The 55159-nt window shown below is 71.3% G+C and carries 54 protein-coding genes and 4 pseudogenes (1 of these 58 cut by a window edge); 23 read left to right on the forward strand and 35 right to left on the reverse strand.

The genetic code is table 11. The annotated features are described in order from the left end of the window. Positions 1–377 (reverse strand): annotated as a pseudogene (locus DJ82_RS06105) (tRNA(Ile2) 2-agmatinylcytidine synthetase); the annotation flags it as partial. A gap of 198 nt (positions 378–575) precedes the next feature. Here DJ82_RS06105 and DJ82_RS06110 point away from each other — a divergent pair. Beyond that, entirely contained in the window at positions 576–1547 is a 972-nt protein-coding gene (locus tag DJ82_RS06110) for a transcriptional regulator (RefSeq protein ID WP_094524256.1), read from the forward strand. Positions 1548–1571: 24 nt separating this feature from the next. Here DJ82_RS06110 and DJ82_RS06115 read toward each other — a convergent pair whose 3' ends face one another. Beyond that, positions 1572–3230, reverse strand: a complete 1659-nt coding sequence (locus DJ82_RS06115) for a P-loop NTPase (protein WP_094581309.1) — start codon at positions 3228–3230, stop codon at positions 1572–1574. 156 nt (positions 3231–3386) lie between these two features. On the opposite strand from DJ82_RS06115, the gene ahaH reads away from it, so the two are divergent. The 10 genes from ahaH (at position 3387) to DJ82_RS06165 (ending at position 12924) form a co-directional block, all read left to right on the forward strand. Continuing rightward, positions 3387–3743 carry an ATP synthase archaeal subunit H gene (ahaH, locus tag DJ82_RS06120; RefSeq protein ID WP_094524258.1) on the forward strand — a complete coding sequence of 119 codons (357 nt, stop codon included), beginning with the start codon at positions 3387–3389 and terminating at the stop codon, positions 3741–3743. A gap of 4 nt (positions 3744–3747) precedes the next feature. Continuing rightward, on the forward strand, positions 3748–5970 hold the full coding sequence (locus DJ82_RS06125; RefSeq protein ID WP_094524259.1) for a V-type ATP synthase subunit I: 2223 nt from the start codon (positions 3748–3750) through the stop codon (positions 5968–5970). A gap of 234 nt (positions 5971–6204) precedes the next feature. Beyond that, the gene (locus tag DJ82_RS06130) at positions 6205–6459 is read left to right on the forward strand and encodes a hypothetical protein (RefSeq protein ID WP_094524260.1); all 255 of its coding nucleotides are present in this window, start codon (positions 6205–6207) and stop codon (positions 6457–6459) included. A gap of 14 nt (positions 6460–6473) precedes the next feature. Then, on the forward strand, positions 6474–7052 hold the full coding sequence (locus tag DJ82_RS06135; protein WP_094581310.1) for a V-type ATP synthase subunit E: 579 nt from the start codon (positions 6474–6476) through the stop codon (positions 7050–7052). Next, positions 7049–8095, forward strand: a complete 1047-nt coding sequence (locus DJ82_RS06140; RefSeq protein WP_094524262.1) for a V-type ATP synthase subunit C — start codon at positions 7049–7051, stop codon at positions 8093–8095. The genes DJ82_RS06135 and DJ82_RS06140 overlap by 4 nt, the downstream gene beginning before the upstream one ends. Beyond that, a complete protein-coding gene (locus tag DJ82_RS06145) occupies positions 8092–8421 on the forward strand; it encodes a V-type ATP synthase subunit F (protein WP_094524263.1) in 330 nt (109 codons plus the stop codon). The genes DJ82_RS06140 and DJ82_RS06145 overlap by 4 nt, the downstream gene beginning before the upstream one ends. Position 8422: 1 nt before the next feature. After that, on the forward strand, positions 8423–10201 hold the full coding sequence (locus DJ82_RS06150; protein WP_094524264.1) for an ATP synthase subunit A: 1779 nt from the start codon (positions 8423–8425) through the stop codon (positions 10199–10201). Between the two features lie 2 nt (positions 10202–10203). Continuing rightward, complete coding sequence (locus DJ82_RS06155) at positions 10204–11622, forward strand: V-type ATP synthase subunit B (protein ID WP_094524265.1); 1419 nt, start codon at positions 10204–10206, stop codon at positions 11620–11622. Between the two features lie 120 nt (positions 11623–11742). Then, positions 11743–12444 carry a V-type ATP synthase subunit D gene (locus tag DJ82_RS06160; protein WP_094524266.1) on the forward strand — a complete coding sequence of 234 codons (702 nt, stop codon included), beginning with the start codon at positions 11743–11745 and terminating at the stop codon, positions 12442–12444. 69 nt (positions 12445–12513) lie between these two features. Then, entirely contained in the window at positions 12514–12924 is a 411-nt protein-coding gene (locus DJ82_RS06165) for a DUF6276 family protein (protein ID WP_094526953.1), read from the forward strand. 49 nt (positions 12925–12973) lie between these two features. Here DJ82_RS06165 and DJ82_RS06170 read toward each other — a convergent pair whose 3' ends face one another. After that, on the reverse strand, positions 12974–13336 hold the full coding sequence (locus DJ82_RS06170) for a PLD nuclease N-terminal domain-containing protein (protein WP_094557321.1): 363 nt from the start codon (positions 13334–13336) through the stop codon (positions 12974–12976). A 123-nt stretch (positions 13337–13459) separates the two neighbouring features. On the opposite strand from DJ82_RS06170, the gene DJ82_RS06175 reads away from it, so the two are divergent. The 3 genes from DJ82_RS06175 (at position 13460) to cysS (ending at position 16729) form a co-directional block, all read left to right on the forward strand. Then, complete coding sequence (locus tag DJ82_RS06175; protein WP_094581311.1) at positions 13460–14845, forward strand: deoxyribodipyrimidine photo-lyase; 1386 nt, start codon at positions 13460–13462, stop codon at positions 14843–14845. Then, positions 14832–15134, forward strand: coding sequence for a hypothetical protein (locus DJ82_RS14430; RefSeq protein WP_143420504.1), 303 nt, complete (start codon positions 14832–14834; stop codon positions 15132–15134). Before DJ82_RS06175 ends, DJ82_RS14430 begins: the two co-directional genes overlap by 14 nt. A gap of 86 nt (positions 15135–15220) precedes the next feature. After that, on the forward strand, positions 15221–16729 hold the full coding sequence (cysS, locus tag DJ82_RS06180; protein WP_094581312.1) for a cysteine--tRNA ligase: 1509 nt from the start codon (positions 15221–15223) through the stop codon (positions 16727–16729). 37 nt (positions 16730–16766) lie between these two features. Here cysS and DJ82_RS06185 read toward each other — a convergent pair whose 3' ends face one another. From DJ82_RS06185 to DJ82_RS06210, 6 genes are all read right to left on the reverse strand, one after another. Next, positions 16767–17048, reverse strand: coding sequence for a hypothetical protein (locus tag DJ82_RS06185; protein WP_094524271.1), 282 nt, complete (start codon positions 17046–17048; stop codon positions 16767–16769). A 55-nt stretch (positions 17049–17103) separates the two neighbouring features. After that, positions 17104–17379, reverse strand: coding sequence for a winged helix-turn-helix domain-containing protein (locus DJ82_RS06190; RefSeq protein WP_094524272.1), 276 nt, complete (start codon positions 17377–17379; stop codon positions 17104–17106). 104 nt (positions 17380–17483) lie between these two features. Continuing rightward, the gene (locus DJ82_RS06195) at positions 17484–17984 is read right to left on the reverse strand and encodes a fasciclin domain-containing protein (RefSeq protein WP_094581313.1); all 501 of its coding nucleotides are present in this window, start codon (positions 17982–17984) and stop codon (positions 17484–17486) included. A 170-nt stretch (positions 17985–18154) separates the two neighbouring features. After that, entirely contained in the window at positions 18155–18961 is an 807-nt protein-coding gene (gene pheA / locus DJ82_RS06200; protein WP_094524274.1) for a prephenate dehydratase, read from the reverse strand. Between the two features lie 76 nt (positions 18962–19037). After that, positions 19038–19382: a hypothetical protein gene (locus tag DJ82_RS06205; RefSeq protein WP_241881439.1), complete on the reverse strand. Its 345-nt coding sequence runs from the start codon at positions 19380–19382 to the stop codon at positions 19038–19040. 16 nt (positions 19383–19398) lie between these two features. Further along, positions 19399–19926 (reverse strand): hypothetical protein, encoded by a 528-nt coding sequence (locus DJ82_RS06210; RefSeq protein WP_094581314.1) that lies wholly within the window; start codon positions 19924–19926, stop codon positions 19399–19401. A 139-nt stretch (positions 19927–20065) separates the two neighbouring features. Here DJ82_RS06210 and DJ82_RS06215 point away from each other — a divergent pair, with 139 nt between their 5' ends. From DJ82_RS06215 to DJ82_RS06230, 4 genes are all read left to right on the forward strand, one after another. Then, a complete protein-coding gene (locus DJ82_RS06215) occupies positions 20066–20935 on the forward strand; it encodes a CbiX/SirB N-terminal domain-containing protein (protein ID WP_094524276.1) in 870 nt (289 codons plus the stop codon). 2 nt (positions 20936–20937) lie between these two features. Continuing rightward, positions 20938–22131, forward strand: coding sequence for a DR2241 family protein (locus tag DJ82_RS06220; protein WP_094581315.1), 1194 nt, complete (start codon positions 20938–20940; stop codon positions 22129–22131). 93 nt (positions 22132–22224) lie between these two features. Continuing rightward, positions 22225–24819, forward strand: a complete 2595-nt coding sequence (locus DJ82_RS06225; protein ID WP_094581316.1) for a DNA topoisomerase — start codon at positions 22225–22227, stop codon at positions 24817–24819. A 68-nt stretch (positions 24820–24887) separates the two neighbouring features. Then, the gene (locus tag DJ82_RS06230; RefSeq protein WP_094581317.1) at positions 24888–26390 is read left to right on the forward strand and encodes an ATP-binding protein; all 1503 of its coding nucleotides are present in this window, start codon (positions 24888–24890) and stop codon (positions 26388–26390) included. A gap of 28 nt (positions 26391–26418) precedes the next feature. On the opposite strand, the gene DJ82_RS06235 is transcribed toward DJ82_RS06230, so the two are convergent. From DJ82_RS06235 to npdG, 8 genes are all read right to left on the reverse strand, one after another. Further along, on the reverse strand, positions 26419–26829 hold the full coding sequence (locus DJ82_RS06235) for a DUF192 domain-containing protein (RefSeq protein WP_394338189.1): 411 nt from the start codon (positions 26827–26829) through the stop codon (positions 26419–26421). 98 nt (positions 26830–26927) lie between these two features. Next, the gene (locus DJ82_RS06240; RefSeq protein ID WP_094524281.1) at positions 26928–27182 is read right to left on the reverse strand and encodes a glutathione S-transferase N-terminal domain-containing protein; all 255 of its coding nucleotides are present in this window, start codon (positions 27180–27182) and stop codon (positions 26928–26930) included. Positions 27183–27256: 74 nt separating this feature from the next. Next, positions 27257–28636, reverse strand: coding sequence for an NCS2 family permease (locus DJ82_RS06245; RefSeq protein ID WP_094581319.1), 1380 nt, complete (start codon positions 28634–28636; stop codon positions 27257–27259). A gap of 225 nt (positions 28637–28861) precedes the next feature. Continuing rightward, positions 28862–29575, reverse strand: coding sequence for a phosphoribosyltransferase family protein (locus DJ82_RS06250; protein ID WP_094524283.1), 714 nt, complete (start codon positions 29573–29575; stop codon positions 28862–28864). Between the two features lie 150 nt (positions 29576–29725). Further along, positions 29726–30028, reverse strand: coding sequence for a hypothetical protein (locus DJ82_RS14765; protein WP_094581320.1), 303 nt, complete (start codon positions 30026–30028; stop codon positions 29726–29728). A 200-nt stretch (positions 30029–30228) separates the two neighbouring features. Then, positions 30229–30585, reverse strand: a complete 357-nt coding sequence (locus DJ82_RS06260; protein ID WP_094524290.1) for a YbjQ family protein — start codon at positions 30583–30585, stop codon at positions 30229–30231. Positions 30586–30657: 72 nt separating this feature from the next. Further along, complete coding sequence (locus tag DJ82_RS06265; protein WP_094581321.1) at positions 30658–31500, reverse strand: polyprenyl synthetase family protein; 843 nt, start codon at positions 31498–31500, stop codon at positions 30658–30660. 57 nt (positions 31501–31557) lie between these two features. Next, positions 31558–32226: an NADPH-dependent F420 reductase gene (gene npdG, locus DJ82_RS06270; RefSeq protein ID WP_094581322.1), complete on the reverse strand. Its 669-nt coding sequence runs from the start codon at positions 32224–32226 to the stop codon at positions 31558–31560. Positions 32227–32347: 121 nt separating this feature from the next. On the opposite strand from npdG, the gene DJ82_RS06275 reads away from it, so the two are divergent. Both DJ82_RS06275 and DJ82_RS14770 read left to right on the forward strand, forming a co-directional pair. Continuing rightward, positions 32348–32653 (forward strand): MazG nucleotide pyrophosphohydrolase domain-containing protein, encoded by a 306-nt coding sequence (locus tag DJ82_RS06275; protein WP_094524293.1) that lies wholly within the window; start codon positions 32348–32350, stop codon positions 32651–32653. Between the two features lie 48 nt (positions 32654–32701). After that, positions 32702–32872 carry a hypothetical protein gene (locus DJ82_RS14770; RefSeq protein ID WP_158217282.1) on the forward strand — a complete coding sequence of 57 codons (171 nt, stop codon included), beginning with the start codon at positions 32702–32704 and terminating at the stop codon, positions 32870–32872. 30 nt (positions 32873–32902) lie between these two features. Here the strand turns inward: DJ82_RS14770 and DJ82_RS06280 are convergent, their stop codons facing one another. The 15 genes and pseudogenes from DJ82_RS06280 to DJ82_RS06350 form a co-directional block, all read right to left on the reverse strand. Next, positions 32903–34663, reverse strand: coding sequence for a globin-coupled sensor protein (locus DJ82_RS06280; protein ID WP_241881440.1), 1761 nt, complete (start codon positions 34661–34663; stop codon positions 32903–32905). Between the two features lie 188 nt (positions 34664–34851). After that, entirely contained in the window at positions 34852–35649 is a 798-nt protein-coding gene (locus DJ82_RS06285) for a DUF3179 domain-containing (seleno)protein (RefSeq protein ID WP_094581323.1), read from the reverse strand. A 69-nt stretch (positions 35650–35718) separates the two neighbouring features. Beyond that, on the reverse strand, positions 35719–36423 hold the full coding sequence (locus DJ82_RS06290; RefSeq protein WP_094581324.1) for a cytochrome c biogenesis CcdA family protein: 705 nt from the start codon (positions 36421–36423) through the stop codon (positions 35719–35721). Further along, complete coding sequence (locus DJ82_RS06295) at positions 36420–36908, reverse strand: TlpA disulfide reductase family protein (RefSeq protein ID WP_094581325.1); 489 nt, start codon at positions 36906–36908, stop codon at positions 36420–36422. The genes DJ82_RS06290 and DJ82_RS06295 overlap by 4 nt, the downstream gene beginning before the upstream one ends. A gap of 25 nt (positions 36909–36933) precedes the next feature. Then, positions 36934–38718, reverse strand: coding sequence for a cobyric acid synthase (locus DJ82_RS06300; RefSeq protein WP_241881441.1), 1785 nt, complete (start codon positions 38716–38718; stop codon positions 36934–36936). Between the two features lie 24 nt (positions 38719–38742). After that, positions 38743–39495: a cob(I)yrinic acid a,c-diamide adenosyltransferase gene (locus DJ82_RS06305; RefSeq protein WP_094523278.1), complete on the reverse strand. Its 753-nt coding sequence runs from the start codon at positions 39493–39495 to the stop codon at positions 38743–38745. After that, positions 39492–40265, reverse strand: a complete 774-nt coding sequence (locus DJ82_RS06310; protein WP_094581326.1) for an adenosylcobinamide amidohydrolase — start codon at positions 40263–40265, stop codon at positions 39492–39494. Before DJ82_RS06310 ends, DJ82_RS06305 begins: the two co-directional genes overlap by 4 nt. Further along, positions 40258–41394, reverse strand: coding sequence for an aminotransferase class I/II-fold pyridoxal phosphate-dependent enzyme (locus DJ82_RS06315; protein WP_094581327.1), 1137 nt, complete (start codon positions 41392–41394; stop codon positions 40258–40260). The genes DJ82_RS06310 and DJ82_RS06315 overlap by 8 nt, the downstream gene beginning before the upstream one ends. 10 nt (positions 41395–41404) lie before the next feature. Next, positions 41405–42047 (reverse strand): annotated as a pseudogene (locus DJ82_RS15690) (NTP transferase domain-containing protein). Beyond that, positions 42047–42833 (reverse strand): annotated as a pseudogene (locus DJ82_RS06325) (adenosylcobinamide-GDP ribazoletransferase). Before DJ82_RS06325 ends, DJ82_RS15690 begins: the two co-directional pseudogenes overlap by 1 nt. After that, complete coding sequence (locus DJ82_RS06330; protein ID WP_094581328.1) at positions 42830–43843, reverse strand: CobD/CbiB family cobalamin biosynthesis protein; 1014 nt, start codon at positions 43841–43843, stop codon at positions 42830–42832. Before DJ82_RS06330 ends, DJ82_RS06325 begins: the two are co-directional and overlap by 4 nt. A 5-nt stretch (positions 43844–43848) precedes the next feature. Further along, positions 43849–45156 carry a cobyrinic acid a,c-diamide synthase gene (locus DJ82_RS06335; protein WP_094581329.1) on the reverse strand — a complete coding sequence of 436 codons (1308 nt, stop codon included), beginning with the start codon at positions 45154–45156 and terminating at the stop codon, positions 43849–43851. Beyond that, a pseudogene (locus DJ82_RS06340) lies at positions 45153–46210 on the reverse strand (nicotinate-nucleotide--dimethylbenzimidazole phosphoribosyltransferase). The gene DJ82_RS06335 and the pseudogene DJ82_RS06340 overlap by 4 nt, the downstream one beginning before the upstream one ends. Positions 46211–46420: 210 nt before the next feature. Further along, entirely contained in the window at positions 46421–47554 is a 1134-nt protein-coding gene (locus tag DJ82_RS06345; RefSeq protein ID WP_094581330.1) for an ATP-binding protein, read from the reverse strand. A gap of 118 nt (positions 47555–47672) precedes the next feature. Next, positions 47673–48059, reverse strand: coding sequence for a nuclear transport factor 2 family protein (locus DJ82_RS06350; RefSeq protein WP_094581331.1), 387 nt, complete (start codon positions 48057–48059; stop codon positions 47673–47675). A 121-nt stretch (positions 48060–48180) separates the two neighbouring features. Between DJ82_RS06350 and DJ82_RS06355 the strand changes: the two genes are divergently transcribed. Further along, positions 48181–48630 (forward strand): pyridoxamine 5'-phosphate oxidase family protein, encoded by a 450-nt coding sequence (locus tag DJ82_RS06355; RefSeq protein ID WP_094581332.1) that lies wholly within the window; start codon positions 48181–48183, stop codon positions 48628–48630. 38 nt (positions 48631–48668) lie between these two features. Here the strand turns inward: DJ82_RS06355 and DJ82_RS06360 are convergent, their stop codons facing one another. Next, entirely contained in the window at positions 48669–49334 is a 666-nt protein-coding gene (locus DJ82_RS06360) for a TrkA family potassium uptake protein (RefSeq protein WP_094581333.1), read from the reverse strand. A gap of 343 nt (positions 49335–49677) precedes the next feature. Here DJ82_RS06360 and DJ82_RS06365 point away from each other — a divergent pair, with 343 nt between their 5' ends. After that, positions 49678–51108: an APC family permease gene (locus DJ82_RS06365; RefSeq protein ID WP_241881443.1), complete on the forward strand. Its 1431-nt coding sequence runs from the start codon at positions 49678–49680 to the stop codon at positions 51106–51108. Between the two features lies 1 nt (position 51109). Then, entirely contained in the window at positions 51110–51757 is a 648-nt protein-coding gene (locus tag DJ82_RS06370) for a TrkA family potassium uptake protein (RefSeq protein WP_094527043.1), read from the forward strand. Between the two features lie 7 nt (positions 51758–51764). Here DJ82_RS06370 and DJ82_RS06375 read toward each other — a convergent pair whose 3' ends face one another. Next, on the reverse strand, positions 51765–53747 hold the full coding sequence (locus DJ82_RS06375; RefSeq protein ID WP_094581334.1) for a type II secretion system F family protein: 1983 nt from the start codon (positions 53745–53747) through the stop codon (positions 51765–51767). Next, positions 53744–55159, reverse strand: the 3' portion of a protein-coding gene (locus DJ82_RS06380) for a type II/IV secretion system ATPase subunit (protein ID WP_094581335.1). It continues 984 nt past the right edge of the window; 1416 of the gene's 2400 nt are visible here — the last part of the coding sequence; its start codon lies off the right edge, out of view; it ends in the stop codon at positions 53744–53746. Before DJ82_RS06380 ends, DJ82_RS06375 begins: the two co-directional genes overlap by 4 nt.

Consider the following 55159-nt stretch of genomic DNA (forward strand, 5'->3'; position numbering starts at 1 on the left):
CGCGACGTCGACGTCGCGGCGCCGGCGTCCTCCGGGGCCCCGGCGGCGGGGGCGACCGGCGCGAACGGGTCCCCCGCGACGTCGACGTCGGCGGCGACGACGCCCGGCGAGGTCCGGGGGTCATCGGCCGCGGCGAACTCCCGGACCGCCTCCGCGGCGAGGTCGAACGCCGCCTCCGCGTCGATTCTCGAAACGTGGACCGCGACGGCGGCGTTCCCCCGCGTCTTGTGTTTCACGGCGGGGTTCAGCCGGACGAGGAGCCGGCGGCGGACCCGCCCGCCGGCCGCTTCGAGCCGCTCGGCGAGCCGCGCGCCGACGTACGTCGTGCACATCCCGCGCTCGCGGGAGTCGGTGTCGTCGACGGCGACGATGGGCATACGCGCCCTTCTCCGCTCCCGGACAAACCGGTTTCGGCCGGTCGCTCGGGCCCCTCCCGAGCGATTAGCCGCCGATCGGCGCCGACGCGGTATTTAACGGCTCCGGTGGGTGAGACGGGGAAAACGCAAGCGGGCGGCGGTTTCGAGCGGCCGCAAGTGACACAACGCATATATACGGCGAGCCGCCTATTTCAGGGTATGTCCCGGACTGCGCTGATAGAAAACGTCACCGCGATGCTGGAGGACGCGGGCTTCCTCGTCAGCGATCGGTGTGCGGTCCGGCCCAAGAGCTTCGACGTGGCGGCCCGGCGCGGCGACGACCTGCTCCTCCTGAAGATCCTCGGCAACGTCGACGCCCTGGACGCGGAGACCGGCGCTGAGATGCGCCGGCTCGGCGAGTACCTGCGGGCGACGCCGATGGTGATCGGGGTCCGGACCCGCGACGAGGAGCTGAAGCCCGGCGTCGTCTACTTCCGGCACGGCGTCCCGGTGATCAACCCCGACACGGGGTACGACCTGTTCGTCGAGGGGATGCCGCCGCTCATCTACGCGGCCCCCGGCGGGCTCTACGTCAGCCTCGACGGCGACCTCCTCGCCGACGAGCGCGAGGAGCGCGGCTGGTCGCTCGGCCAGCTCGCGACCGAACTCGGCGTCTCCCGGCGCACCGTCTCGAAGTACGAGGACGGGATGAACGCCTCCATCGAGGTCGCGATCCAGTTAGAAGAGCTGTTCGACGAGCCGTTCTCCAGCCCGGTCGACGTGCTGGACGGCGCCGACGAGGTGCGCGACGCCGACCCGACCCCCTCGGCGCCCGAGACCGACCCCGACGACGAGCACGTCCTCCACGTGCTCACCAACGCCGGCTTCACGGTCCACCCGACCGCCCGGGCGCCGTTCAAGGCCGTCTCGGAGGACGATCAGCGCGCCGAGACCCGCGTCCTCACCGGTCACTCGGCGTTCACCCCCGCGGCGGAGAAGCGCGCGCGGATCATGTCTTCGATCGGCGAAGTCGCCCGCACGCGCTCGGTGTACTTCACCGAGGAGGACGAGAAGCGCGAGTCGATCGAGGGCACCGCGCTGGTCTCCTGCGACGAGCTCGCCGGTATCACCGACCCCGAGGAGATCCGCGAGCTCATCCGCGACCGGGCGGAAGCGCCCTCCGAGGCCTGAGACCGCGAGCGCGTTCCGGCCCACTTATCGCCCGAACAAGCGACTGAAGAAGCCGCCGCTCTCCTCCTCGTCGTCCGCCTCGGCTCCGTCCGACGCCGTCTTCCCGCTCTGTTCCCCCGCGTCTCCGTCGCCGTCGGTGCCCCCCGAGAGCACGGTGTTCCTGCCGCCGGTGTCGTCGTCGCGGAACGGGACGCTCCCCGCGAGCTCGTCTTCCGGACCGGTCGCTTCCGCCTCGCCGATCTCCGGCTCGTCGACCTCCGCCTCGTCGTCCGGACCGGCCCCTTCCGCCTCGTCGATCTCTGGCTCGTCGATCTCTGGCTCGTCGACTTCCCTATCGTCGCTCCCCGTATCGTCGGTCGCTTCTCCGTCGTCTGCGGCCCCTTCTCCGTCGTCTGCGGCCGCTTCCTCGGTGTCCTCCGGCGTCGCTTCGTCGCCGTCGTCCGCTGCGACCTCGTCTTCGTCCGCCGCGGTCTCGTCCTCGAACGCTTCGGCCTCCGCCGCGTCCTCCTCGATCATCGCCTCGAGGTCGTCGCCGTCGACGTGCTCCTCGCCGACGGTCTCCGTCTCGCCGGTCGCGGCCCGGTCCGCGGCCGCGGCGTCAGCGGTCGCTTCGGCGTCGACCTCGTCGTCGTCGGCCGGCGCTTCCGTGCCTTCCTCCGGAACGGGGTCCTCGTCGGCGACGATGATCTCCTCCTCGTCGCCCGGGTCGCTCAGTCCCCCCGGCTCGGCGTCGGCGACGATGATCTCGTCGTCGTCCGCGTCGGTGCCGTCCGCGTCGGTATCGTCCGCGTCGGTGTCGTCGGCCTCCCCTTTGACCTCCTCGGCCTCCGCGGACTCGTCCGCGTGGTCGGCTTCCTCCGCGTGGTCGGCTTCCTCCGCGTGGTCGGCTTCCTCCGCGTGGTCGGCTTCCTCCGGCTCCGAGTCGTCGGTCGCGTCGGACTCGCCGATCCCGGCTCCCTCGACGGCCGCGCCCGTCAGGGCCCGAGCGAGGTCCCGGTAGGCCCGAGTGGCGGGCGCCTCCGGCGCGAACGTCGGGAGCGGTCGGTTCGCGGTCGCCGCCCGGACCACCGCGTCGTCCTCCGGGATCCGACCGAGGACCGGCGCGTCGAGCACGTCGCCGACGTCGTCGAGCCTCTCGGCGCCGGCGACGCCCGGGTCGGCGTCGGGGTCGACGCGGGTGATCGCGGCGCCGGCGACCGCGCCGCCGAGCCGCTCGGCGAGCTGTCGCGTCTTCTCGGTGTCGCCGAGGGCGCTCCGCTCGGCGGTCGAGACGAGGAGCGTCTCGTCGGCGATCGCGAGCGGGAGGCTCGAATCGTGCGAGAGCCCCGCGCCGGCGTCGACGAACACGTAGTCGGCGCCCTCGAAGGCGGCGACCGCGTCGCTGAGCCCGGCGGGGTCGGCCGACGCGTAGGCGTCGAGGTCGTCCGCGCCGGGGACGACCCGGAGCCCCTCGGGCCCCTCGTGGACCGCGTCGAGCGGGTCGGCCCGCCCCGCGAGCACGTCGTGGAGCGTCGTCTCGCCGGGCGTCACGCCCAGCGCGCCCGCGAGGTTCGCCATGCCGATGTCGGCGTCGACCGCGACGACGTCGGCGCCGGAGCCGGCCAGGATCGTCGCGATCGCCGCGGTCGTGGTGGTCTTCCCGACCCCACCTTTCGCCGACGCGACCGCATACACCGTTGCCATACGGTGACGGTCCGGCGACTGGTACTTAAATGTAGGCGGCGGCCGCCGGCCGGATACGTGCGGGCGCCGCGGATTCCCGCCGATATCGGGGGCAACGCCCGCGTACTTTCGCAAACACCTTATACGTCGCTTGTAGAGTTTCAGGCGATTAGTAGCATGGCGAGACCAGAGGTGCTCGACCGGATCAAGGAGGCTGAACGGGAGGCGGACGAGATCATCGCGGAGGCGGAATCGGACGCCGACGAGCGCCTCGCCGAGGCTCGAGAGCGCGCGGAGGCGATCCGCGCCGAGGCCGAGGAGGAGGCGGAGTCCGAGGCCGCGGAACGGCTCGAGGCCGCCCGCGAGGAGATCGAGGAACGCCGCGAGGAGATCCTCGAGTCGGGCCGGTCCGACCGCGACGAGCTCGAACGCGAGGCCCGCGAGCGCGTGGACTCGGCCGTCGACTACGCAGTCGAACGGTTCGAGGAAGCGGTGAACCAACAGGCCGAGGAGGCGGTGGATGCTCAGGCCTGAGCGGATGAGCAAGGTGTCGGTGACGGGCTCGAAGCGCGTCATCGACGACGTCATCGAGGCGGCGTACGCCCACCACTCGCTGCACGTCACGGACTACGACGAGCGCTACGAGGGGTTCGCGCCCGGCGAGTCGCTCGAGGGCGCCCAGACGGTGAACGAGCGGCTCGTCACCGTCCGCTCGCTGGAGAGCGTCCTCGACGTCGAGGGCGACGAGGTCGACGCGGCCCGCGCCATCGACGACGAGGAGCTCGAACGCGAGCTCGCCGACGTCCGCGAGCGCGTCAACGCCCTCAACGACCGGCGTGACGAGCTCCAGACCGAGATCCGCGACCGGGAGGAGGAGATCGACCGCATGGAGCCGTTCGCCGACCTCGGCATCGAGCTCGACCTGCTCCGCGGCTACGACTCGCTGGAGGTCGTCGTCGGCGAGGCCAAGCCCGACGCCGTCGAGGCGACGCTCGCCGACGCCGACGGGATCGACGCCTACGAGGTGTTCGCCGGGAGCGACGTCGTGGCGATCTTCGCGAAGCCCGCCGACGGGGCCGAGGAGGGGGTCCTGCAGGACTCGCTCGTCGGCGTCGACATCGCGCTGCTGGAGGTCCCCGAGGCCGAGGCCGGCCCCGCGGAGTACGTCGCGGAGCTGGAGCGCGAGCGCGAGGATCTGCGGACCGACCTCGAGGCGATCGAGGCCGACCTCGCAGCCATGAAGGAGGAGGCGGCCGCCTTCCTGCTCCGCGCCGAGGAGCAGCTCACCATCGAGGCCGAGAAGAAGGAGGCGCCGCTCTCCTTCGCGACCACCGAGAACGCGTTCGTCGCGGAGGGGTGGATCCCCACGGACACCTACCCCGAATTCGAGGCGACCGTCGCCGACGCCGTCGGCGACCACGCCGAGGTCGAGGAGCTCGAACGCGCTTCGTTCACGCCCGACGGTGACCACCACACCGAGGCGGTGGACGGCGACGAGGGCGATTCCGCGAGCGCGGTCGACGCCGACGCCGGCGCCGCGGACGCGACGGCCGAGAAGGCGGCCGCCACCGACGGCGGCCACGCGATGCACGGCGACGACGACCCGCCGGTCGTCCAAGACAACGGGAACGCGGCGGGGCCGTTCGAGCTGCTCGTGCAGGGCTTCGGCCGACCGAAGTACTCTGAGTTCGACCCGACGCTCCTCGTCTTCCTCACGTTCCCGCTCATGTTCGGGTTCATGATCGGCGACGTCGGGTACGGCGTCCTCTACGCCGCGATCGGCTACTTCCTGTACAGCCGATTCGACGGGACGTTCCGGGAGCTCGGCGCCGTCGCGATGTGGGCCGGCGGCTTCACGATCCTGTTCGGGATCTACTTCGGGATCGACCTGTTCGGCTACCACGCGTACCAGCTGCTGCCGGGTGACATCCACTGGCCCGTCGACGGGAAGGGGCTCTCGCCGGCGGACCTCGACTGGGCGCTGTCGTTCCTCGTCGCCAGCGTGCTGTTCGGTCTCGTCCACCTGAACGCGGGGCACATCCTCTCGTTCGTGAGCAACTACCAGCAGCACGACCTCAAACACGCACTGTACGAGGGCGGGTCGTGGCTGCTGATCCTCAACGGCGCGTGGGTCTGGATCTTCAGCCAGCACGTGCTCGGTCCGAAGCCGGCGTTCCTCTTCGACTCGTTCTCGATACTCACCTTCGGGGCGGTGTCGTTCGCCGGCTTCCCGGTCGCGGTCGGGTACGTCGCCATCGCGGCCATCGCTCTCGGCGTCGTCCTGCTCGCGATCGGCGAGCCGCCGGAGCTCGCCGAGGTGCTCTCGCCGATCGTCAACGTCATCTCGTACGCCCGGATCATGGCGGTGCTGCTCGCGAAGGGCGGGATGGCGCTAGCGGTGAACCTGCTCGCGTTCGGCGCGTACATCGACGAGGGCGGCGCGGGGAGCTTCCACTTCATTTTCTCCGCCGACTACCTCGAGTACGTGCGGAGCCACCCGGAGGACTACGAGCTCGTCTTCGCGGGGATCACGACCGCCTTCGACCCCGCCTCGATCGGCCTCGTCGGGGTCGTCGCGCTCGTCGGCGGGGTCGTCGTGGCCGTCGTCGGCCACGTCGTCGTCCTCCTGCTCGGCGTCACCTCCGCCGGCATTCAGGCGGTGCGTCTCGAGTACGTGGAGTTCTTCGGGAACTTCTACGAAGGCGGCGGCGACAGCTACCTGCCGTTCGGCTACGACCGAGAGTACACCACCGAGGAGTAGGGCGTCCGGCGGCCGCGTCCCGCCCTGTCGCCTCCGCCCCTCGCAGTCACTCACTGCCGCTCTCGCCGGCTCGGACACGCCCGTCACGCGTCGCGGCGAGTCGCGTTCGAGCCGCGTTTAGCCCCGCCTCCGTCCCCGACTGCGGCCGGTCTATTCGGTCGTTTTGGGAAGCTTTATGACTACTGTGGCGGCAACTAGCAACTGTTCGGAGACGAGCAACCGGAACTACTACCAATGCTTGAAGCTACCAACGCACTCGGGAACGCCGTACTGTCCACCGGAGGAACACTTACTGACCCCAACGCCGCGGCAGCGCTCGCCGTCGGCCTCGCGGCGCTCGGTGCGGGCTACGCGGAGCGCGGTATCGGCTCGGCCGCCGTCGGCGCGATGGCCGAGGACGAGGACCTCTTCGTCAACGGGCTCATCCTGACGGTGCTTCCCGAGACGATCGTCATCCTCGCGCTCGTCGTCGTGTTCATCGTCGGGTAACCCTTTTTCAACCAATGAGTTTGGACACTGTCGTTGAGGACGTTCGAGACGAAGCCCGCGCGCGTGCAGAGGAGATCCGCGAAGCGGCGGAGTCCGAGGCGGACGAGATCGTCGCCGAGGCGGAGGCCGACGCCGAGCGCATCCGCGAGGAGCGGCTCGCAGAGGTCGACCGACAGATCGACCAAGAGCGCGAGCAGACGCTCTCGTCGGCCAAACTCGAGGCGAAGCAGGAGCGGCTCGGAGCCCGCCGCGACGTCCTCGAAGACGTCCACGACGACGTCGAGGCGGCGATCGCCGGTCTCGACGACGACCGCCGTCGCGAGCTGACCGAGACGCTGCTCGACGCGAGCCTCGCGGAGTTCGACGTCGACGCCGACGTCGCCGTCTACACTCGCGCCGAGGACGTCGAGCTCCTCGAGGAGCTCGTCGCCGACCGCAACGCGGAAGTCGACGGCGAAGTCGACTGTCTCGGCGGCGTGGTCGCCGAGAGCGACACCTCTCGCGTTCGCGTGAACAACACGTTCGACTCGGTCCTGGAGTCCGTCTGGGACGACGAGTTGAAGAACATCTCGGAGCGGCTGTTCGACCAATGAGCGCCGTCGGGAGCTCGAACCCGGAGTACGTCGTCGCGCGGGTTCGCGCCCGCCGCGGCAGCCTCTACGGGGACGAGGAGTACCGCAAGCTGACCCGGATGGGCCCGGCGGAGATCGCCCGGTTCATGGAGGAATCGAGCTACGGGCGGGAGATCAACGCCCTCGGGAGCCGCCACGGCGGCGTGGACCTCATCGAGTACGCGCTGAACCGGAACCTCGCCCAGCAGTTCGAGGGGATCTTAGAGTGGAGCGAGGGAAGGCTGTACGACCAGATCGCCCGCTACCTCCGCAAGTTCGACGCGTGGAACGTGAAGACGGTCATCCGCGGCGTCTACACCGACGCGGACCAGTCCGACGTCGAAGTCGACCTGATCCGCGCCGGCGAGTTCGACGACCGTTTGATCCGGCGCCTGCTGGAGGCCGACTCGATCGACGGCGTCGTCGAGGTGCTGGAAGACACGATCTACGGCCCGCCGCTCCGCGAGGCGTACGCCGAGTACGAGGAGACGGACGTGCTGGTTCCCCTCGAGAACGCCGTCGACCGCGCGTTCTACGAGCGGCTCCTCTCCGGGCTCGGTAACGACGAACCGACCCGGCAGTACGAGGCGTTCCTCAAGGCGGAGGTCGACTTCCGGAACGCGACGAACGCCCTCCGGCTCGCCCGGTCGGGCGCGGACATCGACCCCGCCGCGTACTTCATCGAGGGCGGCGAGCTGTTCACCCGCGGGTCGCTCGCGCGGCTCGCGCGGAACCTCGACGAGCTCGTGGAGTACATCGCGGACAGCCAGTACGCCGAGCAGCTCGGCCCGGCGCTGCGCGAACTCGAGGAGGCGGACAGCCTCATCGCGTTCGAGCACGCGACCGACGCCGCGCTGCTCGCGTACGGCGACCGGCTCGGCACGATCCACCCGGTGTCGGTCACCCCGGTCATCTCCTACATCCTCGCGAAGGAGCGAGAGGTGGAGAACATCCGGGCGATCGCCCGCGGCAAGGAGGCCGGCCTGTCGGCCGACGAGATCGAATCGGAGCTGGTGATAACATGAGCCAGGAGATCGCCGTCGTCGGCAGCCCCGAGTTCACTACGGGGTTCCGGCTCGCCGGCGTGCGGAAGTTCGAGAACGTACCAGACGACGAGAAGGACGAGCGGCTCGACGACGCCGTCGAACGGACCCTCGACGACGAGGGCACCGGCATCATCGTGATGCACAACGACGACCTCGACCACCTCTCGCGGGGGACCCGCGAGTCGGTGGAGGGGAGCATCGAGCCCGTGCTCGTCACGCTCGGCGGCGCCGGCGCCGGCAGCGGCGGGCTGCGCGACCAGATCAAACGAGCCATCGGGATCGACCTGATGGAGGAGGACGATTAACATGAGCAAAGCAGAATCCACGGAGACCACCCCTACCGAAGACGGTGTTATCCAAAGCGTGAGCGGTCCGGTCGTGAGCGCCCGCGACCTCGACGCCCGCATGAACGACGTCGTCTACGTCGGCGACGAAGGCCTCATGGGGGAAGTGATCGAGATCGAAGGCGACATCACGACCATTCAGGTGTACGAGGAGACCTCCGGGGTCGCCCCCGGCGAACCCGTCGAGAACACGGGCGAGCCGCTGTCGGTCGACCTTGGTCCGGGCATGCTGGACGCCATCTACGACGGCGTCCAGCGACCCCTGGACGTGCTGGAGGGCAAGATGGGCAGTCCCTACCTCGACCGCGGGGTCGACGCGCCCGGCATCGACCTCGAGGAGGAGTGGGAGTTCGAGCCGATCGTCGAGGTCGGCGACGAGGTCGGCCGCGGCGACGTGGTCGGCGTCGTCGAGGAGACGGTCACCATCGACCACAAGGTGATGGTGCCGCCGGACGCCCTCGAGGAGGGCGAGACCACCGAGGTCACCGCGATCGAGTCGGGCTCGTTCGACGTCACCGAGACGGTGGCCGAGCTCGCGAACGGGACCGACGTCTCGATGCACCAGGAGTGGCCCGTCCGCGAGGCGCGCCCCTCCGAGAACAAGAAGACGCCCCGGACGCCGCTGGTGTCCGGACAGCGCATCCTCGACGGCCTGTTCCCCATCGCGAAGGGCGGGACGGCCGCGATCCCGGGCCCGTTCGGCTCCGGGAAGACCGTCACGCAGCACCAGCTCGCGAAGTACGCCGACGCCGACATTATCGTCTACGTCGGCTGCGGCGAGCGCGGAAACGAGATGACCGAGGTCATCGAGGACTTCCCCGAGCTGGAGGACCCGGCCAACGGCAACCCGCTGATGGCCCGCACCTCGCTCATCGCGAACACCTCGAACATGCCCGTCGCGGCGCGTGAGTCCTGTATCTACACGGGGATCACGATCGCCGAGTACTACCGCGACATGGGGTACGACGTCGCGCTGATGGCCGACTCCACCTCGCGGTGGGCGGAGGCGATGCGCGAGATCTCCTCCCGGCTGGAGGAGATGCCCGGCGAGGAGGGGTACCCCGCGTACCTCGCCGCCCGGCTCGCGCAGTTCTACGAGCGCGCCGGCTACTTCGAGAACGTCAACGGGACGGAGGGGTCCGTCTCGGCGATCGGCGCGGTGTCGCCGCCCGGCGGTGACTTCTCCGAGCCGGTCACCCAGAACACGCTGCGCATCGTGAAGACGTTCTGGGCGCTCGACGCGGACCTGGCGGAGCGCCGCCACTTCCCGTCGATCAACTGGAACGAGTCGTACTCGCTGTACAAAGACCAGCTCGACCCGTGGTTCGAGAACGAGGTCGCCGACGACTGGGCGGAGAAGCGCCAGTGGGCGGTCGACGTGCTCGACGAGGAGACCGAGCTGCAGGAGATCGTACAGCTCGTCGGGAAGGACGCCCTGCCCGACGACCAGCAGCTCACCCTGGAGGTCGCCCGCTACCTGCGCGAGGCGTACCTCCAGCAGAACGCGTTCCACCCGGTGGACACGTACTGTCCGCCCGAGAAGACGTACCTCATGCTGACGACGATCGAGGCGTTCAACGACGAGGCGTTCAGGGCGCTCGAAGCGGGCGTCCCCGTCGAGGAGATCGTCGACACCGAGGCCGCCCCCCGAATTAACCGGATCGGCGTCCAAGAGGACTACGAGGAGTACGTCGAGGAGCTCAAAGCGGAGATCGCCGACGAGCTCCGGAGCCTCTACTGACCATGAAAGAGTATCAGACCATCACCGAGATCAGCGGCCCCCTCGTGTACGCCGAGGTCGACGAGGCGATCGGCTACGACGAGATCGTCGAGATCGAGACGGCACAGGGGGAGACGCTGCGCGGACAGGTGCTCGAATCCTCGGAGGGCGTCGTCGCCATCCAGGTGTTCGAGGGCACCTCCGGTATCGACCAGAACGCGTCCGTCCGCTTCCTGGGCGAGACGATGAAGATGCCCGTCACCGAGGACCTCCTCGGACGGGTCCTCGACGGCTCCGGCCGCCCGATCGACGACGGTCCGGAGATCGTCCCCGAGGAGCGGCAGGACATCGTCGGCGCGGCCATCAACCCCTACTCCCGGGAGTACCCCGAGGAGTTCATCGAGACGGGCGTCTCAGCGATCGACGGGATGAACACCCTCGTTCGCGGCCAGAAGCTCCCGATCTTCTCCAGCTCCGGGCAGCCGCACAGCGAGCTGGCGATGCAGATCGCCCGGCAGGCGAGCGTGCCGGAAGAGGAGGAGGCCGGGGAGGAGAGCTCCGAGTTCGCCGTCATCTTCGGCGCGATGGGGATCACCCAGGAGGAGGCGAACGAGTTCATGCAGGACTTCGAGCGCACCGGTGCGCTGGAGCGCTCCGTCGTCTTCATGAACCTCGCGGACGACCCCGCCGTCGAGCGGACGGTCACCCCGCGCATGGTGCTCACCACGGCCGAGTACCTCGCCTTCGAGAAGGACTACCACGTCCTCGTCATCCTGACGGACATGACCAACTACTGCGAGGCGCTCCGCGAGATCGGGGCGGCCCGCGAGGAGGTCCCGGGCCGACGTGGCTACCCCGGGTACATGTACACCGACCTGGCGCAGCTGTACGAGCGCGCCGGGCGCATCCAGGGCCGTGACGGGTCGGTGACGCAGATCCCGATCCTCACGATGCCGGGCGACGACGACACCCACCCGATCCCGGATCTGACCGGGTACATCACGGAGGGGCAGATCTACGTCGACCCCGACCTGAACAGTCAGGGGCTGCAGCCCCCGATCAACGTCCTCCCCAGCCTGTCGCGGCTGATGGACGACGGGATCGGCGAGGGGCTCACCCGCGAGGACCACGCCGACGTGAAAGACCAGATGTTCGCGGCGTACGCGGAGGGCGAGGACCTGCGCGACCTCGTGAACATCGTCGGGCGCGAGGCGCTCTCGGAGCTCGACAACAAGTACCTCGACTTCGCGGACGCGTTCGAGTCGGAGTTCGTCGACCAGGGCTTCGACACGAACCGCGACATCGAGGAGACGCTGGAGATCGGCTGGGACCTGCTCTCGATGCTTCCGAAGGACGCCCTCAACCGGATCGACGAGGAGTTCATCGAGGAGTACTACCGCGAGGAGGACTCCGAGCGCGAAGTCGTCGAAGCGGCCGACTGACGCGGCGTTCTTCCACTTTTCGCCCTCAGTTAGCGGCGGCGCCGGCCGGGGCCGATCGCGCGCGACACGTCACGACTGAAAAGAATTATCCGCCTCGGAGCGGAAGACTCCACCAATAAGATGGCCAAGGACGTCAAACCGACGCGGAAGAACCTGATGGCGATCGAGGACCGCATCGAGCTCTCGGAGCGCGGTCACGACACGCTCGAACAGAAGCGTGACGGCCTCATCATGGAGTTCATGGACATCCTCGATCAGGCGCAGGACGTCCGCTCGGACGTCTCCGAGAGGTACGAGACGGCCCAGCGCAAGATCGACATGGCCCGGGCGATGGAGGGCGACGTCGCCGTCCGCGGCGCGGCCGCCGCGCTGAAAGAGCACCCGGAGATAACCACCCAGTCGAAGAACATCATGGGCGTGGTCGTCCCGCAGATCGAGTCCTCGAAGGTGAAGAAGAGCCTCGACGAGCGCGGCTACGGGCTGCTCGGCTCCTCCGCCCGCATCGACGAGGCGGCCGACGCCTACGAGGAACTGTTAGAGAAGATCATCCTCGCGGCCGAGGTCGAGACGGCCATGAAGAAGATGCTCACGGAGATCGAGACCACAAAGCGCCGCGTGAACGCCTTGGAGTTCACGCTCCTCCCGACCCTCTACGAGAACCAGGAGTACATCGAGCAGAAGCTGGAAGAACAGGAGCGCGAGGAGATCTTCCGCATGAAGAAGATCAAGGCCAAAAAGGAGGAAGAAGAGAAGGAGGAGGCCGAAGAGGCCGCCGCCGAGGCCGCGGCGGCCCGGGCCGAGGAGCCGGAGCCCGCGGACTGACCGGTTCCGTCGACTCGCGCCGTCCCGCGTCTACCGACCGAACCCGCCGTCTCATCCATCTCGTTTCTCATGTCCTGTCCCCGTTGTGACGCCGACCTCGTCGCGTTCGTCGTCCCGCCCGCGATCCGCGAGCACGCGCCGGCCGCGACGACGGCGATCTGCACCCGCTGTCTGCGGACGTTCGCCGCCGACGGGAGCGACGGGGGCGTCGAGGTCGACGGGTCCGACTCCGCGTCCCCCGCCGACCCCGATTTCTCCGCGGTCGACTCCGCGTTCCCCGACGGCGAGGCGGGCGCGGCGCTCGCGCTCGTCTGCGGCAAGCTGGAGTCGTTCGCGCTCAACCGCGCCTCGATCGAGGCGCTCGTCGACCACGCGGAGCGGTCCGGCGCCGACGTCTTCGCCTTCTTGGAGCGCCTCGACGCCGCGGACGCCGCCTTCGACCTCGACCGGCGGCGGGCGGCGCTGCTGGACGTGCTGTGAGGGCTCGCCGGCGCGTGGCGATCGCCGAGCCGATACCGACGCTCGGGAGTCAGTCCTCGTCGAGGTCGACGCCCGGCGGGTCGTCCCACTCGTCCTCGGCGTCCGACTCGTCGTCGGCCTCCGTCCCCGCCGGGCCGAGCGCCTTCTCGCCGCGCCGGCGCTCGTGGACCGCGAGGCCGGCCTTGCGCGCGTCGCTCCCGCCGGCGTACGGGTCTTCGGACGGGTCGTACGACTGTTCGTCCCGCTCGAAGAGGTACGCGAAGAGGCCGAACAGCGGGACGACGAAGGCGATGAGCGCCCACTTCTCGCGGTTCATCCCGTGTTTCGGGGCGTCGACGTAGACGTACGCGGCGAAGCCGACGAGCCACGCGAGCGGGACGCCGACGAGGATGGCGACGACGAGCGGCTCCATACCTACGCTTCGGGCTCGTCGGCTTAAGCACACGGGTGGATTTCGGGTGGAGCGCGGTCGCGTCCGTCCCGGAACGTCGCTCCCGGCCGAAGGACACTATCCGGTGGAGTCCGTACCGATCCCATGCAGCTGTTCTGGCACCGACGCGACCCGCGAACCGGAGACAACGCCGGGCTCGCGGCGGCCGCGCGGGCGGGGACCGTCGTCCCCGTCTTCGTCTACGACGCCGACCTGTTCGAGACGGTGGGAGCGCGCCAGCGCGCCTTCCTCCTCCGCCACGTGAAGCGGTTGGAGGCTCGTTACCGCGAGCTCGGGAGCGACCTCGTCGTCCGGGCGGGCGACCCCGAAGAGGTCCTCGTCGAGCTCGCCGACGAGCACGGCGCCGAGACGGTCTTCTACAACGAGTACTACCGCCCCGCTCGGCGCAACCGCCAGCGCGCGGTCGAGGACGCCCTCGATGGCGTCGGAGTCGAGACCGACGCGCGGACCGACGCCGTTCTGGTCGACCCCGCCCGGCTCGAGGAGCGCTACGCGAACCACAGTCGGTTCCACGACGACTGGGCGGCGGTCCCCAAGCCCGGACCGTATCCGGAGCCCGAGTCGGAGTCGTTGGCGGCCGTGCGCGACGGGAAGACGGTCCCCGAACCGGACGCCGACATCGACCTCCCCGAGGCGGGGTACGAGGCCGCCCGCGAGCGGTTCGACGACTTCCTCGACTACGGGATCACGTCGTACAACGACACCCGCGACGACCTCCGGCGCGCCGCGGAGGAGCCCACGCACGCGGTCTCGCGGCTGTCGCCGTACCTCGCGACCGGCGCGATCGGGATCCGCGAGGTGTGGGCGGGCGCGAGCGACGTCTACGAGGCAGTCACCGGCGGCGAGCGCCGCAACGTGGACAAGTACCGCTACGAGCTGTCGTGGCGCGAGCAGATGTACCACCTGCTCTACTACAACCCCGACCTGGCGGTGTCGAACTACAAGTCGTTCCCGAACGAGATCGCGTGGCGCGACGACGACGCCGACTTCGAGGCGTGGGCGCGCGGCGAGACCGGCTACCCGCTCGTCGACGCCGGGATGCGACAGCTGAACGCGGAGGGGTACATCCACAATCGCCCGCGGCAGGTGGTCGCGAGCTTCCTGGCGAAACACCTCCTGATCGACTGGCGGCGCGGAGCGCGCTACTTCACCAAACAGCTGATCGACCACGACTACGCCTCGAACCACGGGGCGTGGCAGTGGACCGCGTCGACGGGCACCGACTCCGTCGACGTCCGCATCTTCGATCCGGTGAGTCAGATGAGCAAGTACGACGACGGCGCCCACTTCGTGAAGGCGTACGTCCCCGAGCTCCGCGACGTGCCCGCCGGGAAGGTCGTCGACTGGCCGACGCTCTCGCACGGCGAACGCGAGGAGCTCGCGCCCGACTACCCGCACCCGATCGTCGACCGGAACGAGGGGTACGAGCGCGCCCAGCGCGTCTTCGAGGAGGCGCTTGGAAAGCGGTGAGCGGCGGTCGGTCATAAATGGCCGCGGCGGCGCACATCTGCGAGCGACCGCCCGCGACCGCGGTCGACGACCGCTCCGGGCCGACGATCTTATGACGTCTCCGCCGCGACCGAGGGACGTGCATCGGTTCGTTCGGGGCCTCCTGTCCCTCCTACTTGGACTGTTCGTCGGGAGCTCCGTCGCGTTCGTCGGTAGCCCGGACCCGACCGGCGTTTTCACGCTCGTCGCCGGCCTCGCTCTGACCGTCGCGTCAGCGGCGGGGATCTACGTCGGTATCGGCCGTTTATAAGTGAACAGGCGGGGTGCGGAGCGCTTCCGTCCCCGCTCCCGTCCGATCCGACGATTTAAAACGATCTCCGCGGGAACGACGCGGTAATGAGTCTCGTCGTTACCGACACCCTGGCAGACGAGCGCGTCGAGTTCACGGCCGACGGCGACGTCACGCTCTACGTCTGCGGGCTGACGGTGTCGGACGACCCCCACCTTGGACACGCCCGCCTGTGGTTCCACGCCGACGTTCTCCACCGGTGGCTCGATTACCTCGGCTACGACGTGCGTCACGTCGAGAACGTCACCGACGTCAACGAGAAGATCACGGCCCGCGTCGGCGAGCGCGACGAGTGGGCCGCCGAGCGCGACGTGGCCGAGGCGTTCACCGCGACCACCTTCGACGCGATGCGCGGGCTGAACCTCCTGCGCGCGGAGGTGTACCCCCGCGTCACCGAGCACGTCCCCGAGATCCGCGGGCTGGTGGAGACCCTCGTCGGGAAGGGGTACGCCTACGAGTCGAACGGCTCCGTCTACTTCGACGTCACGACGTTCGAGGAGTACGGGAAGCTGTCGAACCAGGACGTCGAGGAACTGGAGGCGCAGGGCGAGCCGGACGAGCGGTCGGAGAAGCGCAACCCCTCGGACTTCGCGCTGTGGAAGGCCGGCGGCGTGAGCGAGACCGCCGCGCGCGAGCACGCGAAGCACGACCACGGCGACGCCGTGCCCGAAGGCGAGACGTGGGAGTCGCCGTGGAGCGAGGGGCGCCCGGGATGGCACGTCGAGTGCTCGGCGATGTCGACGACGCACCTCGGCGACACCCTCGACGTCCACATGGGCGGGCGCGACCTCGTCTTCCCCCATCACGAGAACGAGATCGCGCAGTCCGAGGCGGCGACCGGCGAGACGTTCGACCGCCACTGGCTCCACGTCGGTCTCCTCGAGATGGAGGGCGAGAAGATGTCCTCCTCGATCGGTAACTTCTGGACCGTCCCGGACGCCTTAGACGAGCTCGGCGTCAACGTGATCCGGACCTTCTACGCCGGCGCCGCCTACCGCTCCGAGCAGGCGCTCACCGAGGAGACGATCGCGGAGGCCGAGGAGCGCTGGGAGCGCCTTTCCCGGACGTACGACCGCGCCGTCGACGCGCTCGACTCGACCGAGGCCCGCGCGACGGCCGAAGACGGCGACCTCCGCGAGGCGGTCGACACGGCCCGCGACGAGTTCGCCGCGGCGATGAACGACGACCTGAACCTCCGCGAGGCGACCGCCGCCCTCCTAGAGCTGACGGACGCCGTGAACCGCCACGTGGACGGAGCGGGCGACAGCGGGACCGACGGAGGCGGCTCGGGAGCGGCCTACGACTACCGCGGGCTCCGCGGGGCGGTCGAGGCGTTCGAGGACCTCGCCGGCGACGTGTTGGGGCTTCAGTTCGAGGCGGAGAGCGACGGCGACGTGGAGCTGGCCGGCGAGCTCGTCGAGCTGGTCTTAGACGTGCGCGAGGCCGAGCGGGCGGCCGGCAACTACGAGCGCGCGGACGAGCTCCGGGACGCGCTGCGCGACGTGGGAATCGAGATCGAGGACGGGCCGGACGGGGCGACGTACCGGTTCGAGTAGGGCGGCGGGAACGAGGGCGGAGCGGCCGCCGCCGACGTCAGTCCCAAGTCACGTAGACGAGGAACGCGATCCCGACGAACTCGAGGATCTGGAGGTACATCATCGCCCGGACCGCCGGCGCCGACATCTGCGGCGGGTTGAGGTAGTAGAACAGCGCCAGCACGTTCTCGGCCAGGAGGAAGAGCGCGAACACCGCCGACCCGAGCGTGTGCTTCGAGCGGATCTCGAGGTAGTTGCGTCCCCAGATGCCGATGAGGACGAGCAACAGCAGTACGTTGACCGCGGCGGCGACTCGCGCCACGTCGAGCACCAGGGTCATTCCGCGTCCCCTCCGATTCCTCCGTCGATCGCTTCGTTCCAGATTCGAGTCATACTCACTCCACCTGATCGATGATGTCCTCGACGGTCTCCCAGTGGTTCCGAGTGCGTTCCGTCGGCAGATACACGGCGCCGTAGTCCTGTTCGGTGCTCTCGACCACGTCGTTCTCCTCCAACACTCCGAGGTGGTGCCTGACGGTCTTGTATGCGAGGTCGAGGTCCTCGGCGAGCTGGTTGGCGTTCCGCGGTCGTTCGTCGAGCGCCCGGAGCAATCGCGCGCGGTTGGGCCCCCCCCGCGTTCCTGCCAGCACCTGCCAGAGCACCGGCTCCATCGAACATACTCATCGGAAGTCGGATATATAAACACACGGATAGCCGTACGAGGTGACGGAAGGGCACGTGACGCCGGCGGGGACCATCGAGCCTCGCGGCCGCGCTACGGCAGCAGCACTCCGTCGATCACGTGGACGAAGCCGTTCGCCGCCTCGATGTTCGTGATGACGATGTCGGCCTGATCGCCGTTGAGGTCGGTGCCGTCGACGTCGACTTTCGCGCCGTTCAGGGTCGGCACTTCGTCCGCGTTGACGATCGAGTTCGCCTTCCGACGGCCGGGCACGACGTGGTAGGTGAGGATGTTGGCTAGCGTCTCGTCGTCGACCTCAGCAAGACTGTCGGCGCCAAGGCTCTCGAGGGCGTCATCGAACGCCGCGTCGGTCGGAGCGAACACGGTCAACTGGCGGTTTCCTCTCAGCGCGCCGGCGAGACCCGCCTCCTTGACCGCGGCGACGAGGACGTCGAAGCCGTCGGCGTCGTCGGCCACGTCGACGATCGTCTTGCCCTCGCTCGGCGGCTTGGCCGCGGCGGTGCCGACGCCGCCGAGCAGTGCCGCTGTTCCCGCGCCGACGCCCCTGAGTACCGTCCGTCTGTTAGCGTTCATGGGATATACCCGTCAGAGAGATCGTTTTAGTATGCAATCAACTATTTGGTGAAAGTAACCGCAATCCCACATCAAAGAGACCCAAATCTCCGTCAGTGTTGCCGGTTTCGGTCGGACGCCGGCCGAGAGCTACGGGCGCGGAACGGGCTTCGCGATCGGACGCTGAGCCGCTACTCCAGCACGTGTTCGGTGTCGTACGAGCCCAGCACGCGCACCCACCCGTTGTCGGCGATGGCCTCGACGTCCTCGACGGCGGCCGCCATGTGGTCCTCGTAGAGCCCGGCGTCGACGTCGAAGTGGAACAGGTAGTCGCCGAGGCGCTCACCGCTCGGGCGCGACTCGATCCGAGAGAGGTTGAGGTTGCGGTCGGCGAACGCCTCCAAAAGCTCCAGCAGGAGCCCCGGGTAGTTCGCGTTCGGATAGACGATCAGGGTCGTCTTTCCGCCCGCGTCGGAGCGGGCGGACGCGGGCGCGACGACGAGGAAACGGGTCGCGTTGGAGGTGCGGTCTTGGATGTCCTCCGCGAGGATTTCGAGGTCGTCGCCGGCGTTGTCCGGGTGGCCGATCCCGGCGATGCGGGCGTCCTCGCGGGCGCGCTCGACCCCGCGGGCGGTGGAGGCGACCGCTTCGAGCCCGGCGTCCGGATAGTGCTCTTCCAGCCAGTTGCGGCACTGCGCGAGCGCCTGGGAGTGGCTGGCGACGACCCCGAACTCGGGCTCCTGCGCGAGGAGCGCGTGTCGGATCGGGGTGACGACCTCGCGGGTGACCGCGACGTCGTAGTCGGCCAGCGCGTCGAGGCTCTCCGTGACGGACCCCTCGATGCTGTTCTCGATGGGGACGACTCCGCGCTCGAACTCGCCGGAGGCGACGGCGTCGACGATGGCGGTGACCGACTCGCGGAACGACACCTCGGCGGCGACGGCCCGCGCCGCACGGTGTGAGTACGTGCCGGCGGGACCGAGCGTGACGGCGTTCATCGCCCGTACCTATCAGAGCGCGTTAGAAAAGCGTGCGGGTCGCGCGAACGCCGTCGCACGGCGGTCGGCGGTCCCCCTACGGCAGTCGGAGCCGCCCGGCGTACCGGTGCCAGCCGTCGACCGTCCCGACGTACTCGTACGCGTCGGGGGGCTCGATCCCCCAGGCGCGGAGCCGGTCGTCGACGCCGTCCGCGTACGTCGCGAGGAACGACCCCCGGTCCCGGAGCGTCGGCGGCGTCCGCGTGTGCTCGGTCTCGAACCGGCAGCGCGCCGTCCGCCCGTCGTCGAGCGTCGTGATCCGGAGCCGGAGGTCCGAGCGGAGCCGCTCGCTGACCGGCGCGGGGTCGCCGCGGAGGTGTCCCTCGCCGAACGCGTCGAGGGCCGCGAGCGCCTCGTCCGGGACGTGGTTCACGGTCGACATCGCGGCCGCAGGCACCTCACTCGTTCGGCACCGCCGAGAGCGCCGCCTCGACCACCCGGACCGCGGTCGCGCCGTCGCGCCGTCCCACGACGACGGCGAGCGCGCCCCCGGCGACCCCCGCGGCCGCGACGTCGACGTCGACGGCGTCGAGGCGGCGGATGGCGGTCGCGAGCGCTCGGGCGTCGACGTCCCCGGTCGCGAGGATGGCCGTGTCGCGCCCCTCGGGGACGACCGCCGCACCGCCGACACTGAGGAGGGGATCGGTGCCGGCGTCGGTGTCTCGCTCCCCCTCGACCACTCCGACCCCGCTCCGCATCGACACGCTCGCCGAGCGCTCGGCGGTCGCGTACGCCGGGAGGTCCTCCCGGAATCGGCGGAGCGCGGTCGCGATCGCGTCGGTGTCGGCGTCGCCGTCGCCGCCGAGGTCGGCCTCGTCGGCGAGCCACGCGGCGGCGGCGCTGTGGTTCAACACGCCGGCGCGGAGCGCGTCGAGGACGAACGGGCGGGCCCGGGCCGCTTCGCGGGTGTCGGCTGCCAGCGACATGGTCGGGAGTGCGGCGCGGGCCGGCATGGCGATTTCGGTCGGGCTCGGGGAGCGCCCCTCGGCTGCACGCGGCGCCGTCGCGTTCCCGTTGCGCCGCACGTGCCGAAGTCCCTAAGAGCGGCGCGCCCTCAGCGTGTGTATGCAGTCGCTCGTCATCGTCGCACACGGCTCGCACCTCAATCCGGAGTCGAGCGCGCCGACGTACGACCACGCGGACACCATCCGCGCCACCGGCGCGTTCGACGAGGTGAAGACCGGCTTCTGGAAGGAGGAACCGCACTTCCGGGAGGTGCTCCGCACCGTCGAAGGCGACGAGATCTACGTCGTCCCGCTGTTCGTCTCGGAGGGGTACTTCACCGAGCAGGTGATCCCGCGCGAGCTCCGGCTCGACGGCTGGGACGTCGCCGAGTGGGACTCGGACGGCCTCTCGGCCGATCAGGCCACGCTCGTCGCCGAGGACATCGACCGGGAGGTCCACTACTGCGGCCCGGTGGGGACGCACCGCGCGATGACCGACGTGATCGTCCGGCGCGCGGAGTCGGTCACCGGCGATCCCGACGTGGGCGACGACTTCGGGCTCGCCGTCGTCGGCCACGGCACCGAGCGCAACGAGAACTCGGCGAAGGCGATCGAGTACCACGCCGACCGGATCGCCGAGCGCGACCGCTTCGACGAGGTGCGCGCGCTGTACATGGACGAGGACCCCGAGGTCGACGACCTCCCCGAGTTCTTCGAGAGCGACGACGTCGTCCTCGTCCCGCTGTTCATCGCCGACGGCTACCACACCCAGGAGGACATCCCGGAGGACGTCGGGCTCTGCGAGGACTACACGGAGGGGTACGACGTGCCGACCGAGGTGGACGGCACCCGGATCTGGTACGCCGGCGCCGTCGGCACCGAGCCCCTGATGGCCGACGTCGTCTTGGAGCGCGCGGCCGACGCGGGCGCCGACCTCGGTGCCGCGCTCGACGACGTGCGCGAGACCACCCGCGTCGCCACGGGGGACTGACGATGTCCGAACCCGCCGAGGAGTCGGCGGACTCCGGGGCCGCCCCCGAGCCTCCCGACATCGACCTCCCGAGCGACGCCTTCGACGCGGTGCTCGACGCGCTCAGCGACCACACCCCGGGCGACCCGCTCCGGTTCGAGGGGTTCAGCGTCGCGCCCGACCTGCGCGGCGACATCGACGAGGACCGGTACGTCCTCGCCGACGGCGACCGCCGCACCGGGCTGACGGAGGGCGAACTCCACGAGGCGCTCGCCGAGCGCGCCCCCGCGGTCACGGACTGGTACGCCTTCGAGCGCGTCGTCGGCGAGTTCGGCCCCCGTCGGGCGTTCCTGCGCTGGCTGGAGGACGCCGACGGCGCGACGGTGGCGACCCGGTACGCCGCGCTCGCGGAGGGGGTCGAGCGCGCGTGGGGGGAGCTGCGGATTACGGCCACTCTCACCGACCGCGGCGAGCGCCGGTACGACGTGCGCCACGCCGACGACGCCGGCGTCTCGGTCGACGAGCTCGACGCCCACGAGGACCCGCTCGACGCCCGCGACCTCGTCAGGTACGACGAGCAGGGGCGCTACCGTCCCCTCAAGACCGCGCCGTCGCTCGCGGGCGGGTGGGTCTTCCCCGAGCTCGGTCCGCGCGACGCCTACGAGGCGGTCGAGACGATCTACCCCGCGACGGTCGCCAACTGGCACCGCGAGCGCGAGGGCGAGCTCGACGTGAACCACTGGCGCGAGACGATGGCGCGGCAGTCCGGCATCTACGGCGTCGTGAAGACGTGGGACCGCGGCGAGGGGTACGAGCACGTCAACTGGGTCGCGGAGGCGTGCTGCGACGACTCGCAGTGCCTGAAGCGCCGGGAGTGGGAGTACGACGACGAGACCGACCTCGACGTCGACGGCGGCGACGGTGCCTTCCCCTGCCGCGAGCCCTGCTCGGTCGTCGTCTCGGCCGCGCGTAAGTGGACGCGGCTGGAGAGCGAGCAGCCCCGGACCTACGAGTTCGAGCTGACGCCGAGCGAGAAGGAGCAGGTGGAGGAGATCATCGACGCTGTCGCCGACGGCCGGATCGACGAGATCCGGGAGGCCGATACGAAGGAGGGCGCGAACCGCTACCGGACGCGCTTCCTCCGCGCCAAGCTGTTCGACGGGGACGGGAACCTCGCCGGCGTGCCGACCGAGCCGGACGAGAACGACGAGGAGTAGAACGCCCGGTCGTCGCGCGCACAGTCGCGCGTGCGGGCGATCTTAGGTTGTATCACGAAACCTTTAGACGGGAGAGCGGCGTATCCCGGTGCAATGAGTCGCGGCCCCGAGCTGATAATTACGGAGAAGGACAACGCGGCGCGCCGCATCGCCGACATCCTGAGCGGCGAGTCCGCGACGACGGAGCGGAAGAACGACGTCAACGTGTACAAGTGGGGCGGCAAGCGCTGTATCGGCCTCTCGGGCCACGTCGTCGGGGTCGACTTCCCGGCCGAGTACAACGACTGGCGCGACGTCGAGCCGGTCGAGCTCATCGACGCGCCGGTCACCAAGGAGCCGACCCAAGAGGGGATCGTCGCCGCGCTCCGTACGCTGGCGCGGAACGCCTCTCGTGTCGTCATCGCGACCGACTACGACCGAGAGGGCGAGCTGATAGGAAAGGAGGCGTACGAGCTGGTGCGCGAGGTCAACGAGGACGCCCCTATCGATCGGGTCCGATTCTCCTCGATCACCGACAACGAGGTCACCGAGGCGTTCGCGAACCCCGACGAGCTCGACTTCGACCTCGCCGCCGCCGGCGAGGCCCGCCAGGTGATCGACCTCACGTGGGGCGCGGCGCTCACCCGCTTCCTCTCGCTGTCCGCCCGCCAGCTCGGCGACGACTTCATCTCGGTCGGCCGGGTGCAGGGGCCGACCCTCAAGCTCATCGTCGACCGCGAGCGCGAGATCCAGGCGTTCGATCCCGAGTCGTACTGGGAGCTGTACGGGAAGCTGACGAAGTCCGGCGGCGACCCGTTCGAGGCGCGCTACTTCTACCTGAACGACGAGGGCAACGAGGCCCAGCGCGTCTGGGACGGCGACGTCGCGGAGGTGCTCACCGAGGCCCTGGCGGCGGCCGACGAGGCCGTCGTCGACGACGTGCGCCGCCGGACTCGGACCGACGAGCCGCCAACCCCGTTCAACACCACGGCGTTCATCCGGGCGGCGGGCTCGCTCGGCCACTCCGCCCAGCGCGCCATGTCGCTCGCGGAGGACCTGTACACCGCCGGCTACGTCACCTACCCGCGGACGGACAACACGGTGTACCCCGAGGACCTGGAGCCCCGCGAGCTGATCGAGGAGCTCTCGGCCGCCTCGACGTTCGGGAAAGACGCGAAGTCCCTCCTCGACCAGGAGGAGATCGAGCCCACCGAGGGAGACGAGGAGACGACCGACCACCCGCCGATCCACCCGACCGGCGAGCTCCCGTCGGCGTCGGACCTCTCGGAGGACGAGTGGGAGGTGTACGAGCTTATCGTCCGCCGCTTCCTCGCGACCTGCGCCGAGCCCGCGACGTGGGAGCGGCTCCGCGTCGTCGCGCTCGCGAACGGCGAGGCGACCGCGGTCGCCGAGGGCGCTGACGGACGGGCCGCCCTCCGGAACCCGGCGGACGCCGACGGTCCCGCCGACCTCGTCGCCGACGGCGGGCTCCGGCTCAAGGCGAACGGGAAGCGCCTGCTGGAAGCGGGGTACCACGAGGTCTACCCGTACCGCTCCAGCGACGAGCGAATCGTCCCCGACGTCGAGGTCGGCGAGAGGCTCGCGCTCGACGGCCGCCGCACGGACGCGAAGGAGACCCAGCCGCCCCGCCGGTACGGCCAGTCGCGGCTCATCGAGGAGATGGAGAAGCGCGGCGTCGGCACGAAGGCGACCCGCCACCGCACCCTCGAGAAGCTGTACGACCGCAACTACATCGAGAGCGACCCGCCGCGGCCGACCCGGCTCGCGGAGGCGGTCGTCGAGGCGCCCGAGGAGTTCGCGGAGCACATCGTCAGCGAGGAGATGACCGCCCAACTGGAGCGGGACATGCAGGCGATCGCGGCCGGCGAGAAGGGGTACGACGAGGTGACCGAGGCGTCCCGCGAGCTGCTCGACCGCGTGTTCGACGACCTCACCGAGTCCCGCGACGCGGTCGGCGACCACCTGCAGAAGTCGCTGAAGGCGGACAAGACGCTCGGCCCCTGTCCCGAGTGCGGCGCGGACCTCCTCGTCCGGAAGTCCCGACAGGGCTCGTACTTCGTGGGCTGTGACGGCTACCCCGACTGCGAGCACACCCTCCCGCTCCCCTCCACCGGGAAGCCGCTCATCCTCGACGAGACCTGCGAGGCGCACGACCTCCGGCACGTGAAGATGCTCGCGGGCCGGAAGACGTTCGTCCACGGGTGCCCGCAGTGTAAGGCCGACGAGGCCGACGATCAAGAGGACGAGGTGATCGGTGCGTGTCCGGAGTGCGGTGAGACGCACGGGGGAGAGTTGGCCATCAAACGCCTCCGCTCCGGCTCCCGGCTCGTCGGCTGCACGCGCTACCCCGACTGCGACTACTCGCTGCCGCTCCCCCGCCGCGGCGAGATCGAGGTCACCGACGAGCGCTGCGAGGAACACGACCTCCCGCACCTCCGGGTCCACTCCGGCGACGAGCCGTGGGAGCTCGGCTGTCCGATCTGTAACTACCGCGAGTTCACCGCCCGCCAGGAGGGCTCGGAGCTCCAGACGGTCGAGGGGATCGGCGAGAAGACGGCCGAGAAGCTGCAGAACGTCGGCGTCGACGGCGTCGACGATCTCAAATCCGCCGACCCGGACGATCTCGCCGCCGACGTCGACGGCGTCGGCGCCGACACCGTTCGGGACTGGCAGGCGAAGGCGGACTGACGCTCCCGGCGTCTCCGACTTTCCGACCCACAGACACATAAGCGCGGGACGCGTCAGTCGCGCTACGTATGGGTCGCGACAGCGACGCTGACGGGGACGCGGACGGCGGCCTCTCGGCCGGCGAGAGAGACCGCGCCGCCGATGAGGGGTCGCTGAGCGCGCCCGGCGGCGAGGCGCTCCCGCGCGTCCTCCGCTCGTTCGTCGACGCGATCCCGACGCCGGCGCTCGCGTGCGATCCGGGGAGCCTCGCGATCCGCGCGGCGAACCCGCCGGCGGCCGATCTGCTCGACCGCGACCGCGGCACGCTGACGCTGATGGGGCTCGACGACCTCGGCGAAGCGGCGGCGACCGTCGCCGGCGACCCGATCGGCGCGGCCGTCCGCGCCCCGCCCGACGGCGACGGCGTCACCCGCTTCGAGTGGACCGTCGCGAGCGCGCCGATGCGGCGCCTCGAACTGGCCGTCCGCGCCGCCACGGTCGCCGACCGCGAGTGGTTGATCGTCGGTCTGACCGACGTCACCGACCGGGTCACCGCCGAGGAACGCCTCCGGTCGCAGCTCCGCGTCACCGACGCGGTCGCCGCGACGGTTCCGGTCGCCCTGTTCCAGTGCACCGAGCGCGGCACCCTCTCGCGGTGGAACGACCGGCTCGCCGCGGACGCCGGCTACGAGGACGAGCGGCTCTCCGGGACCGCGTTGACGTCGCTGTTCGACGACGAGAGCCACGACGCCGTCGCCGCTGCGCTCCAGTCCGTCTACCGCGAGGCCGAGAACGCCGAGTGCGAGGCGACGCTCGTCACCCGTTCGGGCGAGCGCGTCCCGTACCGGCTCTCGCTCGGCCCGGTCACCGACGGCGACGAGGTCGTCGGCGCGGTCGGGGTCGGCGAGGACGTCACCGAGGCGTCCCTCCGAGAGGAGCGGCTCGCCGTGTTGACTCGGGTGCTCCGCCACAACTTCCGGAACGACCTCAACGTCGTCACGGGGTTCACGCAGCGGGCGATCGGCGAGGTCGAGGACCCGACGCTCGCCGCGGAGCTCGAGCGCGTCGTCGACACCGCGGAGCGGCTGCTGCGCGTCGGCGAGACCTCGCGGCGGGTCGAGCGGCTGCTCGCCGACCGGCCCACGCCCCGGCCGACGGACCTCGCGGACGAGGTCGAGGAGGCGCTGGTGACGGTTCCGTCGGAGCTCCGCGACCGCGCCGACATCGAGGTGGACGTCCCGGAGGGGATCACGGTGTCGGCGGTCGGCTACCTCGCCGAGGCGATCGCGGAGCTCGTCGACAACGCGATCCGACACGGCGACGCGGACCGCCCCTCGGTGACCGTTACTGCCGCCGAGCTCCCCAGCGAGTCGTGGACGTCGCTGGTCGTCGCCGACGACGGTCCGGGGATCCCCCCCGTCGAGCGCGCGGTGCTCACCGGCGAGGAGACGCCGCTGGAGCACGCCAGCGGGCTCGGACTCTGGTACGTGAACTGGATCGTCAGCGCCGGCGGCGGGGGCTTCGACATCGGCGAGAGCAAGGCCGGCGGCACGCGGATCGAGATGGAGCTCCGCACGGTCGACGGGGAGTGAGTCGGACGCGCCCGAGCCGTCGCTCCGGTCACTCGACGAGCCGGACCTCGTCGCCGACGGCGACGTCGACGGCGGCGCCCGCGGGGAGCTCGGCGACCGTGTCGGCCCGCCCCCGGCCCAGTCCGACGAACGGGGCGAGCCGCTTCCGCTTTCGCACCTCGCCGTCGACGAGCCACAGCGCGTCGATCGCGAACGGGACGAACAGCATGTGGAGCCACTGCGCGTCGGCCTCCTCGAAGGGGAAGACGAGCCGGTAGCCGTCGGGGACGGCGCGCCTGAACATCAGTCCGCGGCCCTGTTCGAGCGTCGACCGGGCGACGTCGACGTCGTCGGCGAGGACGGTCGACTTCCGGTCGTCGGCGTCGGGCCCCGCGTCGGCGTCGGGCCCCGCGTCGCCGTCGGACTCCGCGCTGCGGTGGACGAGTCGCACGCTCCGCACGTGGCGACCGTCGGAAAAATAGCCTCGCGATCGCGACCGCGAACCGCCGGCGCGACCGTCGATCGCCGCCGCTGACGGTCAGGAACTGCTCCGTCGGATCAGCTCGCGCTTCCGTACGTCTCCTCGAGGTACTCGACGATGTCGTCGCTCTCGGACATGCCCTCGATCCCGTTCGCCTCGTCGACGAGGACGGGCACGCCGGTCTGCCCGCTCAGCTCCTCGACCTCCGTGCGCTCGGAGTGCGAGCGCGGCACCATCACCGACTCGTACTCCACGTCCAGCTCGGCGAGCTTCGTCTTCACCTTCGCGCAGTAGGGACATCCCTCCAGTTCGTAGAGCGTCAGATTTGCCATCACCATCGGTAGGGCGTAGACGCGTAAAGAAGTACGGTGGGCGGTGCGCGCCGCGCGCACGGGCGGCGGTCGGGCTACAGGACGACGCCGCGCGTCTGCAGGACGTAGTAGACGACGAGCAGCGCCGCGATGACGTACTGGCCGAGCGCGACCTCGTCGTACTCGCCGACGGCGACCTTGATAAGCGGGTAGGCGACGATACCGGCGGCCAGCCCGTCGGCGATCGAGTAGGCGAACGGCATCACGGTGACCGTGAGCCCCGCGGAGACGGCCCACGCCGGGTCCGACCAGTCCACCTCGACGAGCCCCTGCAGCATCATCACGCCGACGACGATGAGCGCGATGAAGGAGGCGTACTCCGGGATGGCCGCGACGACGGGGATCACCGCGAGCGAGGCGACGAACAGCAGCGCGACGACGAGGGCCGTCAGTCCGGTGCGACCGCCCTCCTCGACGCCGGTCGACGACTCGATGTACGTCGTCACCGTGGAGGTGCCGAGCACCGCGCCGGCGGTCGTCCCCACCGCGTCGGCCATCAGCGGCTTGTCCATGTCGGGGACGTCGCCGTCTTCGTCGAGGAAGTCGCCGAACTGCGAGACGCCGATGAGCGTCCCGGCGGTGTCGAAGAAGTCGACGAAGAAGAACGTGAACACGACGAGACCGAACGTGAGCGGGTCGACCCCGGAGAGCCCGTCGACGAACGCCCCCGCGAGCGGCGAGATGTCGTACTGTGCGCTCGGGAGCGTCTCCGGCGTGATCGTGCCGCGGTCGAAGAACCCGGCGAGCGTGAGTCCCCAGCCGACGACGGAGGTCGTCAGGATGCCGATCACGATCGAGCCCGTGACGCCGCGCGCCCAGAGGCCGAAGGTGAACACGAGCCCGAGGATCCCCAAGATCGCCCACGGGTTGCCGAAGATGCCGCCGAGCGTGACGAGCGTCGCGTCGTCGGGGACGACGATCTGGAGCTCCTGGAAGCCGATGAACAGGAGGAAGAGGCCGATACCGGCGCCGACCGAGCGCTTCACCGGCTCGGGGAACAGCCGGATGACGTACTCGCGCGCGCCGACCGCGGTGAGCAGCATGAAGAGGATCCCTTCGACGAACACCGCGGCGAGGGCCGTCTGCCACGGGATCCCCAAGCCGAGCACGACGGTGAACGCGAAGAAGGCGTTGAGTCCCAGCCCCGGCGCGAGCCCGAACGGACGGTTGGCGTACAGCGCCATCACCAGCGTCGCGAGCGCGGACGAGAGGATCGTCGCGATGGCGATCATCTGGACCACCTCGAAGAACTCGTAGCCGGGGATCTGGATCGCCTCGGCGAGGATGAACGGGTTCACGACGATGATGTACGACATCGCGAGGAAGGTGGTGAGCCCCGCGACCAGCTCCGTACGGACGTCGGAGTCGTGCGCCTCCACGTCGAACCGCGCAGCCAGCGTATCTGTAAGCCCCATTGAACGGATGTGTCTACTTTCGTATCGGATGATAAGCCTTGCTGAACGAGCGCGGAGAATACACATACACGTGTATTAATACGCCGCTTTAGGCGTCAATAATCTAAAGAAAATGCGCGAACGTGTTTACTCCCCTTCTCTGAGCGCGACTGCCGACCCGCGCGAGCGACTCCCCGCGGGTCGCGAACGCGCCGACCGGCGCGTCACCCGACGGCCGCCGGCGGGTTACTCGAACGTCGTCAGCGCGCCGACCGGCGCGTCCGTGATCGCTCGCGCGCGCTCCATCCCCTCGTCGCCGACGGCGATGAGGGTGAAGACGCCGGTGACGTCGGCGTCGGCCTGGAGGGCGATGTCGAGGAGGAGCTCCTGGGTCTCTCCCGACCGGATCAGGTCGTCGACGACGAGCACGGTGTCGCCGGCGTCGACCGCGCTCGCGGGGAGGTAGTATGTGAGCTCGATGCCGGAGGCGAGCCGCTGGCGCGACTCGATGAACTCCTCGACGGCGGTCTCCTTCGACTTCTTGGCGTACGCGAGGCGGGCGTCGAAGAAGGAGGCCATCGCCGCGCCGAGGGTGATCCCGTCGGTGGCGGCGGTGAGGACGACGTCCGGCGACTCGAACGCGAACGTCTCCGCGGCCACGGGCGCGACCAGGTCGAGGAACGACTGGTCGAAGACGACGCCGGAGTTGTCGACGTACCCCTCGTCGTCGAACTCGACGCGGGCGATCAGCTCGTCGGCGAGCGCGTCGCGGCCCACCGCCTCGACGACCTCGCTCGCTCGGTCGGCGCCGGGCAACACGTGGCCGTTCACGTACCGGTTCAGGTCGCCGGAGGGGAGCCCGGTCACCTCGGAGAGCTCCTCGTACGTTCGCGTCTCCTTCAACATCCGCAACACGGCGACCGCCTGCAGCTGGAGGGCCGCCTTCTCTGCTCGGTTCATGCAGATGATCGTGATCGCACAAGTATGAATACGTCGAAGTGTTCTCCGGAGGAGATACACATGTGTGTGCATGACATGGGGTCGGCTCACGGATCCGTCGCCGGGAAGTCTCGGCTCACGGATCCGCCGTCGCATCGAGAGAGTCTCGGCTCAGGCGTCGGCCGTCGCGTCGAAGAAGACGGCCGGATCGCTCACGTCGATCTCGACCACGTCCCGGTCGTCGAGGGGGCGGAGACGGACCGTGAGCGCGCCGGCCGCGTCGCCGCCCGCCCTGAGCGACTCCAGCTCGTCGGCGCCGAGGTACGTCGGCACGCAGACGGCGACCTCGGCGTCGCCGTCCTCCGCGACGACGAGGCGGTACTCGACGCCCCCGGCCGCGGCGGCGTACACCCGAACCGAGTCGACGTCGGCGCTCGGCGCTCGGCGACGTGCTTCCGCGCCGACGAGGACCACTCCTACTGGGAGAGCGAGCCGATCGAGGAGAACGCCCGGACCGCGGGCGACGACGACTGAGCGGACCCGACCCGGCCGCGGGGCTCGGCGGTCGCGTCGCGACACAGGGACGCTCGCCGGGGACCGCCCACGTCGAACGAAGTTCGATTCAGACCGAAACCCGACTTCGGAGCGCAGTCGCTCGTTCGACGAACGACCGCTCAGGCGAGCCTGACGGCCGTCCCGTACGCGATCACTTCCGAGGCGCCCTGCGTCACCTCCGACGTCTCCATCCGGACGTTCACGACGGCGTCGGCGCCCATCTCGATCGCGTCCGCCTCCATCCGCTCGATCGCTTGATCCCGGGCGTCCGCGAGCAGCGTCGAGTAGGCCTTGAGCTCACCGCCGGCGAGGTTCCGGATCCCCTGCGTGATGTCTCGGCCCACGTTCCGCGCTCGCACGGTGTTGCCGCGGGCGATACCCAGAACCTCCGCGATCTCGCGGCCGGCGACGGTTTCGGTGGTGACGGTCGCGACGAGCGACTGCTCCGGGTCGGACGAGACTACTGTCGAAGACATAATCGCCCCGTATACGTCGTCTGAGGAAATAAACCGACGGTGACGCGTGCGGCCTCGTCGCGTGGTCGCCGTCTACCGCTCCCGCACGACGACGAACTCCGCGAGGTCGCGGAGGTACTCGATCGCCTCCGTCTCGGGCGGGTCGGCGTCGTCGAGCGCGGCCAGGGCGAGCTTCGACTGCTCGCGGGCCCGCTCGTCGATCTCCTCGGGGGACAGCGAGGTGACCTGCACCACCGAGGGCCGGTCCATCTCCGCGTCCTGTCCCGTCGGCTTGCCGAGCTCGTCGGCGTCGGCGGTCGCGTCGAGCACGTCGTCGCGCATCTGGAACGCGATGCCGACGCGCTCGGCGTACTCGCCGAACGAGTCGATCGCGTGGGGGTCGGCGCCGCCGGCGACCGCGCCGAGCTCGGCGGCGCCCCGGAACAGCGCGCCGGTCTTCCGACGGGCGAGCTCCATGTACTCCGCCTCCGTCGTCGGGCGGTCGGCGAGCTCGGTCGCCTCGCCCTCGCCGAGCTCGACCATCGCCTCGGCGACGGTCCGCATCGCGCGCGGCTCCGCGGAGAACAGCCCGAACGCCTCGCCCAGCAGGCCGTCGCTGGCGACGATCGCCGGGCCGTATCCGAACTCCGCCCACGCGGAGGGGGTGCCGCGTCGGACCTCCGAGCGGTCGATGATGTCGTCGATCACGAGCGACGCGTTGTGGACGAACTCGATTCCGGCCGCGAAGTCGACGGCGTCCGCGGGGTCCCCGTCGAACGCCTCGCAGGCGAGGATCGTCACCGCCGGGCGGACCCGCTTGCCGCCGGCGAGGACGACGTGGCCGACCTCGTCGGACAGCTCGTCGGGCTCGACCTCGTCGATGACGGCCTCCAGCCGGTCCTCGACCAGCGCGACCCGGCGCTCCAGGTACTCCATCTATTGCCCGGACGGGCCGGCCGCGCAAAGGCCTAACGGAACGGCGGCCGCGGGCGACTACGTGAATCGAACGCCGAGGTCGTGGAGCCCGTCGTTGTTGCTCGCGACGTTGATAAGCAACGGGGTGAGCCCCTCGATCTCGGGCGCGTTGGCGATCCCGCCGGCGTCGAGCGCGCGGAGCCCCTCGATTCCCTCCGCGACGTCCGCGACCGTTCGCTTCGCGTCCTCGTCGTCGCCGATCACGAGCGTGTCGATCCCGAGGTCGGCGTCGAGGTTCGCGAGCCGGGCGGCCGCGAGGTTGTGGAACGCGCCGACGACGGCGACGCCCTCCGGCGCGGCGTCCGCCGCGATCCGCGCCACCGAGCCCGCGCCGGGCTTGTGGTAGTGGAACCCCTCGTCGTCGCGTTTCATCCCCGTCGCCGGCGAGACGAGGACGTCGCCGTCGGCCAACTCGTCCGCGACGGCCTCGACCGTGTCGCCGATGTGGTACGGCGGCACCGCGAGGACGACGATCGCGGCCGCGGCGGCGGCCGCCGCGTTCTCGGCGCCCTCGACCGCCGCGTCGAGGCCGCGGCTCTCCAGTTCGGTGGTGTACTCCTCGGCCTTGGTCTCCGCCTTCTCCGCCTCCCGCGAGCCGATCGAGACGCGGTGAGGGGTGTCGGCCGCCAGCCGGAGCGCGAGCCCCTCGCCGATGTCGCCGGTACCGCCGAGTATCGCGATCTTCATACGGTCTGTGGGGCCGCTCGCGTCTTATGGGTTCCGTGACCGGCCGTCCTCGCCACCGTTCGGATCGGGGACCGCCGTTCGGATCGGGAGCTTCTTTTTCGGCCGCGCAGAGGCGACGCTCATGGACGAGCAGGACCGCGTCGCCGCGTTCGTCGCCGAGCACGGGCTGGAGACCGACCTCGCGTACCGCGTCCTCGACTTGGAGAGCGAGGTCGGCGAGGTCGCGAAGGAGGTCGCGACCTCGACCGACTACGGGAGCGACCCGGACGCCGCCGCGATCGCGAGCGACGAGCTCGGCGACGCGCTGTTCGCGCTGCTGGCGCTCGCCGAGACCGCCGACGTCGACGCCGGCGACGCGCTCGCCGAGTCGCTGGCGAAGTACGAGCGACGGCTCGACGCGTCCGCCGACGCGGGGTCCGGTCGGTAGGGGCGGACTCGGGCGTCGGTTCAAGTGGGCCGGCCCCCTACCACCGTCATGGCCGACACTCCGTCGCTCGCGCTCCGCTACGTCGCCTGCGACGCCTGCGAGACGGTGTTCGCGCTGCCCGACGACCCCGAAGAGCCGGACGCCTGCGGGCGGTGCGGCGCCTCACCGCTCCGCGAGCTTCGGGGCGTCCGGGGGCCGGACGCCTACTTCGCGCCTTGATCCCGGCTCACATCGGGTCGCGTCAGCGGCTCACAGCAGGTCGTCCACGTCTGCTTCGCCGTCCGCGATCGCCCGCAGTTCCTCGTCGGAGAGCCGCTCGATCACGAAGTCGGGCATTCCCTCGGGGAGCCCCGCCGGGGCCGACCGCCCGCCGTCGGTCCCCATCGCGACCGCCCCGTCGCCCCCGTCGTCGTCGGCGCTCCCGACTCCCCCGACGTCGTCGCCCGTACCCAACCGGCGCACGGCGCGTTCCACCTCCTCGACCGTCTCGGCCTGACGCTCGCTCTCGGCCGCCAGCTCCCGCATCTCGTCGGAGACGCGGTTCGACTGCCGGACCACCTCGTCGACCGTGGCGGCGATTTCCTCGGCGGCGGCGGCCTGCTCGTCGGTCACGTCCGAGACCTCGTCGATGCCGTCCGCCGTCTCCGTCACCGCCTCGGCGATGGCGGCGAGGCTCTCCGTCGCGTCGCCGACTCGCTCGCTCCCGTCGTCGACCCGCTCGGTCGTCTCCGAGAGGCTCCCGACGGTGTCCTCGGTGTCGGTCCGGATCCCGTCGACCATCGATTCGATGTCGCTCGCGTGTCGCTGCGACTCCTCCGCGAGCGACTTGATCTCGTCGGCGACGACACCGAAGCCGGCGCCGGCGTCGCCCGCGCGGGCCGCCTCGATCGAGGCGTTCAACGCGAGCAGGTTGGTCTGGTCGGCGATCCCGTTGATCGCGTCGACGAACTCGTCGATCTCCTCGACGCGGTCTTGGAGCGATTCGACGTCGTCGGCCACCTCGTCGACGGCGGCGCCGATGTCGTCCATGGCCGCCGCGGCGTCGTCGGCCGCCGCGCGACCGTCGTCCGCCAGCGACTCCGCTCGGCCGCTCGTCCGTTCGACCTCGTCGGCGGTCGATGCCACCTCCTCGACCGTCGCCGAGAGGTTCGACACCTCCGAGGAGATCTCCGCCACCCGCTGCGACTGCTCTTCGGAGGCGTCGTCGACCGCGGCGGCGCTGTCGGCGGCGTCCGACGCCGACTCCCGGAGGTCGCCCAGCGGCTCCCGGACCTCGTCTTCCACCTCGGCCATCAGGCGCTCGTTCCGCTCGATCTCCTTCGAGAGCCTCTCGTTGTACGAGTGGATGTACGTGTCCGTGACGACCTGCATGTCGAGGTTGACGATCCGGAGGACGGAGAGGAGGTCCTCGATCGCGTCGTCGACTTCCGCTTCTATCGCCGCCTCGGTCTCGGCGTCGACGGCCCCGCCGTCAGCGTCGTCCGGTGCGCTCGGCGTCACCCCGTCCGCCCCGCCCGACAGCCGGTCCGTGAGCGAGTCGACGAGCCGGTCGCCGATGAGCGGGAGAATGAGGTCGTAGTACACGCCGTACTGGCCGAGGTAGTGTTTCATCGGCATCTCCAGCACGTCGTGGATCTTCCCGATCCGCGCCCGGTCCTCGAAGTACTCCTCACCGTAGTCGCCGCCCGCGAGCGTCACGAGGTACGCCGACTGCGTCCGCTTGAGCTGGTCGATCCCCTTATCCGAGCGGCCGATGACGTCAACGGTCTGCTCGTGGCCGGTGAGATTCTCGTAGAAGTCTTCCCCGATCCGATCGGCGTTCTCCGCGAACGCCTCCTCGTACCGGCTCAGCCGGCGTTTGTCGTCCTCGTCGAAGCCGACGAACTCCTTGCGCCACCGGATCTCCTCGGCGTCGAGCCCGATGTCGTCCACCAGCGCCGCGGCGTCCACACCGGCGCTCAGTTCGCCCCGTCCGAAGTCTCCGCTCCCGTACTCGCCGGACTTACTCATACCGTCGCCCGCACGTCGGTGGAATATAACGTTGTGCGTCCGTTTTTCAGGACTGATACGTTTCGAGGGCAACGACCGGACCGCGGAGAGAGGAAGGCGATAATAAACAATCCCGCCCCGGATTCTCGCGGTCTGAGACCGCCTCGGTTCGCCCCGGCAGACGTCGACGTGGCCCCGGACGCGGCGACTCAGCTATCGACGGTCTCCGAGTGCGGCGGCGGCAGGAGAACGACGGTCCCCGGGTGCTCGCTCCGCCACTCGCCCCAAGTGGTCACCGTCGACGGAACGATCGGCAGCCGGTCGCCCGCCTCGGGACCGCAGATGGCCTCCCCGAGGATCTGGCTCCAGTAGCTCAGCGTCGCCTCGTCGTACATCACGAGGTTGCCACCTCGGGCTAGGTCGGTCTCCCCGCCCGTCCGTCCGGCACCGAACGTCCGGTTGTCCCGTTCGCTCGCGGCCTGCCGGATGGACTCGGGCTGCCAGAGCAGGCCGGAAACCAGGAACGTGGTCGGCTCGCCGTCGAGTCGCCGGTCGGCGACGAGGCCGCTGCGGCAGATCGGACAGTACGTGACGATCACCGGTCGACGCTCACCGCTATCGGTCCGCCCGAACGCGTCGTTGACGATCTCGTGAATGTAGAGGACCGCCAACGGGTACGCCCGCGTTCCGTCGGGGCCCTCCAGCCCGATGACCGTCTGTTCGGCGCTGAGCGTCGTCGCATCGTCGAAGCGATACTCGGGGGCCGGGGTTATCTCGTCCCAGTCGGGACCGAAGGCCGGGTCGGTGATGGCGGCGATACCGGGATCGGCTCTGATCTCCTCCTCGCAGATCGTAGACGGAATGCCGTATTCGGCCATCGCACTCTCGTTTCGGTCGGGGCCATCGTCGGTCGGCGTCTCGGACTGTTCGCTATCGACGGCACCGCCGCACCCGGCGAAGCCACTCATCCCCAGCCCGAGCGCCGAGAGGAGCGAACGGCGGTCCATGGCGGCCTCAGGAACCGCGTGCGCAAAACTCATACGCCGACGTGTTCCGCCGCCGCACCACCGCCGCGCTCAGCCGAGACCGAGCAGCGACAGCCCGCCGTACCGGAAAAAGAAGAGGTAGAGCTGGGCCAGTCCGGCGAGTGCCAGCAACGCCCCGGTGAGCCGTTCGAACCGGTTGCCACTGTCGGCGAGCCGCGTGACGAGCCGGTCGTAGCCGAGCGCGGTCGCTCCCGTGACGGCGACCATCAGGAGGACCATTCCGGTCGCGTAGGCGGCGAAGACGGTGATCGCGCCCACGGGACCGGCACTGAACGCGACGCCGGCGAGGCCGACGAACACGGGCGCGGTACACCCCGCGGCCGCCGCCGCGTAGACGACGCCGAACAGCAGGAAGCCGCTCTTGGACCGACGACGGGCCGGCAGTCGGATATGCACCGCGGAGACGCCGTACCGGCCGGTCGCGACGGCGCCTCCGAGGGCGACCAGTCCGGCGCCCACCACCAGCTCTAGGGCGGCGAGGTTCGACAGCGGTTCCGTCCCGACAACGGCCACGAGGAGGGCCAATGCGGCGTAGACGACGAGCATGCCGCTGCTGGTGAGGGCGGCCACGAGCCCCGCCCGTCGGAGCTGAACCCCCGCCGGTGCGTCGCCCGCCGCGTCGCCGTGGTAGAACGCGATGTAGCCGGGCAACAGCGGGTAGGCACACGGGGCGAAAAACGTCGCCACACCGGCCGAAAACGCGAACCCCAGACGAAGCGGCGCCAACTGACTCATGCGCCGGGGTCGTCAAGGGCGTCGGCGATGGTGTCAGCGGCTGCCAACCCGCTGTGGCGCCAGACCTCCGCGTTCTCGGTATCGAGCGCGATCAACGTCGGGATCCGTGTCACGTCGTATCGCTCGGACACGTGCAGGTTCGGATCCGTCGCGACCGGCCAGGTCCCCTCGTTGTCGCGCCAGAACCGCTCTACGGCCGCCTCGTCCGCCTCGTTCGTTATCGAGAGCATGTGGACCGCGGGATACTCCCGCTCGATGCGACGGAGTTCGGTCATCTGCGGCTCGCAGGGCGCACACCACGTCGCCCAGAAGTCGAGCAATACCACGTCGTCGACCGGGGCGACCCGAACCGAGCCGCCCGGCGAACCCGCGACGGCCAAGGTGTCGAGCGCTGAGGTCTCGTCCGCGGACGTACCGATGCATCCGGCTATCCCCGTCGCGGCAGCAGCGAGTCCCCCGGCGAGGAATCTGCGACGGGACGGCATACCGACCAGCACGATATCGCGCTAATTAGTTTTTCGCCGGTCGTGGCCCGTCGATACACAGCAGTGGCTCTCTCGGCGTCGTTACCACTCCGGTTCGGTCCCGCCGTCCGCTCTCGCGCTCGTGGCCGCGAGCTCCGCGAACTTCGCGTCGACCGGCGCCGGCTTCGACGTCGAGCGAGCGCTCGAACAGTGACCCCGACGCGGTCATCGGATTACACGACGCGGTTTCCGCGACGAGTCGCGTCACTCGCGCTCGCCCACCCCCAGCGCGCGAGGTCGACGTTATCAGCGACGAGGTCGGGCGCGTCCGTAGGATGAGCGGTCGTCGGTCGCGCGGCCGCGTCGTCCTCCCCGCCCGACCGCCCGCCGGGCGGAACCTCCCCGCGGCGAAGACGCGTTCGACGAACGCGTCCCGGACGCCCTCGTTCTCGAAGAGCCCGTGGAGGTACGTTCCGAGCGCCCGGTCGGTCGCCGCGCTCTCCGGGCCCAGCGGGGAGGCGACCGACGCGGTCGGCGTCGACCGGCCCATGTGGATCTCGTAGCCGGTCGCGGTCCCCGCGGCGCCCGCGAGCGGACCGACTCCCTCGACCGACCGCGTCACGCGCTCCACGCGCTTCTCCGTCTCGAAGCGCGTCTCGACCGGGAGGACGCCGACCCCCTCGACCTCGGTCCGCTCCCCGGTCCCCTCGACCCCGGCGTTCGTCAGCCGCTCGCCGAGAACCTGGTAGCCGCCGCAGAGGCCGACGATCGGGCCCGCGAACCCGCGGAGCGCGTCGTCGAAGCCGGCGTCGCGGAGCGCGAGCAGGTCGTCGACGGTGTTCTTCGAGCCGGGGAGGACGACCGCGTCGGCGCCGTCGAGGGGGGAGCCGGTCCCGCCGCGGGAGGCGTCGAGCGGGACGTACGCCACCCGAACCCCCGGCTCGCGCGCCAGCGGCTCCAGGTCGGTGAAGTTCGAGATCCGCGGGAGCCGCGGGACGGCGATCCGGACCGCGTCGCCGTCGGCGACCCCGTCGTCGGCCCCGAGGACGCCGGGCTCACCGCCGTCTCGACCCTCGGTCCGATCGGGGAGGGAGAGACTGTCCTCCGCGGGGAGGCCGGGGTCGTCGTGCGGGACCACGCCGACGATCGGGACGCCCGTCCGGTCCTCGATCTCGGCGATGCCGGGCTCTAAGAGGGCGGGGTCGCCGCGGAACTTCGTGATGACCGCGCCGACGACGCGCTCGCGGACGTCGTCCGGCAGGAGTTCGAGGGTGCCGTAGAGGCTCGCGAAGGCGCCGCCGCGCTCGATGTCGACCGCGATCACGATTCTGGCGTCGGCGAAGCGGGCGCACTCGACGTTCGCGAGGTCCCGGTCGTGGAGGTTGATCTCGGCGATGCTGCCCGCCCCCTCCGCGACGACCACGTCGTGGTCGGCCGCCAGTCGGCGGTGCGCCGCGACCGCCGCCTCGCGGGCGGCCTCCCAGTGCGACTCGTAGTACTCGCCGGCCGCGTAGTGGCCGACCGCCTCGCCGTCGACGATCAGCTGGCTCTCGCCGTCGCCGCGCGGCTTGAGCAGCACGGGGTTCATGTCGGTCGTCGCCGGGACCCGGGCGGCCCGGGCCTGCACGTGCTGGGAGACGCCGATCTCGCCCCACTCGCCGTCCGGCGCCAAGGCGACCCGGGCGTTGTTGCTCATGTTCTGCGCCTTGTACGGCGCCACCGAGACCCCGTTCCGCGCGAGGTGCCGGCAGAGCCCGGCCGCCAGCGTGCTCTTGCCGGCGTGGCTCGCCGTGCCGGCGATCAGGACCGTCTCGGCGTCGGGGTCGGTCATCCGGGTCGGAAGTCGGCGGTCACGTCAGTACTCCGTCCCCCGCCGCGCCCGGTGTCCCGCGTCGAAGGGGTGCGCCACTTTCCGGACGTTCGTGATCAGGTCGGCGACGCCGTCCAGGTACGCCGGCTCCGCGTGGCTCCCGGTGAGGACGAGCTCGAGCCCGTCCGGCTTCGACTCCGCGAGCGCGACCACGTCCCCAGGGTCGACGAGGCCGCGGTCGGCCGCGTACAGCAGCTCGTCGACGATCAGCATGTGGACCCCGTCGTCGGGGTCGCCGTCGAGCGGGAGCGGCGCCGTCAGGTCCGCGTCGGCGGCGCCGGCGACGAGCGCCTCGGCGCGCTCGAAGGCGGCCGCGGCCTTCGCCTCGTGCTCGCCGTCCGCGGAGCCGTCGAGCAGTCCGTGCCAGCCGTAGTGGCCGGCGTTCTCGTATGTGAACCCCGGCATCGCGGCGATCGCGTTGTACTCGCCCCTGACGCCCTCGACGCTGTCCGCGCCCCCCTTCATGAGCTGGAGCATGTGGACGCGGTAGCCGTGCCCCGCGGCCCGGAACCCCATCCCCATCGCCGCCGTCGTCTTCCCCTTCCCGTCGCCCCACCAGGCCTGCACGAGCCCGAACTCCTCGGGCGCGGCCGGCTCGATCGGCTCCGGTTCGGGGGCCGTGCCGCCGCCGGGAGTCCGGGACGCCGGGTGCTCGGCCGCCGATTCGTCGCCGTCGGTCGGTTCCTCGTCGGTCGATACGTCCGCGTCGCCGTCGGTGTCTGTGTCGTCGTGTGTCATGGGTCGAAGACCTCCGCCCGCTCGTCGGCGACGACGCCGTGTTCGGCGTCGCCGGCCGGACCGGGCAGGTCGGCGTCCGGGTACCGCGACCGCAGGCTCGCGCGCACCGCGTCCCGGACGCAGGCGCGGGCCGCCGCGCCGACCGGCGTGGCGCTGCCCGAGAACGCCGCCGGCTCCCCGTTCGGGTCGTCAGCGACCGCGACCGCGTCGCTCGTCGTGCCCGGCACGCCCGCGGTCGCGAGCAGGGTCGCCGCCTTCGCCTCGGCCGCGACGGAGACGAGGTTCGCGGCGGCGCCGGGCGCGAGCCGCCGGGTGGTCCCGACGATCAGGTTGACCGTGCCGGGTCGCGGGCGGTCCTCGGTCGCCGCCTCGGGCTCGCGCTCCCGAGCGCCGTCCCCGGGCTCTCCCTCCGGGTCCATCGGGAGCATCGCCGGGTTCGAGAGCCCGACGGTCGCGTACGCGACGACCGGCCCGCGCCGCGCGCCGCGGGCGTGCTCCATCGCGACGCCGGTGAACAGGGTCGGCGGGTCGCCGTCGCGCCCCGCGTCGCTCTCGCCGTCCCGTCTCGCGTCGTCCTCGGTTTCGAACCCCGCCCGCGCCAGCCGCTCGTCGCGGTACGCGCCGAGGTCGGTGCGCTCGAACCCCTCGGGAACGGTGACGTTGTACGCGGCGTCCGTCCGCGACCGCCCCTCGTTCCACCCGGTCGAGAGCCAGCGCGTCCCCGGGCGCCGCAGGCGGAGAACGCCGTCGCGCACGGTCGCCTCAAACATCGTCGCCCTCCGGATCGGTCGTCGTGTCGTCGGTCGCCGCCGCGTCGGCCGTGTCGTCGGCCGCCGCCGCCTCGGCCGTGTCGTCGGTCGCCACCGCGTCGGCCGTCTCCGCGTCGCCGACGCCCAGCGCCGCCAGCAGCCGGTCGTTCTCGGCCGGCCGGCGCACCGCGACCCTGACGTGCGAGCCGAGCCCGCGGAAGGTGGTCGCGTCCCGGACCGCGACCCCACGCTCGCGGGCCGTCGCGACGACGGCCTCGGCCGACCGACCGGTCGCCCCCACATCGACCAGCAGGAACGGCGCGTCCGAGGGGGAGACGTCGTAGCGCTCGGTGAGGGCCTCGCCCATCCGGGCCCGCTCGGTGCGGACGCGCTCGCGGGTCTCGATTATAAACTCCTCCCGCCGCATGCAGTACGCGCCGGTCGCGAGCGCCGGGGCGCTCAGGTTCCACGGGCGGCGGGCGTTCGACAGCGCCGCGCCGACCTCGCCGGTCGCGACCGCGAACCCGGTCCGGATCCCGGGGAGGCCGAACAGCTTCGTCAGCGACCGGGCGACGACGACCCCCTCCGTCCCCGCGAGCGACGGGCGGTCCGTGAACCCGAGGAACGCCTCGTCGACGAGCAGGAGCGTGTCGGCCTCGCGGCACCGCGTCGCGAACCGCTCCAGCGCCGCGCGGTCGTACGCGTCCCCGGTCGGGTTGTTCGGGGTACAGACGACGGCGAGCGCGTGGTCGCTCGGGTCGGCGTCGAGGACCTCGGCCGCCGAGACGAACGCGGGTTCGCCGCCCTCCAGCCGGACTTCGCGGGCGTACTCGCCGAAGCTCGGCGCCGGGACGAGGGCGGTGTCGCCCGGGTCGACCGCGAGCGCGACCGCCGCGCGGATCGCGGCGAGCCCGCCGGGCGCCGGGATCACGGCCTCGGGGTCGCAGCCGACGTAGCCGGCCGCGGCCTCGCGGAACGCCGCCGGCGGCTCCGCGGGGTACGACTTGGCGTCGGCGAACGCCTCGCGGTAGACCGCCTCGACGCCCTCCGGGACCTCCGGGTTGGTGTTCGCCGAGAAGTCCAACAGATCGGGGTCGTCGCTGCTCCCGTGGGGCGCGCGGTCGAGGTCGATCGCGGTGTCGAGGTTCATGGGTTCTGGTTCAGTCGTCGGCCTCCCGGTCGTCCGCCTCCCCGTCGGCGAGGAGCCGCTCGGCGACCCGCACGTCCGACGGGTAGTTGACGTTGACGGCGAGCCGCGCGTCCTCGGTGACGTGGACGGCGGCGTCGGCGCTCTCGTCGTCGCTTCCGGTCCCGCCGCTCCCCCCGACGACGTTGATCCCCGCGGGGACGACCTCGCGGCCGTCGACCTCGGTCGCCGCGTCGGCGCTGACGCCGAGCTCCCGCTTCCGCGACGCCGGGACGCAGACGGTGAGCGACGCCGGCGCGTCGTCGTCGCCGGCGGCTCTGGCGGCGTCGATCGCGCTGTTCACGGCCGCGGCGTCCACGAGCGGGAGGTCGGCGGCGACGGTCAGGAGGGGCGCTCCGCCCGGCCCGACCGACTCCATCGCGTACTGCAGGTCGGCGACGTAGCCGTCGCCCGGCGGCGTCGATCACGGGAGGTCCCGGGCGCTCGTGGCGAGATGCGCGCCGCGTCGCCGGCGCGTGCGGCGAAGACGACCGCGTGCACCGCTCGACCGCGGCTCTCGGCGAGCGCGTCGAAGGCCCGGTCGACATCGCCGCCCGCGCCGGAGTCAGGGGGCTTCTCCGCCTCGCCGCGAGGCGGGTGCCGCGGCCGCCGCACATCAGAAGCGCGTCCACGCGATCACCCCCGCGTGCAGCGCGGCGACCCGCGCGAGTTCGTTCGTCGCGCCCAGCACGTCGCCGGAGACGCCGCCGAGCCGCCGCCGGGACCACCGGCGGAGCAGCGCCGCCGTCGCCAGCGCGGCGAGGAGCGCGGCGACCCCCGAGGACCGCGGCACGGCGAGGAGCGGGCGGGCGCGGCGGGCGCGGGAGCGACGGGGAGCGCCGCCCGGGGCCGACCCCGGTCCGCGAAGCGCGGGACCGGAGGCCCCTCGGTGGGGCCGCGTCGCCGACGCAGACGGACAGCGCGCGGTCGCGCCTTCGCGCCCACCTCGGCGCTGGGACGGACCGATTCCGGCGGCGACGAGCGGTGGGTCCGGGCCCGCACCGGCTGGCCCCGGACGCCCCGACCAGCCCGAGCGCGGCGGTCGCCAGCCCGAGGACGACGGCGACGAGCGCGACCGTCCCGCCGACGCCGAGCGCGGAGTCTTTCAGGACCTCTCGGCGCTCCGCGGGACCGCCGTGGACGACCGCCGCGTCGCCGAGGTCGGCGACCCCGTCGAGGTGGGTGATCCCGGTCACGGCGTAGACGGCGAGGGGGAACGCCAGCGCGACCGTCGACGCGGGTGCGGGCGCGAGCAGGGGAAGCGAGACGGTCGCGCCGACGAGGTAGCCGACGACCGGGAGCGTCCACGGCGCCCCCGAGAACGCCTCCCACGCCGCCTCGCTCCGACCGACCGGGACCCGCGTGAGGAAGCCGAGCGCGCCCCGGAGCGCGGCCGCGGTCATCCGACCACCCCCGCGGAGGAGAGGAGGCCGTCGCTCGGCAGCAGCCACCCGACCGCGAGCAGCCACCCCGTCGCCCCCGCGACGGCGACGCCGCCGGCGACGCCGACGAGCCGGACCGCCCGCTCCGCGTCGGCGACGCTCGGCGACGCGGCGGCCGGATTGAGCGCGTAGTGACCCGGCTTCGCCAGCCGCACGTCGAGCGCGGCCGCGGCGGTCGCCATCAGCCACCCGGAGTTGGGCGATCCCGGCTCCCGCGCCCACGAGCGGGCCCGCGAGAGCGTCCCGACCGACCCGGCCGCGATAGCGAGACAGGCCGCGGCCGCGCGGGCCGAGAGGTACATGACGGCGTCGTCGAGCCGGGCGCTCGCCCGGCCGACCGGCTTCGACCGGTAGCCGAGCATCGAGTCGAGCGTGTTCACGGCCTTCACCCACGCCGCGCCGGCGACCCCCGCGGCGAGCGGGAGGGCCGACGCCGGGGCGACCGCCAGCCCGACCGTCGCGCCGCCCGCGAACCCCGCGAGCGGCGCGACGAACCCGTCGGCGAGGTTCTCGGCCGCGCTCTCGACCGCCGCGCTCCGGAGCGCCGCCGGCGAGAGGTCGGTCGCGTCGCGCCCCACGAGCGCCCGGATCGACTCGCGGGCCGCCTCCGGATCGCTCTCGGTCAGCGCGACCACCTCCGCGGTGACCTCGCGGAGCATCCGGAGGCTGACGAGCGGGAAGAGGAGCGCGCCGGCGACCGGGACGCCGAGAACGGGGAGGACGGCGGCGGCCCACACGGCCCCGCCCCCGACGACCGCGGCGAGGAGCGGGAGGCCGACCGCGGCCGCGACGCCGACCGGCCGCGGGCGCGACCACGACCGGTCGACCGGTTCGACGACCGAGCCGAACAGCGCGACCGGGTGGACCCGGCCCGGCGGCTCCGCGGCCGCGAGGTCGAGCGCGACCGCGATCGCCAGCGCGGCGAGGGCCGGGAAGACGACGGCGACGCCGAGGGGCGCGGAGAGCGACATCGCGGTCAGAGCCCGTCGAGGAACGCGTCGAACGCCCCGCTCTCCGGGTGGACGTGACAGTACGTTCCGAGCGTTCGGTGTTCGGTCAGGCCGTCGTGCTCCCCGTCGATCCCGGTCCCGCGCTCCACGTCGAAGGCGAACCTGGCGTCGCCAGCGACGTCGGCGTCGGAGTAGTGGAACTCGTGGCCCCGGAGGGCGTCGCCCGCCGACGCGGTCGGCGCGTCCCGCCGCGCCCGCAGTTCGACGTGGTCGAGCGCCTGATAGCGGTCTCGCATCGCCACGTCGGCCGGGAGGACGCCCGCCATCGCGTGCGTCTCGCCCTCGACGGTCGTCAACGACTCGGCGAGCGCCATCAGCCCGCCGCACTCGCCGAGCACGGGGACTCCCTCCGCGGCCGCGGCCGCGATATCGGCGAGCGCCGGGCCCTCCGCGAGGGCCGCGGCGTGCAGTTCCGGGTAGCCGCCGGGGAGGTAGACGCCGTCGCAGGGCGGGAGTGGGTCGCCCGCGACCGGCGCGAACGGCTCGACGGTCGCCCGCTCGCGCAGGCGCTCGACCGTCGCCGGGTACGCGAACCGGAAGGCCTCGTCGCGGGCGACGGCGACGCGGGGGCGGTCGCCGGGCGGTGCCGCCCTCTCGCTCGGTTCGACGACTCCCGCCGGCTCCCGCGCGACATCGAGCAGCCGCTCGGTCCGGAGCCCCTCCGCGGCCGCGTCGAGCGCGTCGTCGGGGACCGGCGACTCGTCGCCCATGTGGAGCCCGAGGTGTCGCTCGGGGACCTCCAGGTCGTCGTTCGGCGGGATCCGTCCGAGGTAGGTCAGCTCGTCCGGGAGCGCCTCGCGGATCCCGTTTTCGTGGCGCCCGCCGTGTGCGCGCTGGGCGATCACCCCCGCGACGTCGACGTCGCGGCCGGCGCGCTCGGCGTACGCCCGGAAGCCGAGCGCGGTCGCGGCGACGCTCTCCATCCCCGCGCTCGCGTCGACGACGAGGGCGACCGGCAGGTCGAGCGCCTCGGCGACGGCGGCCGTGCTCGACCCGTCGCCGTCGTACAGTCCCATCACGCCCTCGACGACGCAGACGTCGCCCTCGCCGCGGGCGTAGTTCCGACGGAGCCCGCCTTCGCCCTGCAGCCACAGGTCGAGCGTGCGCGAGGGGCGTCCCGCGACGCGCTCGTGGTGGCTCGGGTCGATGAAGTCGGGGCCGGCCTTCGCCGGCTGGACCGCGTGCCCCGCACCGTCGAGCGCGCGGATCGCCGCGAGCGTCGCGACGGTCTTGCCGACGCCGGAGGCGACGCCGCCGAGGACGACGCCCTTCACGGCGCACCCTCCGCGGTCGATTCGCCGTCGCGCTCGGCGAGCAGTCGGTCGGTCACGGCGGCGACGCGCTCGCGCAGGGCGATATCCGAGACGCCCGCGCGGTCGGCGAGCGCCAGCGCGCCGCCCATCCCGACGCCCTCCTTCGCCTCGCCGCGGGCGTACGCTCGCATCGCCGGGCGGTCGCTCGCGTCGAAGCCGGGGTCGGTCGCGGTCAGCGCCAGGTCGAGGTCGTCGGCGAGCGCCGCGACGTCCGCCGTCGGGTCGTCGGCGACGAACGCGGTCGTCGCCAGCGGGAGCCGCCGCTCGATCCCCGCGTGCCGCGCCAGCGCGGCGACCGTCGCCAGCTGGGTGCCGCCCGCCAGCGTCACGTCGATCCCGCGTTCGGCCGCGCCGACGACGAGGCCGGCCGCCGCCGCGAGCACGGGGTCGCCCATCAGCCGGACCGCGTCGAGGGGGTCGCCCGCGGCGTCGCCCGGGTCGAGGCCGCTCGCGGCCAGCCCCTCCTCGACGACCGCGCGCTTCCGCGCCAGCGGGTTCGCCGCCAGCGACGAGGAGACGACCGGGCGCTCGCCGAGCGCGGTCAGGACGCCGAGCGCGGTCGTCGTGCCGCCGGGGACCGTCTCGGCGACGAGGAGCTCGGCGGGGTCGCCGCCGCCGTCCGCGGCGGCGCCGCCAGCTCCGTCTCCGTTTCCGTCTCCGCCCACGCCGGCGATCGTCCCCGCCAGCCCGCGCGCCCGCTCGAAGACGCCGCCGCGTCCGGCACGGGCTCGGCGGTCCGGACGTCGCCGCCAGGCGTCGCGTCGGCGTCGCGGACGCCGCCCCTCGCGCCGGTCCACGGCCGGAGCCGGCGTCGACACCGACGAAGTCGACGCCGACCAGCTCCCCGGACCGGCCCGGGTGACGAACCCCCGCGGGGCGTCCGCAGCCGGACGGGCTGACCGGCACGCGGCGAGTCGGGCCCGGGTCCGACCGTCGGCGACCCGATCTCCAGGTCGGCCGGCTGGGCCGTGTGCCGCCGGAGCGTTCCCCGGGTCGCGCCCGCGGCCGTGATCACCGTCGATTCCGCGGCCCGTCTCCGGTCGCGCCCGCCGACGGACGACGAGGGTCGGGTCGCTCACCGCGGCGGCACCCGCGGGCCATCCCGCCCGGTCTGAACCCCCTGTGCCGGTGCCGCGGTGTCGATGATGACCACTAGCGGTTGGTTAGCACAAGTCGACTTTAATCGATCGGCTACCGACGGGGGCGTCGACCGAGCGCCCGTCGCTCAGGACGGGGTCCCGCCGGCGGCCGGGGCGCTCGACGCTCGGTCCGACCGGGCCGCCCGCGGCCGCTCGAACCGCAGGCGGATCACGCTCCCCTCCGGCTCGTTCTCCTCGAACCGGATCCGACCGCCGGACTCGCTGACGATCCAGTTGACGAGCCACAGTCCGAGACCGCTCGCGTGTTCGAGCGGCGTCTCGTACCCTCGCTCGAAGACCTCGCGCTCGCCGGCGGGGATACCCGGGCCGTTGTCGGCGATTCGAACGCCGACGAGATCGGTTCCCGGTCGATCGCCGTCGAGCGACTCGATCGCGACCCGCGGCGTCTCCTTGTCGTTGTGTTCGACGGCGTTCTCGATCACGTTCCGCAGCGCTGACTCCACCAGCGGGTGCGCCCGAACGACCAGTTCGTCGGGGAGCGACACGTCGATGTCCGCCTCCGGGTGCTCCCGCGCGACCTGCTCGCAGCTCGTCTCGGCCAGCGACGCGACGTCGACGGGCTCGGTCTCCACGTCGCCCTCCTGTAACAGACGCTCGATCTCCCTCGCTTGGTCCCCCATCTTCACGAGCTCGGCCGACTGCTCTTGGACCATGCGCGCCCGTTCGGCGTCGTCGAGGTCCTCGGCGAGCAGTTCGGCGTGACCGTGGATCAGGTTCGCGTTCGTTCGAATGTCATGACGTAGCACGCGGTTGAGCACGCCGAGCTGACGGCTCAACTGAGACGACGTCTCCCGGGCGACGCGCTGCCGGCTGTCGTAGAAGCCGACGACGAACCCGACCGCGGCGCCGCCCGACGCGGCGTTCACGAAGACGTAGATCTGGTGGCTCATCTCAACGCCCTCCCCGTGCTGGTACACCGTCATCAGGGCGGTCTGGCCGGCCAGGGCGACGGCGCCGAGCGCGCACCACCCCGCCACGCGGAGCACGTGTCTCCCGTCCGTCCCCCGTCGCCGGAGCCAGAGACCGCCGACGAAGACGCCGAGGCCGAAGAGCATCGGAATGAGGATCCCGGACAGGAACGTCTGGAGGCTCTCCCGGTCGCCCGCCGCGTGCGCCACGTGGAGGGCGACCAACCCGACGCCGATTCCAAGAATGAGAAAGAGCCCGACGCGGGCCTTGGCCGACTCGGAGAGATGCATACGGTGGTAAATCGTCGAATCCTACAAGACCGTTCCCCCGAGGTTCTCACGGCTGATATCTATCTCCGACATCGGCGCCGCCGCGGTCGAACGCGGGCCCGCCGGACCGCCGGCCCGGTCACAGCTCGTCGGCCGTGCTCACGTGCATCCCGACGAAGCGCCACTCGCCGTCCCGGCGTTCGAGCGCGCCGCTCCAGCGCGTCTCGAACGCGCGTCGGTCGCCCGTCTCCGCGTCGGTCCAGGCCATCGACACGTCGTCGCTGAACCACGCGCGGCGGTCGCGATCGGTGACGCGGAGCGCGCGACTCGTCACCGTCCAGTCGGTCGTCGTCTCGGTCTGTCGCCGGAGCCCCGCGCGGATCTCGTCGCCGCCGACCAGGCGCTCGGAGATCCCGAACTTCACGAGCGCGTCGTCGCCGGACCCGGACTCCGCGAAGTACGGGCCGAGCGGTTCGCCCGCGCGAAGCGCGTCGTAGTAGCTCTCGATCCGTCGGCGCGCGTTCATACCGATCGGTTGGGATCCGTCGGAGAAAAACCCGTTCGGACGTCGTCGCTCTCGACCCGCGTTTCGATCGACCGAGAACCCTCGTGTGCCTTCTTATAACAGCCCTGTGTGTCGGTAACTCATGACACAGTACGACGCGCTGCTGGGGACCGAAATGGACGACGCCGCGATCGACGACCTGCTGACAGAGGCCGGTGTCGGCGTGCTGTCGACGAGCGCCGACGGCGTGCCGTACGGCGTTCCGCTGTCGTTCGGGTACGACGGGGACGGCACCCTCTACTTCGTCTTTCTCGGCGGGACCAGCGAACTCCGAAAGGAGACCTACGCGGCGCAGTCGGACGTCGCGAGCTTCGCCGTCGTCGACGTCGCCCCCGACGGCTCGTGGCGAAGCGTGATCGCCGCCGGCCCGATCGATCGCATCGCGAGCGAGGAGTGGGACGCGGCGCGCGAGGCGATGGCGGACAACGCGTATCAGGCGACGCATCTCACCGAACACGAGTTTCGGGACGAACCCAACGTCTGGGCGCTGGAGGCCCGCGACCGTTCGGGTCGAGCCGTCGGACGGCAGTGATCGCGCCGCCTCGGACGACCGAGACGGGCGGCTCGGCCTCAGCCCCTGAGCAGTCGCACGACCTCGTCGCTGATATCGGTCTTGACGGCGACCACGTACCGGAACCCGGGCTCCAGCACCATCTCCGGGCCCGGAAGCTGATTGCTGTCTCGCCCGGCGACGACGACGGCTCCCCGCGGGAAGGCGACGTCGCGGAGCTCTCGGCCCGCGACCGGCGCGTCGGCCGCCACGGTGAGTTCGAGCAGCGTGAGGTCCCCCGTCACCTCCTCGATCGTCCGGACGCCGCCGCCCGCGACGTGGACGATCTCGTTGGTCGCGGCGTGTGCGGCCAGCTCCTCCGGATCGCCGACGCGGTCGACGAGCCCGGCGTACTCCTCTTTGTCGCCGTGGTCGATCCGCGCGACGGTCCCGATATCGGGTTCGATCTCCGTCGCCATCGCGCAGATGCCGATGTTCGTCATCGCGCCGTACCCGGTGAGCGCCGCGACGACGTCGCTCCGGTCGAGGCCGGCCTGTCGCAGGATCGACCGCCGGCCGCCGTCGCCGTGGATGACCGTCGCGTCGTACTGCTCGCTCAGGAACTCCACCCGCTCGCGGTCCTTCTCGACGACGACCACGTCGTGGCCGCGGTCGGAGAGACGCCGCGCGGCGTGATACCCGACGTGTTGACCGCCGACGATCACGACCCGTAGATCCGTGCTCATTCGCCGGGCTACCGCGCGCAGGTAATTGTAGGTTACGCCGTTTAAATAGGCGACGCGGCGAGTTCCCCCGCGAACGCCGGACCCCACGCGGGAGTCGTCCCCCGCTGCACGTATATATTATTTAATTAATATTATTGCGGGATCCACATCGTAGCCACGTTCGTCCTGTCGTTCCCGGAGAGAACGTACGGAATTTGTCGGGATTAGATTAATGTACGTGCAGTCGTGGTTATTGGTACAGCCGCGCGATGACCGGTCTCGGACGCCGAACTCGGGTGGAGACCTCGTGAGCAGTCACGACCAGCGGGAACCGGAGGCCGAACTGGGCCTGCTGGACGCGACGATGATCGGGATGGGCGCGATGATCGGCGCGGGTATCTTCGTCCTCACGGGCCTCGCGGCCGAGATATCCGGTCCGGCCGCGCTGCTCGTCTTTCTGTTGAACGGGGTCGTGACCGCCTTCACCGGCCTCTCGTACGCGGAACTGGCGTCCGCGATCCCGAAGAGCGGAGGCGGCTACGCGTTCGTGCGGGAGATATTCGACGACTTCGGCTCGTTCATCATGGGGTGGATGCTCTGGTTCGCGTACATGATCGCCGGCGCCCTGTACGCGCTGGGGTTCGCGCCGAACTTCCTCGAACTGCTCCACGTGTACGGCGTGGTCGCGCCGCCGGACCAAGTCGGCGCGGTGGTGCTCCCGCTGCTCGGCGTGGGGGTTCCGGCGAAGTTCCTCCTCGCGTTCGCGGCGGTCGCCGGGCTCGTGGCGATGAACGCGGCGTCGACCGCCGCGAGCGGCAGCGCCGAGACGGTGTTCACGATCGTCAAGGTGTCCATCCTCGTCGTGTTCGTCGCCTTCGGGTTCCTCTCTGCCGGCGGCGGCGGGGAGACGAGCTTCACCTTCCAGAACTTCGACCCGCTGTTCCCGGAGGGGTCCGGCGCGTTCAGCATCCTCCCCGCGATGGGCCTGACGTTCATCGCCTTCGAGGGGTACGACCTCATCACCACCGTCACCGAGGAGGTCGAGAACCCCCGCGAGAACATCCCCAAGGCGATCTTCGTCAGCCTCGGCGCCACCGTCGTCGTGTACCTGTTGGTCGTGACGGTGGCGATCGGCACGCTGGGCGCCTCGGAGCTCGCCGCCGCCGGCGAGGCCGCCATCGCGACGGCGGCGACGTCGTTCATGCCGACCGGCCTACCGGTCATCCGGAACGGCGGCGCGCTCATCGTCTTCGGGGCGGTGTTCTCGACGGTCACGGCGCTCAACGCGGTCGTGATCGCCTCCTCGCGCGTCGCCTTCTCGATGGGCCGCGAGGGCCAGTTGCTGCCGTCGATCGGCCGGATTCACCACCGGTTCGGCACCCCGTTCGTCGCGGTGCTGTTGAGCGCGGTCGTCATGCTCGGGTCCGTCTTCCTCCCCACGCAGAGCGCGGGGAACATGTCGAGCCTGTTTTTCCTGCTGTCGTTCATCATCGTCAACGTCGCGGTGATCCGGCTCCGGCGGGAGCGACCGAACATGAACCGCCCGTACGAGATACCATACTACCCGATTCCGCCGATACTGGCGATCGGTCTCAACGGGATTCTCGCCGTGGTGCTGATCGGCTTTCTCATTCAGACCGATCTCCTCGCGCTCCTGCTCAGCGTCGGGTGGCTGGTCGCCGGCGCCGCGATGTACGTCGTGCTCAACCGGTACCGGGCCCGGGGGACTGTTGAGGACGAGACGGCCGCGGCGACCGCCGACCAACCGGCCGCGGAGGGAGCGAGCGAGGACTGACATGACACGAGACATCATCATCGCCGGCGGCGGCCGCGTCGGCTTCCAGACGGCCGAGGTGCTCGCCGCCCGCGACGAGAACGTGACCATCGTCGAGCAGGACGAAGACCGCATCGAGGAGATCGCCGACGCGTGGATCGCGACCGTGATCCGCGGCGACGCCTCCGACCCGGACATCCTCGAACAGGCCGGAATCGAGGACGCGGACACCATCGCCGCGCTGACGGAGCTGACAGGGTTGAACCTCGCGGTCTGCCTCCTCGCCACGCGGCTCACGGACGGGATCAGAACGGTCGCCCGCGTCGATCGGGAGACGGACGGGACGTACGACCGGTTCGTGGACGCCGTCGTCTACCCCGAGTCGGCGGGCGCGCGGGTCGCGGCCAACAAGACCGCCGGGAAGGAGGTCCAGGCGTTGACCGACGTCACCGGAGCGGTCGAGATCCTCGAGATCAGCGTCGCCGAGGGTGCGCCCGCCGCGGGGCGGACGCTCGCGGACGTCGCCTTCCCGGCGGGCACGCTCGTCATCTCCGGCGACGACGGGAACCGGATCTCGCAGCCGGACACGACGCTGACGCCGGGACACCGGTACGTCGTGGCCGTCGAACCGGGCGTCGTCGACGAGGTGCTCCAGCTGATGCGCGGGTAGCTCTGGTTTATACGAGCCCGCCCAGCGTGAAGACGGCGTAGCAGATGCCCACGAGCAGCCCGGAGTGAAGCAGCGCCTCGTAGCGTCCCCGGGAGGCGGTGCCGGCGAACCAGCCCGACGCGAGCATCGTCGCCTGCGTGACGACGTACAGCCGGAAGCGTTCGAGGTCGGGGTGGACCGTCTCCGGCTCCGTCACGAGGTCGGTGGCGCCGGCGAGCTCCGCGAGCCGCGCGGCGTCGATCACCTGCGTGTTGACGACGGCGACGACGCCCGCGACCAGCGCGGCGGCCGCCCAGCCGACCGCGACGTACGGGTGCATCGACGAGCGGAGCGCGCGCTGCTCGCTGTACAGCTGTCCAACCTCGATCCGGAGCGTCTCGAAGACGGCGTCGGCGTCGCTGCCGGCGTTCAGGGCGCCCGTCACGAGCCCGAGCGTCCCCTCCGCCAGCGGCGTTCCCACCCGGTCGACGAACCGGCCGATGGCGACCGCGCGCACGTCGGCGGCCTCGCGGGCGTCGCGGACCTCGCCGTCCCCGCCGGTTCCGGCTCGCACCCCTCCGGTCGCCGTCGTCGACCCGAGCGCGAACGCGAGGTCGGCCACGTCGTCGTCGAGCACCCCGAGGTCGGCGTCGCTGGCCACGGCCGCGACCGCGTCCGGGAGTGGGCGCCCGTGCGCGACGTGCCCGGAGACGGCGTGGACGAAGTCGGCCAGCTCCCGGTCCTTCGCGTCGTCGATGCGGGTCCGCCTGACCGCGACGCTCCCCACGGGAATCGCGAACGCCGCGTACGATAGCAGCACCACGTTGACGAGCGTGTACTCCGCGACCGCGAGGCCGACCGCGAGCAGGGCCGCCGGCGGCGCGCAGACGACCGCGGCGCTCGTCGGGTTGCGGCCGACCGAGGCGGCGACCGCGCGCGGCGACCCCGGGAGGTCGTAGCTCGCGCGCTGGTTCGGCGGGCGGAGCGTCCCGACCGCCACCGCGCCGGCGAGCCCGATGGCGACCAGGAAGACGACGGCCCCGTACAGCACGACGGCCCGCGTCGGGACCACCCCGACCGGCGTCTCGACCGGCGGCAGGAGTTCGGGGACGACCACGGTGAGCGCGGTCGCGGCGATGACGAGCAGCGCCGGCAGCACCAGCACGGCGACGAACAGCTCCGTGAGGAGCTCTAAGAACCGCCGGGCGCGCTTCCGGGCGCGGTCCTGCCGGTGCGCGAGCATCCGGCTCTCCGTTCGGAGGTACTCCGCGAGCGCCGCGTCGCCGGTCGCCGCGTGCTTACGGAACTTCAGCAGGAACGGCGCGAGCAGCTCGCGCGAGGGCGTGTCGCGGGCGACGCGCCGGAGCCCCTCGTCGAGGCTCCCGGCGAGCCGCGCCGCGTTGAGCGCCTTCCGCAGCGAGGTGGCCGTCCCGCCGTAGGCGTCGCTCGCGGCGGTCTTCGCGACCATCTCTCTGGGGCCGTCGCTCCCGGACGCGAGCAGTTCGAGGTAGCGGACCGCGGCCGGGAGCGTCCGCTCGATGTCCGTCCGGCGCGTCGCCGTGAGCCACCGGAGGTGGAGCCCGCCGAGCCGCACCGTCGCCCGCTTCGCGAGGAGCGCGACGACTCCGGCGAGCGCGACGGCGACCGCTTCGGGCGACGCGACCGGCGCGGCATCCCCTATCTCTCCCTCGACGGCCGCGAGCAGCGCCGGCGTCGCTCCCATCGCGACGAGCAGGGTCGGTCCGGCGACGGCCAGGCAGACGAGCCACGAGAGCCCGTACACCCGGGACAGATACGTTTCGAACCCCGTGTCGAGCGCCGTCCCGCGGTACCGCTTCCGGTCGGCGTCGTGCCGCCGGTCGCTCGCGTGTCGGGCGAACAGCGCGTAGAGGGCCCGATCGACGGCAGACGACCGGCCGCTCCGCAGGAAGCCGTCGGCGTCGGCGGCGTCGACGGCCCTTCCGAGTCCCGGGCTCCCGCCGTCGCCGTCGGTCGCCGGCCCTCCGCTCACGGCTCCCTCCGCCCGTCAGTCCGTTCGCTCTCGTCAGTCCGTTCGCTCTCATCAGTCCGTTCGCTCCCATCGCCCGTCCGATCCATCGTCCGCGCCGCGCGCTCGACGGTCGCGGCCTCGTCGGTCCGGAGGTCGGCGAGGAACTCGAACAGCGCGTCGACGTCGCGGACGCCCTCTCGGACGAGGTACTCGACGTACCGGCGCTTGGCGAGGAACTCCGATCGCACGGCGTCGACCTCGCGGTCGGTGTGGTCGGCGATCCGCTCGAACGCCCGGAGGCGCGGCTCGTCGCCCGGCGCGGCCGCCGCGTCGGCTTCGGGCGCGCCCGGGAACCGGAACGCGCCGTCGGCGTCGCGCCACGCGAGCGTGTTGAAGTACACCGCCTCACCGCCCTTGTCGACGACGCCGGCGCCGCCGTGTTTCGGGTTTCCGGTAGGGCTCCGCTTCGCCTCCGGGTCGAGCGCCTCGTACTCCTCGGCGGAGAGGGGTTCGACCGCCCGCGAGACGTACCGCTCGCCGTCGACCTGCCGGGGGAAGACGACGAGGTCGATCTCGCGGAGGAGGTACGGCGGGAGTCCCCGCTCGACCACGCGGTTCACGAGCGCCTCGACGTCCTCGGCGTGGGTCGTGCCGATCACGCCGTGGCCCGTGTTGAGCGTCTCCGCGAACGTCTCGAAGCTCGCGGGCGTGTTGATCTCGGCGATCACCTCGACGTCCGGGTTGAGGTAGTTGGCCTCCGTCATCAGCTCCGACATGCTCACCGACTTGTACGCCTCCTCGTGCTCGCGGGTCGTGAGCGACACCCCGGTCTCGTGCGGGAGTCGGACCTCGCGGGACCCCTCGTCGATCGACACCGGTCGGTCGTCGAACGGGATGAAGGGGGTGTGGGCGTTCAGCAGGGTGGTCTTGCCGACGCCGGTCGGCCCCGCGAAGAGGACGACGCCGCGGTGCTCGTACAGCAGCCACAGCAGCGTGACCAGCTCGGTCGAGAGCGTCCCGCGGTCGATCAGGTCGACCGGCGTCATCGCGTCCGCGCTCTGCTTCCGGATCGAGACGTGGGGCCCGTCGGCGGAGATGACGGGCAGCGCCACCGCGCACCGGACCGTCTCGTCGACGCCGTCGACGTCGAGGTTCACCTTCGCCGACGGGGTGGCGGCGTTGAGCTCGGTGCCGTCCCGGGCCGCGAGCGCCGTGACGACGTTGACGAACGTCGTCTCGTCCTCGAACGCGAGGTTGGTGGGGACCCGGGCGCCCGCGTCCGGGGCCGGGCCGCCGCGGTCGGCTTCGACTCCCCCGGCGCCGCCCTCGCCGTCCGCCCTCCGCAGGACCGAGGCGCGCGGGACCACCTTCACGCGCTCGCCGACGCGGTTCGCCTCGACGTCCTCCAGGTTCGGGTCCCGGATCGGCACCGT

This window comes from Halorubrum sp. Ib24, from assembly GCF_002252745.1.
Taxonomy (GTDB): Archaea; Halobacteriota; Halobacteria; order Halobacteriales; family Haloferacaceae; genus Halorubrum.

Excerpts from the sequence above, each read along its gene's own strand:
- DJ82_RS06110 (WP_094524256.1), top strand. The coding sequence starts at position 576 with ATGTCCCGGACTGCGCTGATAGAAAACGTCACCGCGATGCTGGAGGAC.
- DJ82_RS06115 (WP_094581309.1), bottom strand. The coding sequence starts at position 3,230 with ATGGCAACGGTGTATGCGGTCGCGTCGGCGAAAGGTGGGGTCGGGAAG.
- ahaH (WP_094524258.1), top strand. The coding sequence starts at position 3,387 with ATGGCGAGACCAGAGGTGCTCGACCGGATCAAGGAGGCTGAACGGGAG.
- DJ82_RS06125 (WP_094524259.1), top strand. The coding sequence starts at position 3,748 with ATGAGCAAGGTGTCGGTGACGGGCTCGAAGCGCGTCATCGACGACGTC.
- DJ82_RS06130 (WP_094524260.1), top strand. The coding sequence starts at position 6,205 with ATGCTTGAAGCTACCAACGCACTCGGGAACGCCGTACTGTCCACCGGA.
- DJ82_RS06135 (WP_094581310.1), top strand. The coding sequence starts at position 6,474 with ATGAGTTTGGACACTGTCGTTGAGGACGTTCGAGACGAAGCCCGCGCG.
- DJ82_RS06140 (WP_094524262.1), top strand. The coding sequence starts at position 7,049 with ATGAGCGCCGTCGGGAGCTCGAACCCGGAGTACGTCGTCGCGCGGGTT.
- DJ82_RS06145 (WP_094524263.1), top strand. The coding sequence starts at position 8,092 with ATGAGCCAGGAGATCGCCGTCGTCGGCAGCCCCGAGTTCACTACGGGG.
- DJ82_RS06150 (WP_094524264.1), top strand. The coding sequence starts at position 8,423 with ATGAGCAAAGCAGAATCCACGGAGACCACCCCTACCGAAGACGGTGTT.
- DJ82_RS06155 (WP_094524265.1), top strand. The coding sequence starts at position 10,204 with ATGAAAGAGTATCAGACCATCACCGAGATCAGCGGCCCCCTCGTGTAC.
- DJ82_RS06160 (WP_094524266.1), top strand. The coding sequence starts at position 11,743 with ATGGCCAAGGACGTCAAACCGACGCGGAAGAACCTGATGGCGATCGAG.
- DJ82_RS06165 (WP_094526953.1), top strand. The coding sequence starts at position 12,514 with ATGTCCTGTCCCCGTTGTGACGCCGACCTCGTCGCGTTCGTCGTCCCG.
- DJ82_RS06170 (WP_094557321.1), bottom strand. The coding sequence starts at position 13,336 with ATGGAGCCGCTCGTCGTCGCCATCCTCGTCGGCGTCCCGCTCGCGTGG.
- DJ82_RS06175 (WP_094581311.1), top strand. The coding sequence starts at position 13,460 with ATGCAGCTGTTCTGGCACCGACGCGACCCGCGAACCGGAGACAACGCC.
- cysS (WP_094581312.1), top strand. The coding sequence starts at position 15,221 with ATGAGTCTCGTCGTTACCGACACCCTGGCAGACGAGCGCGTCGAGTTC.
- DJ82_RS06185 (WP_094524271.1), bottom strand. The coding sequence starts at position 17,048 with ATGACCCTGGTGCTCGACGTGGCGCGAGTCGCCGCCGCGGTCAACGTA.
- DJ82_RS06190 (WP_094524272.1), bottom strand. The coding sequence starts at position 17,379 with ATGGAGCCGGTGCTCTGGCAGGTGCTGGCAGGAACGCGGGGGGGGCCC.
- DJ82_RS06195 (WP_094581313.1), bottom strand. The coding sequence starts at position 17,984 with ATGAACGCTAACAGACGGACGGTACTCAGGGGCGTCGGCGCGGGAACA.
- pheA (WP_094524274.1), bottom strand. The coding sequence starts at position 18,961 with ATGAACGCCGTCACGCTCGGTCCCGCCGGCACGTACTCACACCGTGCG.
- DJ82_RS06205 (WP_241881439.1), bottom strand. The coding sequence starts at position 19,382 with ATGTCGACCGTGAACCACGTCCCGGACGAGGCGCTCGCGGCCCTCGAC.
- DJ82_RS06210 (WP_094581314.1), bottom strand. The coding sequence starts at position 19,926 with ATGTCGCTGGCAGCCGACACCCGCGAAGCGGCCCGGGCCCGCCCGTTC.
- DJ82_RS06215 (WP_094524276.1), top strand. The coding sequence starts at position 20,066 with ATGCAGTCGCTCGTCATCGTCGCACACGGCTCGCACCTCAATCCGGAG.
- DJ82_RS06220 (WP_094581315.1), top strand. The coding sequence starts at position 20,938 with ATGTCCGAACCCGCCGAGGAGTCGGCGGACTCCGGGGCCGCCCCCGAG.
- DJ82_RS06225 (WP_094581316.1), top strand. The coding sequence starts at position 22,225 with ATGAGTCGCGGCCCCGAGCTGATAATTACGGAGAAGGACAACGCGGCG.
- DJ82_RS06230 (WP_094581317.1), top strand. The coding sequence starts at position 24,888 with ATGGGTCGCGACAGCGACGCTGACGGGGACGCGGACGGCGGCCTCTCG.
- DJ82_RS06240 (WP_094524281.1), bottom strand. The coding sequence starts at position 27,182 with ATGGCAAATCTGACGCTCTACGAACTGGAGGGATGTCCCTACTGCGCG.
- DJ82_RS06245 (WP_094581319.1), bottom strand. The coding sequence starts at position 28,636 with ATGGGGCTTACAGATACGCTGGCTGCGCGGTTCGACGTGGAGGCGCAC.
- DJ82_RS06250 (WP_094524283.1), bottom strand. The coding sequence starts at position 29,575 with ATGAACCGAGCAGAGAAGGCGGCCCTCCAGCTGCAGGCGGTCGCCGTG.
- DJ82_RS06260 (WP_094524290.1), bottom strand. The coding sequence starts at position 30,585 with ATGTCTTCGACAGTAGTCTCGTCCGACCCGGAGCAGTCGCTCGTCGCG.
- DJ82_RS06265 (WP_094581321.1), bottom strand. The coding sequence starts at position 31,500 with ATGGAGTACCTGGAGCGCCGGGTCGCGCTGGTCGAGGACCGGCTGGAG.
- npdG (WP_094581322.1), bottom strand. The coding sequence starts at position 32,226 with ATGAAGATCGCGATACTCGGCGGTACCGGCGACATCGGCGAGGGGCTC.
- DJ82_RS06275 (WP_094524293.1), top strand. The coding sequence starts at position 32,348 with ATGGACGAGCAGGACCGCGTCGCCGCGTTCGTCGCCGAGCACGGGCTG.
- DJ82_RS14770 (WP_158217282.1), top strand. The coding sequence starts at position 32,702 with ATGGCCGACACTCCGTCGCTCGCGCTCCGCTACGTCGCCTGCGACGCC.
- DJ82_RS06280 (WP_241881440.1), bottom strand. The coding sequence starts at position 34,663 with ATGAGTAAGTCCGGCGAGTACGGGAGCGGAGACTTCGGACGGGGCGAA.
- DJ82_RS06285 (WP_094581323.1), bottom strand. The coding sequence starts at position 35,649 with ATGGACCGCCGTTCGCTCCTCTCGGCGCTCGGGCTGGGGATGAGTGGC.
- DJ82_RS06290 (WP_094581324.1), bottom strand. The coding sequence starts at position 36,423 with ATGAGTCAGTTGGCGCCGCTTCGTCTGGGGTTCGCGTTTTCGGCCGGT.
- DJ82_RS06295 (WP_094581325.1), bottom strand. The coding sequence starts at position 36,908 with ATGCCGTCCCGTCGCAGATTCCTCGCCGGGGGACTCGCTGCTGCCGCG.
- DJ82_RS06300 (WP_241881441.1), bottom strand. The coding sequence starts at position 38,718 with ATGACCGACCCCGACGCCGAGACGGTCCTGATCGCCGGCACGGCGAGC.
- DJ82_RS06305 (WP_094523278.1), bottom strand. The coding sequence starts at position 39,495 with ATGACACACGACGACACAGACACCGACGGCGACGCGGACGTATCGACC.
- DJ82_RS06310 (WP_094581326.1), bottom strand. The coding sequence starts at position 40,265 with ATGTTTGAGGCGACCGTGCGCGACGGCGTTCTCCGCCTGCGGCGCCCG.
- DJ82_RS06315 (WP_094581327.1), bottom strand. The coding sequence starts at position 41,394 with ATGAACCTCGACACCGCGATCGACCTCGACCGCGCGCCCCACGGGAGC.
- DJ82_RS06330 (WP_094581328.1), bottom strand. The coding sequence starts at position 43,843 with ATGTCGCTCTCCGCGCCCCTCGGCGTCGCCGTCGTCTTCCCGGCCCTC.
- DJ82_RS06345 (WP_094581330.1), bottom strand. The coding sequence starts at position 47,554 with ATGCATCTCTCCGAGTCGGCCAAGGCCCGCGTCGGGCTCTTTCTCATT.
- DJ82_RS06350 (WP_094581331.1), bottom strand. The coding sequence starts at position 48,059 with ATGAACGCGCGCCGACGGATCGAGAGCTACTACGACGCGCTTCGCGCG.
- DJ82_RS06355 (WP_094581332.1), top strand. The coding sequence starts at position 48,181 with ATGACACAGTACGACGCGCTGCTGGGGACCGAAATGGACGACGCCGCG.
- DJ82_RS06360 (WP_094581333.1), bottom strand. The coding sequence starts at position 49,334 with ATGAGCACGGATCTACGGGTCGTGATCGTCGGCGGTCAACACGTCGGG.
- DJ82_RS06365 (WP_241881443.1), top strand. The coding sequence starts at position 49,678 with ATGATCGGGATGGGCGCGATGATCGGCGCGGGTATCTTCGTCCTCACG.
- DJ82_RS06370 (WP_094527043.1), top strand. The coding sequence starts at position 51,110 with ATGACACGAGACATCATCATCGCCGGCGGCGGCCGCGTCGGCTTCCAG.